Raw genomic sequence first — 56,394 nt, 5'->3', positions numbered from 1 at the left:
ACGGTAGGGGTCACTGGTTCAATCCCAGTATCGCGCACAGTGACGGCCTGGGCCGCGACTCGAACGAGTCGCGGCCCAGGCCGTTTTGGGCGTTCCGCCCCGGTGTCCGCGTGGTCCTTTGGGGGGCTCTGCGAGCTGTGTGGCTGCGCAACGGGAAGAGCCGCGTACGGTCGCCCTCACCGACGTCCGTACGCGGCATCTCCGCCTGCCGGGGCGCTCTGCGCGCCGCACTCGCCCGTCCGCGAGTTGTCGCGGCCGCGGCCTCCCCGGCGGCACCGGCTCCCCGTCCCCAGGGGATCAGTGCCAGCTTGTGGTGCGCGTCAGTGGCCGATCAACTCGGCCACCGCCAGCGCCTGGTTCGCCATCTGCTCCCAGCCTCCGAACAGGACGGCCAGCAGCACCGCACAGGGCAGTGCCATGGCCAGCGCCACCGCCGGGTGCCTGGTGGGCTCCGCGGCCTGCGGCTGAGTGAAGGCCGGCCGCCGGCGGCGGGAGGTGGATCCCGTGTGCTGCGCTGCCATGCCCTGACTCCTGATTCGTGAGCTCGGCCGGTGGTGGAAGGCGGAACGGTGGTGCACGTGGACGCGGTGGACGGCTTACCTCGGGGGACGAGCTCCCCGTCCACCGCTGAGAACAACGGTATGGCGCGAGGGGGTTGGTGGACGTCATGCCGTCGTACTGTTCTCCGGGCCTCCCGGAGGATGACGACCGGACCTGGGGCCTACTACCGCAGGCGGAGACGCCCGCCGCCGCTCCCCCGGGGGAACCCTGAGAGGGGACCCCGAGAAACGATTCGGCACCGCCCCGCCGACGGTCAGTCCAAGATCCGACAATCGGACGGTGGCTTCAGGTGTTGCGTATCAGCACACCGCAGCGGGCAGTCCGTAAGCTGTGCCGGACAGGAACTGACGACGCCCCACCCGACGGGGCCTCACCGACAGTCTGACGGGGAAACGGGAATGACGATGATGCGGCTGAGGCGTGAGGACCCCCGCATCGTCGGGCCGTACCGGCTGCACCGGCGGCTCGGGGCCGGCGGCATGGGCGTGGTCTATCTCGGCTCCGACCGCCGGGGGCAGCGGGTCGCGCTCAAGCTGATCCGGGCCGAACTGGCCGAGGACGTCGAGTTCCGCACCCGCTTCGCCCGCGAGATCGCCGCCGCGTCCAGGATCCGGGGCGGCTGCACCGCCCGCGTCATGGGCTCCGACATCGAGGCCGACCGGCCCTGGCTGGCCACCGCGTACGTCCCCGGGCCCTCGCTGTACAAGCGGGTCGGCGACGAAGGGGCACTGGGCTGGCCCGAGGTCGCCCGGATCGGGGCCGCGCTGGCCGACGGGCTGGTCAAGGTGCACGAGGCCGGCGTCGTCCACCGGGACCTCAAGCCCTCCAACATCCTGCTGTCGCCGCGCGGGCCCCGGATCATCGACTTCGGCATCGCCTGGTCGCGCGGGGCCAGCACGCTCACCCACGTCGGCACCGCCGTCGGCTCCCCCGGCTTCCTCGCCCCCGAGCAGGTCCGGGGGGCCGCCGTCACGCCCGCGACCGACGTCTTCGCCTTCGGCGCGACGCTCGCCTACGCGCTCACCGGGGACACCCCGTTCGGGTCCGGCGCCTCCTCGGAGGTCATGCTCTACCGCGTCGTGCACGAGGAACCTGACCTCACCGCGGTGCCGCCGCAGCTGGCGCCGCTGATCCGGGCCTGCCTGGCCAAGGAACCCGCCGAACGGCCCGGCGCGGCCGCACTGCACGAGCGGCTGAGCGAACTCGCCGTGCGGGGCGCGGGCGGCGGGTCCGGCGGACCGTTCGGCCGGGGCCGCGGGGCCGGGGCGCGCGGCGACGCGGCCGGGCGGGACGACCTGGCCGGTCGGGCCGGGGCCGGCCCCGGAGCGGGGGGCGCACCCGCCGAGGGACGGCCCGGGCCCGGCGGCGCGGACCGGTCCGGCGCCACCGGGCGCCCGGCCCAGGCGGCACCGGCCGGAGCACCGGCCGCCGCGCAGCGCGGCGTACCGGCCCCCGGTCGGGCACCCGACCCGGCGGCGGCCCGGGCCCGGGCCGGCGGACTCGGCCGGACCGGCGGGGCTCCCGGCGGCGCGGTGCGGCGGGCCCCCGGCCCCGGGCACGACAGCAGCCAGGCGGTCACCGCCCCGCTCCCCCGGCCCGAGGCGGTCCAGGCCACCCGGCCGATGCGCGAGCGGCAGGCCACGCCGCCGCCCGGACGCGAGCGGGTCCAGCGGCCCGGCCGGCCCCGCGACCGGCAGCACACCCCGGTGCCCGGCGGGCGGCCGGGCACCGCCCGGCAGCGGCTGCTGCGGCAGCGGCTCGTGGTGTTCGTGACGGTGACGGTCGGCGTGGCGCTGGCCATCGCGGCGGCCCAGGGGTGCGAGAACCGCGACAACCAGGGGCTGCGGCCGTCCGTGAGCTCCTCCGTCGCGCAGGGCTCGACGGGCGCCCCCGGGGCCGCTGTCGGGGCGGCCGGCGCGGGGGAACAGGCGAACGGCGGGACTCCCCCGGCCGGGGCAGGACTCTCGGCGGACGGCATCGCGCCGTCGACCAGCCCGCTGGCGGCCGCGGCCCACGGCGCCCCGGCGGCCGGGGACGCCGCGCTGGCACCCGCCCAGGGCGCCGGGCCGGCGGTCGACTGGCCGAACCGCTCCTACGCCGACCCGGCGGGCGGCCCCGCGATCACCCTGCGGGACGGCCGCTCGGCGGGCCCGGGACCGCAGGTCGTGCTCAGCGCCGTACTCCCGGCGCGCTACAAGGGCGGGCCGGCGGCGCTGGTCGTCCTGCGGCGCTCGGAGGGGTCGGTGCCGGTCGACCTGGTGCAGCTCTTCTCGTTCACCGGGGACACCCCGGCGGCCCTGACCTCGCGCTCCTCGGCGGCGGATCCGCAGGCGGTGGCGACCTGGCGGCTGGACAACGGGGCGCTGGTCCGCGAGGAGCGGGTCACCCAGACCGGGGCGACCACCTCCACCCGCTACGCGCTGCGCGCGGACGGCACGCTGGACGAGTCCTGGCCCGGTTCGGCCACCACTCCCCCGGCGGTCACCCCGCCCCCGGCCGCCGCTCCGGCACCGCCCACGGCCCCGACGGGCTGACGTCCGGGAGGGTCCGGAGCGTCCGGGAGTGGGAAGTCGGCGGATCCGACGTCCCGCGCGGCAGCAGCGTCGCACGGGAAGTCCGGCCGGCCGACTTGCTGTGCGGCCCCGGCCGGCGGTCGAGGGGTGGGGTCAGCGGGTGGCAGTGACGGCGTAGAAGGCCACGGCTGCGGCGGCGCCGACGTTGAGGGAGTCGATGCCGTGGGCCATCGGGATGCGGACGGCGTGGTCGGCGGCGGCCAGGGCCTGCCGGGTGAGGCCGTCGCCCTCGGCGCCGAGCATCAGGGCCGTCCTCGCCCGACCCTCGGGGACCAGCGAGGCCAGGTCCACGGCGGTCTCGGCCGGGGTGAGCGCGAGCAGCTCGAAGCCGGCGGCGCGCACCGTGTCCAGGGCGGCCGGCCAGGGCTCCAGCCGCGCGTACGGGACGGCGAAGACCGCGCCCATCGAGACCTTGACCGCGCGCCGGTACAGCGGGTCGGCGCAGTCGGGCGAGAGCAGCACGGCGTCCATGCCGAGGGCGGCCGCGCTGCGGAAGATCGCGCCGAGGTTGGTGTGGTCGACCAGGCCCTCCAGCACGGCCACCCGGCGGGCACCCGCCAGCAGGTCCGCGGCGTCCGGCAGCGGCTGCCGCTCCATCGAGGCGAGCGCGCCGCGGTGGACGTGGTAGCCGGTGACGGCCTCGGCCAGGTCGGGTTCGACGACGTGCACCGGGGCGTCGGCCTCGGCGATGACGTCCGCCATCACGTCCAGCCACTTGGGGGTCAGCAGCATCGACCGCATCCGGTAGCCGGCCGCGAGGGCACGGCGGACGACCTTCTCGCCCTCCGCGATGAACAGGCCCTCGGCGGGTTCGCGGCGACGGCGGAGTTCGACGTCGGTCAGGCCGGTGTAGTCGGCGAGACGGGGGTCGGCGGGGTCGGTGATGGTGCTGGGTTCGGACACCCTGCGATCTTGCCAAGTCGGGCCGGGGAAGGCCAACCGGCCCAACGCTCGTCGCGGGTGGCCTTGGCCCGTCGGCTCGCGGAGTGCAAATATGACGTATGGCCCGTTTTTCGGGCCGATCCTGGGCTCCGTCGGACCCTGGTGCGACCGGTTCCGCTTCCGGCTCCCGATCCACCGGTACCGCCGCCGGCTCCCCCGGTGGGCGCCCACACGGTCGGCACCAGCACGCCCGCACGGCCCGGCCCAAGCCGGTCCGGGTGCGCTCGGTGGCCGGACAGGTCTTCGCGTTGCAGGTCGTGGTGGTGCTGTTGCTGGTGGTGGCCGCCGTGCTCGCCCTGGTGGTGCAGTCCCGCAACGACGCCCGGCAGGAGGCCACCACCCGGTCGGTCGCGGTCGCCCAGACCTACGCCAACTCGCCCGGCATCGTCGAGGCGCTGCGCTCCCCCGACCCGAGCGCCGTCCTCCAGCCCTCGGCCCAGGCCGCGCGGATCAACGCGGGCGTGGACTTCATCGTCGTGCTCAACAACGACGGCATCCGCTACACCCACCCGAACCCGGACCGGATCGGCCACAAGTTCGTCGGCGACTACCAGCCCGCGCTGTCCGGGCAGGTGGTGACCGAGGAGGTCACCGGCACCATCGGGCCGCTGGTGCAGGCGATCGTGCCGGTGCGGGCGCCGGACGGGCAGATCGTCGGGATGGTGTCGGCGGGCATCACGATCGCCAATGTGAGCAGCGCCAGCGAGCGGCAGCTGCCGGTGGTGCTGGGCGCGGCGGCGGCCGCGCTCGGGCTGGCGACCGGTGGGACGGCGCTGATCAGCCGACGGCTGAAGCGGCAGACCCACGGCCTGGGGCCGACCGAGATGACCCGCATGTACGAGCACCACGCGGCGGTGCTGCACGCGGTGCGCGAGGGCGTGCTGATCCTCGGCGGTGACGGACGGCTGCTGCTCTGCAACGACGAGGCGCGGCGGCTGCTCGACCTGCCGCCCGACGCCGAGGGGCGTCCGCTCGCCGATCTGGGCCTGGAACCGGCGCCGCTGGAGCTGCTGGCCGCCGGGCGGTCGGTCACCGACGAGGTGGTGATGGCCGGTGAACGGCTGCTCGCGGTGAACGTGCGGCCCACGGACCGGAACGGCGGGCCGCCCGGTTCGGTGGCGACTCTGCGGGACTCCACCGAGCTGCTGGCGCTGACCGGGCGGGCCGAGGTGGCGCAGCGGCGGCTGCGGCTGCTGTACGACGCCGGGGTCTCGGTGGGCAGCACGCTGGACGTGACCCGGACGGCGGAGGAGCTGGCCCAGGTGACGGTGGGCCGGTTCGCGGACATCGTCACCGTCGACCTCGCCGAGCAGGTGCTGGAGGGCGACGAGCCGCCGACCGGTCCGGCGCTGCTGCGGATGCGGCGGACCGCGCTGGCGACCGCGCACGGCGACCCGCCGTTCTACCCGGTGGGCACGGTGGTGGAGGTCACGCCGTCGACGCCGCTCGCGGGCACGCTGAGCAGCGGGCTGCCCGGGGTGGAGCCGCGGCTGGCGGAGGCGCAGGCGTGGCGGGAGCAGGATCCCGAGGGCGCGGAGCGGGTGCTCGCCCACGGGGTGCACTCGCTGGTGCGGGTGCCGTTGAAGTCGCGCGGCGTGCTGCTCGGGGTGGCGCGGTTCTGGCGGTCGGAGCGGGAGGAGCCGTTCGAGGAGGAGGACCTCGCGCTGGCGGAGGAGCTGGTCTCGCACGCCGCCGTCTGCATCGACAACGCGCGCCGGTACACCCGGGAGCACGCCATGGCGGTGACCCTGCAGCACAGTCTGCTGCCGCGCAACCTGCCGGCGCAGAACGCGCTGGAGGTGGCGCACCGGTACCTGCCGGCGCAGGCGGGGGTGGGCGGCGACTGGTTCGACGTGATCCCGCTGCCGGGGGCGCGGGTGGCGATGGTGGTCGGGGACGTGGTCGGGCACGGGCTGCACGCGGCCGCCACGATGGGGCGGCTGCGGACGGCGATCCACAACTTCTCGACGCTGGACCTGCCGCCGGACGAGCTGCTGGGGCACCTGGACGAGCTGGTGAACCGGATCGACCAGGAGGAGTCGGCGAGCGGCGGGGCGGCGGCCGTGACGGGTGCGACCTGTCTGTATCTGATCTACGACCCGGTGTCGCGGCGGTGCACGCTGGCCAGTGCCGGGCATCCGCCGCCGGCGCTGGTGCGGCCGGACGGGACGGTGGTGTTCCCGGAGCTGCCGACCGGGCCGCCGCTGGGGCTCGCGGTGCTGCCGTTCGAGACGGTGGAGCTGGAGGTCGAGGAGGGCAGCCGGCTGGTGCTGTACACGGACGGGCTGGTGGAGGACCGTCAGCGGGACATCGACGTGGGGCTGGAGCTGCTGCGGGCGGCGCTGAGCGGGCCGCCGCGCACTCCGGAGCAGACCTGTGCGGACGTGCTGGGGGCGCTGCTGCCGGCACGTCCGCAGGACGACATCGCGCTGCTGGTGGCGCGGACCAGGGTGCTGCCGGCGGACCGGGTGGCGCAGTGGGAGGTGCCGGCGGACCCGGCGGCGGTGTCCGGGGTGCGGAGAGCGGTGGCGGAGCGGCTGGAGCAGTGGGGGCTGGACGAGGCGGCGTTCGTCACCGAGCTGATCCTGAGCGAGCTGGTGACCAATGCGATCCGGTACGGCACCGGGCCGATCCGGGTGCGGCTGCTCCTCGACCGGTCGCTGATCTGCGAGGTGTCGGACGGGAGCAGTACGTCGCCGCATCTGCGGTACGCGGCCACCACCGACGAGGGCGGGCGCGGGCTCTTCCTGGTCGCGCAGTTCGCGGACCGGTGGGGGACGCGGTACACCGCCACCGGGAAGGTGATCTGGACGGAGCAGCCGTTGGAGTGAGGCGGGGGTGGGGCCCTGGCCCCACCCCCGGGCCTCAGGCCTCCGGAGTGGCGAGGACGTTGACGACGTCGCCGATGACGATGACGGCCGGGGGCTTGATCCGCTCGGCCTCGACGGTGGCGGCGACCGTCGCCAGGGTGGCGTCGACCCGGCGCTGGGCGGCGGTGGTGCCCTCCTGGACGACGGCGACCGGGGTGTCGGCGGCCCGCCCGCCCCGGATCAGCCGGGCCGCGATGGCGCCGATCTTGTCGACGGCCATCAGCAGCACCAGGGTGCCGGTCATCCCGGCGAGCGCCTCCCAGTTGGTCAGCGAACGCTCGTCGTCCGGCCCCACGTGGCCCGAGACCACGGTGAACTCGTGGGTCATCCCCCGATGGGTGACCGGCACCCCGACCGCCGCCGGCACGCTGATGGAGCTGGAGATGCCCGGCACCACCGTGACCGGCAGCCCCGCCTCCACGCACGCCAGCAGCTCCTCGCCGCCGCGCCCGAACACGTACGGGTCGCCGCCCTTGAGCCGCACCACGAACTTGCCGGCCCTGGCGTGCTCGACCAGCGTCCGGTTGATCGCCTCCTGCGCCATGAAGCGCCCGTACGGGATCTTCGACGCGTCGATGACCTCGACGTGCTCCGGCAGCTCGGCGAGCAGCTCGCGCGGTGCCAGCCGGTCGGCCACCACCACGTCCGCGTCGGCGAGCAGCCGGCGGCCGCGCACCGTGATGAGGTCCGGATCGCCCGGGCCGCCGCCGACCAGTGCCACCCCCGCCCCTCGCGCGCGGTACTGGCGGGCGGCGAGCGAACCGTCCCGCAGCCCCTCGACGATCGAGTCGCGCAGCGCGGCCGAGTGGCGCGGGTCCCCGGTGAGGACGGCCACGGTCGCCCCGGCGTCGCGCCCGCTGGCCGGCGTCCACGCGGTGGCGGCGGAGGCGTCGTCGCTGCGGGCGCAGAACACCCGCTCGCGCTCCGCCTCGGTGCTGACGGCGGCGTTCACCGCCGGGTCGTCGGTGGCGACCAGCGCGTACCAGGTGTCGGCGAGGTCGCCCTCCCGGTAGCGGCGCTCGTGCCAGGTCAGCTCACCGGCGTCGGCCATCGCCTGCACGGCCGGGGTGGTAACCGGCGATATGAGGTGCACGTCGGCGCCGGTGGCGAGCAGCGCCGGCAGCCGCCGCTGGGCGACGTGGCCGCCGCCGACCACCACGACACGGCGGCCGGCCAGCAGCAGGCCGACCGGGTACGGAGTGCGAGCACGGCCCTCGGTGCTGGGGTTGGACCCCTCCTGCCCGTCGGCGGGCAAGCTGGGCCCCTCCTGCCCGTCGGCGGGCAAGCTGGGCCCCTCCTGCCCGTCGGCGGGCAAGCTGGGCCCCTCCTGCCCGTCGGCGGGCAAGGAGGGCGGGGTGGGCGCGGTCATCGGCGGTGCTCCTGGATCGGGTGAGGGTGTGCTGGGGTACGGCGCCGCTCCGCGCACCGGCGCGCCCTCGGGCCGGTGCACGGAGCGGTTCGGACGAGCGTCAGGCCTTCTCGGTGACCCCGGCGGAGTCGAAGGTGGCTACATCGTGCATCGCGCGGGCCGCACTCTGCACCAGCGGGAGGGCCAGCAGGGCGCCGGTGCCCTCGCCGAGCCGCAGGTCGAGGTCGATCAGCGGACGCAGTCCCAGCTTGGCCAGGGCGGCCTGGTGGCCGGGCTCGGCCGAGCGGTGGCCGGCGATGCAGGCGGCGAGCACCTCGGGCGCGATCGCCTTGGCGACGAGCGCGGCCGAACCGGCGATCACGCCGTCCAGGATCACCGGGGTGCGCAGGCTGGCCGCGCCGAGCAGGAAGCCGGCGAGGGCGGCGTGCTCCAGGCCGCCGACCGCGGCGAGCACGCCGATCGGGTCGGCCGGGTCGGGCTGGTGCAGGGCCAGCGCGGCGCGGACGACCTCGACCTTGCGGGCGTGGGTCGCGTCGTCGATGCCGGTGCCGCGGCCGGTGACCTCGGCCGGGTCCAGCCCGGTGAAGACCGAGATCAGGGCGGCGGAGGCGGTGGTGTTGGCAATGCCCATGTCGCCGGTGATCAGGGCCTTGTTGCCGGCCGCGACGAGGTCGCGGGCAGTCTCGATGCCGACCTCGAGGGCCTTGAGGGCCTCCTCACGGGTCATCGCCGGGCCCTGGGTCATGTCGTCGGTGCCGGGCTTGACCTTGCGCGGCAGCAGGCCGGTGGTGCGGCCCTGCTGGATCGCGTCCGGCAGCTCGGCGGCCACGCCGACGTCGACGACGCAGACCTCGGTGCCGATCTGCTTGGCGAAGGCGTTGACCACCGCTCCCCCGGCCAGGAAGTTGCCCACCATCTGGGCGGTGACCTCCTGCGGCCAGGGGGTGACGCCCTGGGCGTGCACGCCGTGGTCGGCGGCGAAGACCGCGACGCAGGCGGGTTCCGGGATCGGCGGCGGGCACTTGCGGGACAGGCCGCTGAGCTGGGCGGAGATGATCTCCAGCATGCCGAGCGAGCCGGCCGGCTTGGTCATCCGCTTCTGCCGGTCCCAGGCCTCGCCGAGCGCCTTGGCGTCCAGCGGGCGGATGCCGCGCAGGGTCTCGGAGAGCACGCTGTGCGGCTCCTCGCCGGGCAGGGCGCGGTTGCCGTACTGCTCCTCGTGGACGACCCAGGACAGCGGGCGCTTCTTGGCCCAGCCCTGCTGCTGGAGCTCGGGCTCGTCCGGGAAGACGTCGACGAAGCCGACGCACAGGTAGGCGACGACCTCCAGGTGCTCGGGCAGGCCGAGCTCGCGGACCAGCTCCTCCTCGTCGAAGAAGCTCACCCAGCCGACGCCGAGGCCCTCGGCGCGGGCGGCCAGCCAGAGGTTCTCGACCGCGAGGGCCGCCGAGTACGGGGCCATCTGCGGCTGGGTGTGCCGGCCCAGGGTGTGCCGGCCGCCGCGGGTGCGGTCGGCGGTGACGACGATGTTGACGGGCGTCTCGAGGATCGCCTCGATCTTGATTTCCTTGAACTGCTTCGCGCGGCCCTTGGGGAGCGAGTCGGCGAACGCCTCGCGCTGGCGCTCGGCCAGTTCGTGCATCTTGCGGCGGGTCTTGGCGGAGCGGATGACCACGAAGTCCCAGGGCTGCGAGTAGCCGACGCTGGGGGCGGTGTGGGCGGCCTCCAGGACGCGGATCAGCACCTCGTGCGGGATCGGGTCGGGGCGGAAGCCGTTGCGGATGTCGCGGCGCTCGCGGATGACCTGGTGGACGGCCTCGCGGCCGACCTCGTCGTAGCCGGGGGCCGCGGGGCCGCGCGGCACGGCGGGCTCCTCGGGCTCGGCGGACTCCTCGGCTTCGGCGGGCTGTTCGCCGTCGACGGGTGCCTCGGCGACGGCGGGTGCCTCGGCGGCGGGCTCGACCGCTTCGGCGGGGTCGGCCGGAGCCTCGGGGGTCTCGGCCGTGTCGGTGGGCCCGGTGGCCTCGGCGGGAGCGGCGGGCTCGGTGGCGGCGGTCGGCTCGGCCGGGGTGCCGTCCTCGGCCTGCGGTGCCGGGGCGGTCCCGGCAGGCTCGGCGGCCTCGGTCGCGGGCAGTTCGGCGGGGGCGTCGGCCGGCGGCGCGTCGACGGGCGCGGCGTCCGTCGGCACGGCGGGCTGCTCGACCGCGGGCTGCTCCTCGGCGGGGGCCTCGGCGGGCGCGGCGGACACCGGCTCGGCCGGGACGTCCGCCGGGGCGGCGACGGGCTGGCCGGAAGGCATCTCGCCGGTGCCCGCGGCGGTCTCGGCGGCCGCCTCCGGGGCCTGGGACTCGGCGGGGGCGTCGATGCGGACCTCGGCGGGGGCCTCGGCGGCGGCCGGGTCGGCCACGGGCTCGGCCACCGGCTCGACGGGCGCCTCGCCTTCGGCCCCGGTGGACTCCGGCGCAGGCTCGGGCTGCTCGGCCGGGACCGGCTCGACGGCGACGGGCGCAGCGGGCTCGGCGGCCTCGGGCTCGGCCTGCGCGGCGGTCTCGGCCTGCGCGGCGGTCTCGGCCTGGTCGGCGACGGGCGCTATGGGGGCGGACTGCTCCGCCTCCGTCCCGACGGCGGCCGGGGCGGACTGCTCGACCAGCGGCTCGGCCACGGGCTCGGCGACCGGCTCGACCTGCGGGAGGCCGTGCGGGGTCGGCGCGGCGAGGAAGGCGGAGATGCGGCGCGGCTGACCGCCCCCGGCCTGTGCCTCGGCGGCGACCTCGGCCTCGGCAGCGGCGGGGCCCTCGGCGGCGGGACCCTCGGCCGGGGCCTCGACAGCGACGGCGACCGGGTCGGTGCCCTGGTCGACGACGGCCGGCTCGGTGTTCTCGGGTGCCGCGGCGATCTCGACGACGGCCTCGACGGGCGCCTCGGCCACGACTGCCTCGGCCACGACCGGCGCCTCGACGGGAACGGCGACGGGCAGCACGACAGGAGGCTGCTGGACGGCGGCCTCGACCGGCTGCGGCGCAGGCGCGGGCTGGACGGCGACGGGCGCGGCCGCCGGCTCGGGCTGGACCGCGGCCGGCACCACCGGGATGCCGTGCGCGGGGGTGCTGCCGGTCGACGGACCCCGGTCGGCCAGCGAGCGGACCGGGACCTGGCCGGTCATCAGGGACGGGTCCGGGATCGGCGGCCCGGCGTGCAGCGGCCGGCGCGGCGACTGAACGGCCGTCACCGGCTCGGGGCCCTGCTGCTGGGCGGGCACGGTCTGGACGCCGGGGGCGACCTGCGGCGCGAAGCCTTGGGGGGCGCCGGCCGGGTCGGGGGCGCCGAGCACGGGCGGCTCAAGCGGCGGCCAGGACGGCTCGACGGGGGTGCCGGGCGGGGACTGCGGGTCGTTGGCCGGGTCGGCGGCGGGCGCCGTCGGCTCGCCCCAGGAGCCCTGCGGACCGGGCATCAGCAGCACGTCGTCCTCGTCGTCGAGACCGTCCGGCTGGTCGACGAAGTGGAAGGTGGGGCGCGGGGCGGCGGCCCAGGCGTCACCGGCGGCGGCGGGCGTTCCGGGGGCGGGCGCGGCGAATCCGGGCGCGCCGATCGGGGTGCCCGGTGCGGGGGTGCCCGGTGCCGGGACGCCGTGCACGGGCACGGCCTGCACGGGCACGGCCTGCGCCGGAACACCGTGGGCCGGCACGCCGTGGGCGGGCACGCCCTGCGGCGGGAGGACGGCGGCGCCGGGCGGGACCGCACCGGGAACACCGGCCCCGGGCACGCCGGGGAGGGTGCCGTCCAGCGCGACGCCCTGCACGGGTGCGACAGCCGCGACGCCCTCCGGGCCGCCGAGCTGGTCGGGCCCGGCGAGCAGGTGCTCCGGCAGTCCCTCGTTCGGGACGTGGCCGCCATCGGTCATGTCAAAGCTCCTTCCAGGCCGCTGCCGCGCCCTCGGCGACACGATCACCGACCGCAGCGCCCATCCGCACGGGCCGGGCCTGCATCGGCCCGCCCCTCAATCACACACGGCCGCCGCGCCGAGGCGCTGCGGCCGACAACCTTCCGGCGCGCTGCGGCACCCCGGCCCGCGCGCCACCCGGGTCGGGCGGCGCGTCATCTGAGACAACGACAAGCCGGGGCAACCGGCACGACCGCACCGGACCCTACGGCATTCTCCAGGTCCGGCGGGCGGCCCGTCGAATTGCCCGTACTCCGAACCTCGTCGGTCTGCGCCATGTCAGAAAGGCACCGGACCCGACCGGATCGGGCGGGCTGTCGGACACCGCAGCCGTCCCGGACGCCACACTACCGGCCCGGCGGCGCCGCCTCCCGAATCGGTGTCCGGATGCGACCTGGATCACCGTCCGGCCGGTCCGCGGCGCCGGGTCGCGGGCGTACCTGACGCACCGGGCGGACCGGAGAACCCGGAGAGCGGGCACGGCGGGCGGACGCGGCGGGCGGATTCGGGGGCGGGTGGATCGGCACCGGCTCCCACCGGGATCACCACCCGGCGCCACCGGGCCTTCACGGTTTCTGCGCACCCCAGAGCAGGAAGGTGCCCGGGTCGCCCATGCCGAGGCGCAGACCGGGTCCGTCGGCGGCGGCCCCGGCCGGCGGGAGCAGGGGCGCGGACTGGAGCAGCGCGCCGTCGGCGATGTAGCCGGCGCCGGCGATGACGCGGCGGACCTCCTCGGCCTCGGCGAGGGTGCGGGCGACGGCGACGATCCGTTCGGGGCGGCGGGAGAGCACGGCGCGCACGGCTTCCGGGCCGCCGGTCTCGATGACGGCGGCGTCGGGCTCGGGGAGTTCGCCGAGGACGTCGGGGCCCCGGCCGTGGACGATCTCGACCTCGACGCCGTAGCGGCGGGCGTTGACGGCGAGCCGGGCGCAGGCGGAGCGGTCGGCCTCGACGGCGACGACGGCCGCGCCGAAGCGGGCGGCGTCGACGGCGAGGGCGCCGCTGCCGGCGCCGACGGTCCAGACGAGGTCCCCGGGGCGGGCACCCAGGCGGGCGAGCACGAGCGCGCGGACGTGCGCCGGGAGTGTGTCGGTCGCGCCGGGTGCGCCGGGGTCGGCAGGCGTGCCGGGTGCGCCGGGGGTGCGTCCGGTGCCGGTGTAGGTGTCGGTGGGCAGGGCCCAGCCCCGGTCCGGTCCCGGGTAGCCGACGGGGCGTCCGGCGAGCCAGCCGGCGGCCTCGCCGGCGGCGCCGTTCGCGGGTCCGCCGCCGGGGCCGCCGGCGCTGCTGCCGCCGATGACGAGGACGACGCTGGGGTCGCGCCAGATGTGGTCGGCGACGCGGTCGGAGGTGAGGACAGTGACGTCCTCGTCGGGGGTACCGAGGGCCTCGCAGACGACGAAGGTGCGGTGGACGCCGCGGAGCATGAGGGCGAGTTCGGCGGGGCCGGCGCCGGGTGCGGTGAGGACGGCGACCTTGGGGTGGGCGCGGCAGAGGTTGGCGGCGCGGCGCAGGCGGCCGCCGTGCGCGCTGGCCACCTGGGCGTCCTCCCAGGGCATGCCGGCGCGGGCGAAGGCGGCGGCGACGGAGGAGACGGCGGGGAGGACTTCGAGTTCGAGGCCGTACTCGGGGCGGCGCAGGGTGCGGACGACGCCGAAGAAGCCCGGGTCCCCCTCGGCGATGACGACGGCGGCGCCGCGGTGTTCGGCGATCCGGCGGGCGGCGAGCTGGATGCTGCCGAGCGCGATGCGTTCGGCAGCGGGCGGCACCGGGAGGGCCTTGAGCTGGTAGGGGGCGCCGGCCACCAGGGTGGCTGCGGCGAGGGCCGCGGCGGCGGCCTCGGTGAGCGGTGTGCCGTCCCACCCGATGACCGTGATCCGGTCAGCCATCTGTGGCTGTTCTCCCTCGCCATCCGTGCGCCGACAGGCGGCGCCCGTGTGCGGCGCCGGTGGAGAGGCTACCGGGTGTGATCCCCTCGGCGCGGACATCTCGTACACATGTCCGCGCCGACCGGCCCCGAAGGGCAGCCGGGCGGTCGCGCGGGCCGATTGTGCGGGTTGCCGCGCGGGCCGGTCGTGCGGGTCAGTCGCGCAGCACGTAGCGGTGGCCGCCGGCCCAGGCGGGGGCGGCGGCCTCGGGGGTCTCCAGGTCCTCGGGGAGCAGGCTCCACAGGATGAGGTCGCTGCGGCTCTCGCCGACGGCCGGACGGTCAGGGGCCCGACGGTAGTAGCCCGAGGGCTCGTAGCCGGAGGGGTCGTAGCCCGAGGGGTCGTAGCCCGAGGGGTCGTGCTCCGGGAGGCCGTGGCCCCGGCGGTCCCCTGCCCTGCCGGAGGCGGGATCACCGGGCTCGGCGGACTCGCCGCGCACTATCCAGGCGCTGCGCAGAACGCCCTCGCTGATGCCGCCGATCTTCTGGGCGACCTGCTGGGCGGCGGTGTTCCCGGCGGCAGTGCGCAGTTCGAGGCGCAGGAAGCCCCGGTCCTCGAAGAGCCACTGGGCGACGCCGAGGACGGCCTCGGGGGCGTAGCCCTCGCCGCGGGCCCAGGCGGCGGTGACGAAGGAGATCTCGGTGGAGCGCAGCCGCCAGTCGGTGTGGCGGAGTTCGACCAGGCCGACCAGGCGCTGGGTGAGGTGTTCGGTGACGGCGAGGACGATGCCCCGGCCGGTGGCGCGGTGGGCGGGTGCGAGGGTGCGGGCCAGGTCGAGGGCGTGGGCCTCGGTGTAGGGGTGCGGGTGGTCGGTCCAGGCCAGGACGAGTTCGTCGGCCATCATGTCGGCCAGGCCGGGGGCGTCGTCCTCCGCAAGCGGGCGCAGCAGCAGCCGTTCGGTGCTGATGGCGGTCTCGGGGAAGCTCGCTGCCATGCCGTCTCTCCTCGCCGGGTCGTGGACACACCGTACGCCTCGCCGGTGCCGGGTGGTCACGCGGTGCACGGACCGGACGACGGTACGTCAGAAATGGGCCTGTCGGACCGTCACTGGTGCATACTGCCCGACCGGGCCCCCGCCTGGTTGCGGCGGGGGCCCGGTTCGGTGGTCCGGCGGGACGGGTCGGGAGCGGGTGGCTCCGGGGATCAGAACGCCGGGATGACGGAGCCCTGGAAGGTGTCGTCGATGAACTTCTTGACCTCGGCGGAGTGCAGCAGCTCGGCGAGCTTCTTGACCCGCGGGTCGTTCTCCTTGCCCTTCTTGACCGCGAGGATGTTGGCGTAGGGGTTGCCCTCGGCCTTCTCCAGCACGATCGCGTCGGTGGCGGGCTTGAGGCCGGAGTCGAGCGCGTAGTTGCCGTTGATGACGGCGGCGTCGAGGTCGGCGATGGAGCGGGGCAGCTGGGCGGCCTCCAGCTCCTTCCACTTGAAGTTCTTCGGGTTGCCCGTGACGTCGGCGGGGGTGGCGGCGGTGCCGGCGCCGTCCTTGAGGGTGATGAGCTTGTTGTCGGCGAGCAGCTTGAGCGCGCGGCCCTCGTTGGTGGCGTCGTTGGGCAGGCCGATGGTGGCGCCGTCCGGCAGTTCGGCGATCGCCTTGACCTTCTTGGAGTAGACGCCCAGCGGCTCCAGGTGCACGGCCTCGACGGAGACGATGTCGGTGCCGCGCTTCTTGTTGAAGTCCTCCAGGTACGGCACGTGCTGGAAGTAGTTGGCGTCGGCCGAGCCGTCCTGCACCGCCGTGTTGGGGGTCACGTAGTCGGTGACCTCCTTGACGTTGAGCTTGAGGCCGGCCTTGTCCGCGAGGTTGTCCTTGACGTACTTGAGGATCTGACCGTGCGGGGTGGGGCTGGCGACGACGGTGAGCGGCGCGTTCGGGTCCGAGGAGGCCGAGTCGCCGTTGCTGCCGCAGGCGGCCAGCGAGAGGGCGATGCCGGCGGTGGCGAGGACGCTGGTGAACTTCAGGGCGTTGCGCACGAAAAGTGCCTTTCTGCGTATTGCGGGGAGCCGCGTCCGAGGATCGGACGGGGAAGTCTGGACTCGAAGAGGCCTACGGGAGGACGAGGCCCGCGAGGTCTAGGAGGCGACGAAGTCGGTGTCGGCGCGGGGGCGCAGCAGCCTGGTCCGGCCGCCGCCGCGGCCGCGGTTGGCGAGCCGTCGCACGGCGTAGTCGCCGGCCAGCTGGATCACGGTGACGATGATCGCGATCTCGGCGACGATGACCCACATGAAGGCGGTCTCGAAGCGCAGGTAGCCGTAGCGGTAGGCGAGGTCGCCGAGGCCGCCGCCGCCGACGGTGCCGGCCATCGCGGAGTAGCCGATGAGGGCGATGACGGTGGTGGTGACGGAGGCGACGATGCCGGGGAGGGCTTCGGGGACGAGCGTCTTGCGGACCAGGGTCCAGGTGCTGCCGCCCATCGCCTGGACGGCTTCGACGAGGCCGCGGTCGACCTCGCGGACGTTGGTCTCCACGAGTCGGGCGAAGAAGGGGATGGCGCCGACGGTCAGCGGGACGGTGGCGGCCTGCCAGCCGAGGGAGTTGCCGACCAGCCAGCGGGTGAAGGAGAACAGCGCGATCATCAGGATGATGAACGGCAGTGAGCGGGCGAGGTTCACGACCGCGCCGAGCACCTTGTTGACGGGCTGGTTCTGGAGGGCGCCGCCCTTGGCGGTGAGCACGAGCAGCACGCCGAGCGGGAGTCCGAGGAGGACGGTGCAGACGGTCGACACTCCGACCATCTGGAGGGTCTCCCAGGTGGCGGGCCACATCAGTTCCTGCATCTGGTCCCAGGTCATGCCGCCGCTCCGTTCGCCGTTTCGAGCACGTCCACCTGGAGGCCCTGTTCGCGCAGGAAGCCGATGGGCACGACGTTGTCGTGCCGGGAGCCAGGCAGTTCGACGCGCATCCGGCCGACCATGCGGCCGGCGATGGTCTCGACGGCGGCGCCGAGGATGTTGATGTCGATCTGGTAGGTGCGGGCGAGCTGGGAGACGAAGGGCTGGGCCGGGGCGTCGCCCTGGAAGGTGATCTCCAGCACGGTGGCGCCGGGGTGTCCGGTGCCGAACTCGCTGAGCGGGAAGAGTTCGCGGGCGAGTTCGGAGCCGGGCCGGGCGAGCAGGTCGGTGAGCGCGCCGGACTCGACCACCCGGCCGCCGCGCATCAGGGCGGCGGAGTCGCAGACGGACTTGATGACGTCCATCTCGTGGGTGATGAGCAGCACGGTGAGGCCGAGCTGTTCGTTGAGGTCGCGCAGCAGCTTGAGGATGGAGCGCGTGGTCTCGGGGTCGAGCGCGGAGGTGGCCTCGTCGGAGAGCAGCACCTTGGGGTCGCCGGCGAGGGCGCGGGCGATGCCGACGCGCTGCTTCTGGCCTCCGGAGAGCTGGCCGGGGTAGCTGCGGGCCTTGTCGGTGAGGCCGACGAGGTCGAGCAGTTCGGCGGCCTTGCGGCGGCGCTGGGTGCGGTCCAGTCCGATGATCTCCAGCGGGAGTTCGACGTTCTGCTGGACGGTGCGGGAGGACAGCAGGTTGAAGTGCTGGAAGACCATGCCGATGCGGCGGCGGGCTTCGCGGAGGTCCTTGCCGGCGCGGTTCTCGCCGCCGGCGAGGGCGGTGAGTTCGACGCCGTCCACGGTGACGGTGCCGGAGCTGGGGCGCTCGAGCATGTTGACGCAGCGGATGAGGGTGGACTTGCCGGCGCCGCTGGTGCCGACGACTCCGTAGACCTCGCCGGGGCGGACGTGGAGGTCGACGCCCGCGAGGGCGGTCACCTCGCGGCCGCGGGATCGGTAGACCTTGGTGAGGTCCGTGGTGGTGATCACAGCTGCTTCCGTGGGTCGGGGGCGGGCGGCGTGCGGAGGCCGCAGCGCCGTGCGGTCGGCGCCGGGAACGGCGTCGCGCCGGGGGATCCGGACCTGCCACCCCTTGATCGTCGCCGCTGGGCGGCCGGGCCGCGCGACGGCGTGGCCCTTACGAGTCAGCGGACTGCCCGCGGGTGTGCGGGCAGGCCGAAGAAGGGGGGTGCGGCAGGATGGGCGCGTCCGCACGGACGGGAACGACGCCGGGGTTCTCGCTTCGGGGCGCGAGGAGAGGCACTCTCAGCGGGTGCCGGGGGCGGTGGCCCTCAGCGGTGACACATTCGACGGCACATGGCGCTCTCACCTGCCGGCGGGGTGCCGGTGGGGGTCCATTTCGTCGTCGCAGTCATGTGAGCCAGTAAATCAGATGGTTCGGAGAGGTCCCAATTATTTCGCAACAGCGTCCGCAATGCGGACACTCATCGCATTGAGCTGCGCGAACGGCGACCGGCGCCGCCTTCGGGAGTCCGAATGATGGCGGCGCCGGTTCCGGCGGGGCCCGCGCGGGGCGGGCCGGGGCTTCAGGCGGTGGCGGCGAGCGGGGCCGCGGCGGACTTCTCCAGGTGCACCAGGGTGATCCGGCCGCTGATCTGTTCGACGGTGGTCTGGCGGTAGCCGAGTCGGGCGTAGAGGCGCAGGTTGCCGAGGCTGCGGTGGCCGGTGAAGAGTCGGTAGGAGTTCACCGCGCCGTCCGCGGCGAGGCGGCGCTCCAGCGCCTCCAGCAGCCGGCCGCCCAGGCCGTGGCGCTGCATCCGGGGGTGGACGACCAGACGCCCTATCCGGCCGACGCCGTCGGGGCCGAGGTGGCCCCGGACGGTGCCGACGATCTCGTCGCCGAGGCGGGCGACGAGCACGTGCCGCTCGGTCAGCTCTTCGCGCAGGCTCTCCAGGGTCTGGGTCAGCGGCTCGATGGCCCAGTCCCCGTAGAGCTCGGCCTCGCTCTGGTAGCCGAGGTACTGGAGCTTGAGGATCTGCTCCGCGTCGTCCGTCCCGGCGGTCGAAATGATCACGCTCATGCCCATGTGCGGGGGCCTCCCCATCGTTGTACCCGGCGCGCGAGAGGTGAGGGTGTCGCACCGGTTGGCTGCCGGAGGGTGTCCCGGCCGGGGATCCGCCCAGACCGGGGGTGGCGCACGAACGTACCAGCCCGCACGGCCCTGGTGGGGCCGTGTCGGCGGCGGCGCGCTCACGGTCAGTATCCGAGCCGGCGCGCCACCGTCAAGAGCCGCGTTCGCCAGCGCCTTACCCGGGTGTCAGCTGATCTCAACCTCGTGGCCGCCGGACGTGGCGAGGGTCACGCCCGGCGGGACGGGGCCGGGCGGGAGCAGGACGAGGGCGGCCGGGAGCACGGCGGGGGTGGCCGGGACGGGCGGCGGGGCGCGGGCCGGGGGGAGCACGGCCGCCGCTCAGGCGTAGCGCTCGGCGTGCAGCAGGACGCGCAGGCAGGCCAGGCAGCGGGCCCGGGTGGGGCCGATGGAGCCGCGCGGCATGCCGAGGCGGTGGGAGAGCTCGCGGTAGGTCGGCGGCGGATCCTCGGCGAGGGCGGCGACCAGTTGCGGGCAGCGCCCGGGCAGGGCGGCGACGGCCTCGCGGACGCGGCGGCGGCGCAGCTCGGCGAGGACCTCGTCCTCGGCGGAGGGGACGGACGGCAGGGCGGTGCACATACCGTGCTTGACCGGGTGGGGGCCGTCCCGGTTACGGGCGGCCGGTCGCATACGGACGGGAGGGGCGCGGCGGAGTACCGCCGCGCCCCTCCCGGACGGTGGGTGGTGGGGGGCCGGTCAGCCCGTCACCCACTCCTGCTGGGCGGCGAGGTCGGCCTTGATCTCGCCGAGCTGGACGGCGACGGCGCTGGGCGCGGTGCCGCCGCGGCCGTTGCGGGAGGCGATGGCGCCGTGGACGTTGAGCACCGACCGCACCTCGGGGGTGAGGTGTCCGGAGATGGCGGCGAACTGCTCGTCCGTCAGGTCGGCGAGTTCGATGCCCTGCGCCTCGCACTCCTTGACGCAGGCTCCGGCGACCTCGTGCGCGACCCGGAACGGCACGCCCTGCTTGACCAGCCATTCGGCGATGTCGGTGGCGAGGGAGAAGCCGGCCGGGGCGAGTTCCTCCAGCCGCTCGCGGTGGACGGTGAGGGTGGCCATCATGCCGGTGAAGGCGGGCAGCAGGACTTCGAGGGTGTCGCAGGAGTCGAAGACCGGCTCCTTGTCCTCCTGGAGGTCGCGGTTGTAGGCGAGCGGGAGGGCCTTGAGGGTGGCGAGCAGGCCGGTGAGGTTGCCGATGAGCCGGCCGGACTTGCCGCGGGCGAGTTCGGCGATGTCGGGGTTCTTCTTCTGCGGCATGATCGACGAGCCGGTGGAGAAGGCGTCGTGCAGCGTGATGAAGCCGAACTCCTTGGTGTTCCAGATGATCACCTCCTCCGCGATCCGGGACAGGTTGATCCCGATCATCGCGGTGACGAAGGCGAATTCGGCGACGAAGTCGCGCGAGGCGGTGCCGTCGACGGAGTTGCCGACCGAGCCGCCCTCGAAGCCGAGGTCGGCGGCGACGGCCTCCGGGTCGAGGCCGAGCGAGGAGCCGGCCAGTGCCCCGGAGCCGTAGGGGGAGACGGCGGTGCGGACGTCCCACTGGCGCAGCCGCTCGGCGTCCCGGCCGAGGGCCTGCACGTGCGCGAGGACGTGGTGGGCGAAGAGCACGGGCTGGGCGTGCTGGAGGTGGGTGCGGCCCGGCATCGCGGTGTCCGGGTGGGCCTCGGCGAGGCCGACCAGGGCGTGCTGGAGGTCGAGCAGCAGGCCGCCGATGGTCTTCGCGTGGTCCCGCAGGTACATCCGGAAGAGGGTGGCGATCTGGTCGTTGCGGGAGCGTCCGGCCCGGAGCTTGCCGCCGAGGTCGGGGCCGAGGCGCTCCAGCAGGCCGCGTTCCAGGGCGGTGTGGACGTCCTCGTCGGCGACGGTGCCGGTGAAGGTACCGGCCTCGACGTCGGCGAGCAGCCGGTCGAGCCCGTCGTGCATGGCGGTGAGTTCGTCGGCGGTGAGCAGGCCGGCCTTGTGCAGGGCGCGGGCGTGGGCCTTGGAGCCGGCGATGTCGTAGGGGGCGAGCCGCCAGTCGAAGTGCACCGAGGCGGAGAGCCTGGCCAGGGCCTCGGAGGGGCCGTCGGCGAAGCGGGCGCCCCAGAGGCGGACGTCGCCACCGGTGGCGGTCTGGTCGGCGGACATCGCTGGCTCCTTACGGACGTGCGGGAAGGGGGGGTCGGGGGGGTGGTCCCCGGCCGGCCCGCGGGAACGGGGCGCGGCCGGGGTCCGGGGCGGCTCAGCCCAGGTCGCGGCGGGCGGCGATCTTCGAGGAGAGGCCGAAGATCTCGATGAAGCCCTTGGACATCGACTGGTCGAAGGTGTCGCCGGTGTCGTAGGTGGCGAGGTTGAAGTCGTACAGCGACTGGTCCGACTTGCGGCCGTTGACGACGGCCCGGCCGCCGTGCAGGACGATCCGGATGTCGCCGGAGACGTGCTGGTTGGCCTCGTTGACGAAGCCGTCGAGGGCGCGCTTGAGCGGGGAGAACCACAGGCCGTCGTAGACCAGTTCGGCCCAGCGCTGCTCGACCTGCCGCTTGTAGCGGGCGAGTTCGCGCTCGACGGTGACGTTCTCCAGCGCCTGGTGGGCGGTGATCAGGGCGATCGCGCCGGGGGCCTCGTAGATCTCCCGGGACTTGATGCCGACGAGGCGGTCCTCGACCATGTCGAGCCGGCCGACGCCCTGGGCGCCGGCGCGCTTGTTGAGCTCCTCGATCGCCTGGAGGACGGTGACCTTGCGGCCGTCGATCGCGACCGGGACGCCGGCGTCGAAGGTGATGACCACCTCGTCGGCCTCGCGCGCGGTGGCGGGGTTCTGGGTGTACTCGTAGACGTCCTCGATCGGGGCGTTCCAGATGTCCTCGAGGAAGCCGGTCTCGACGGCCCGGCCGAAGACGTTCTGGTCGATCGAGTACGGGGACTTCTTGGTGGTGGCGATCGGCAGGCCCTTGGCCTCGGCGAAGGCGATGGCCTTGTCCCGGGTCATCGCGTAGTCGCGGACCGGGGCGATGCACTTGAGGCCCGGGGCCAGCGAGTTGATGCCGACCTCGAAGCGGACCTGGTCGTTGCCCTTGCCGGTGCAGCCGTGGGCGACGGTGGTGGCGCCGTGCTTCTGGGCGGCGGCCACCAGGTGCTTGACGATGACCGGCCGGGAGAGGGCGGACACCAGCGGGTACTGGCCCTGGTAGAGGGCGTTGGCCTTGACGGCCGGGAGGCAGTACTCGTCGGCGAACTCGTCGCGGGCGTCGGCGACCTCGGCCTCGACGGCGCCGCAGTCCAATGCCCGCTGACGGATGACGTCCAGGTCCTCGCCGCCCTGGCCGACGTCGACGGCGACGGCGATGACCTCGGCGCCCGTCTCCTCGGCGATCCAGCCGATGCAGACGGACGTGTCCAGACCGCCCGAGTAGGCGAGTACGACGCGCTCGGTCACGGCTTTCTCCTTCACAACTGTGCGAACAGGCTTACGGCGATAGGCATAAGTATGCACTACTCCGTATGAAACTCAAAACCCATGGCCGGGTGGGTTCCGGATACGCCTGTGGGCCCGGTCGTGACCGGGCCCACAGGGCGGTGCGGGGGCTGTGCGGCGCTGAGCCGGGGGCTACTGCGCCTTCGCCTGGGCGAGCTGCATGAGGTGGTCGGCGAGGGCCTGGCCGCCGGCCGGGTCGCGGCTGATCAGCAGGACGGTGTCGTCGCCGGCGATGGTGCCGATGATCTCGAACACCTCGGCCTGGTCGATCGCCGAGGCCAGGAACTGCGCCGCGCCGGGCGGGGTGCGCAGCACCACCAGGTTGCCGGAGGCGGTCGCGGAGACCATGAGCTCGCCGGCCAGCCGGGCCATCCGGCCCTCTGTGGCGGACTCCCCCATCGGCGCGCGCGGGGTGCGGTCGCCGCCCTCGGCCGGGACGGCGTAGATGAGCGCGCCGTCCCGGTTGCGGATCTTCACCGCGCCCAGCTCGTCCAGGTCCCGGGAGAGGGTGGCCTGGGTGACCACGAGTCCGTCGTCGGCGAGCAGCTTGGCGAGCTGGCTCTGCGAGCGCACGGGCTGGCGGGTGAGCAGGTCCACGATCCGCCGGTGGCGCGCGGTGCGGGTCTGCGGGACCTGCGGCGTCGGGCCGGCGGCGGGCTGGCCGGAGTGGGGAACGGTCATGTGATTATTCTCCCGGACTACGCTCGGTTCGCATCGTCCGGGGCGTCCGCGCGCACCGACCGCAGCACGGCCGGCAGCGCGGCGAGGAACGCGTCCGCCTCCTGCTCGGTGAGCACCAGCGGCGGCGCCAGCCGCACCGCGTCCGGCACCGCGGCGTTCACCAGGAAGCCGGCCTCCTGGAGGCCCGCCTGCACCTTCGCGGAGACCGGGGCGGTGAGCACGATGCCGAGCAGCAGCCCGGCCCCGCGCACGTGCGAGACCAGCGGGTCGCCGATCGCCTCGATGCCGTGCCGCAGCCGCTCGCCGATCTTGTGGGCGTGCTCCAGCAGGCCCTCGGAGCCGATGGTGTCCAGCACCGCGAGCGCGGCCGCCGCGACCACCGGGTTGCCGCCGAAGGTGGTGCCGTGCTGGCCCGGGGTGAGCAGCTCGGCGGCCTCGCCGAAGGCGAGCACGGCGCCGATCGGCAGGCCGCCGCCGAGCGCCTTGGCGAGCGTGACGACGTCCGGTTCGACGCCCTCGACGGCCTGGTGGGCGAACCAGTGGCCGGTCCGGCCGACGCCGGTCTGGATCTCGTCGAGGACGAGCAGGGTGCCGGTGGCGCGGGTGATCTCGCGGGCGGCCCGCAGATAGCCGTCGGGCAGCGGGACGGCGCCGTTCTCGCCCTGGATCGGCTCCAGGAAGACGGCGGCCGTGTCGGTGGTGACGGCCGCGCGCAGCGCCTCCACGTCGCCGAACGGGACGTGGGTGACGTCGCCGGGCAGCGGGCGGAACGGCTCCTGCTTGGCGGGCTGGCCGGTGAGCGCGAGGGCGCCCATGGTGCGGCCGTGGAAGGCGCCCTCCAGGGCGACCAGGTGGGTGCGGCCGGTCCGGCGGGAGATCTTGAAGGCGGCCTCGTTGGCCTCGGCGCCGGAGTTGCAGAAGAACACCCGCCCGGGGCGCCCGTCGAGTTCCAGCAGCCGTTCGGCGAGGGCGACGGTGGGCTCGGCCAGGAACAGGTTGGAGATGTGGCCGAGGGTGGCGATCTGCCGGCTCACGGCCTCGACCACGGCCGGGTGGGCGGTGCCGAGGGCGTTGACCGCGATGCCGCCGAGCAGGTCGGTGTAGGCCTTGCCGTCGGCGTCCCAGAGGGTGCTGCCCTCGCCGCGGACCAGCGGGATTCGCGGGGTGCCGTAGTTGTCGGTGAAGGCGTGCTGCCACCGCTCGGTCAGCTGGGCGTTGGAAGTCATGCGAGTCCCCCGGTCACGGTCGTTTCGTCGGCGGGCACGACCATGGTGCCGATGCCCTCGTCGGTGAAGATCTCCAGCAGCAGGCTGTGCGGCACCCGGCCGTCCAGCACGCGGGCGGTGCCGACGCCCGAGCGGACGGCGTTCAGGCAGCCCTCCATCTTGGGCACCATGCCGGAGGCGAGGCCCGGCAGCAGCTCCTCCAGCTCGGTGGCGTCCAGCTGGCTGATCACGTCGTCCGAGTTCGGCCAGTCCTTGTAGAGGCCCTCGACGTCGGTCAGCACGACGAGCATCTCGGCGCCGAGGGCGACCGCGAGGGCGGACGCGGCGGTGTCGGCGTTGATGTTGTAGACGTGGCCGTCGGTGCCGCGGGCGATCGAGGAGACCACCGGGATCCGGCCGTCCGCGATCAGCGCCTTCACCGCGCCCGCCTCGACGTTGACGATGTCGCCGACCAGGCCGATGTCGACCGACTCGCCGTCGACGACCGCGTACCGCTTGACCGCGGTCATGGTGTGGGCGTCCTCGCCGGTCATGCCGACCGCGAACGGGCCGTGCTCGTTGAGCAGGCCGACCAGCTCCCGCTGCACCTGGCCGGCGAGCACCATCCGGACCACGTCCATGGTCTCCGGGGTGGTGACCCGCAGGCCGTTGGTGAACGAGGACTCCAGGCCGAGGCGGTCGAGCTGGGCGCTGATCTGCGGGCCGCCGCCGTGCACCACGACGGGGTGGAGCCCGGCGAAGCGCAGGAAGACGACGTCCGCGGCGAAGGCGGCCTTGAGCTCGTCGTCGACCATGGCGTTGCCGCCGAACTTGATGACGACGGTCTTGCCGTGGAAGCGCTCCAGCCACGGCAGGGCCTCGATGAGCGTCATGGCCTTGGGCAACGCGGTGTTGTTCCGGGCCTGTTCGCCCTTGGGTGCGATCTTCACGGTTCTGGTCCCCCGGCTCGGGTGGCGGCGGTCGGACGGTCGGCCGGCGGGCCGGCCCGCCGTCAGGTGGAGTAGGCGCTGTTCTCGTGCACGTAGTCGGCGGTGAGGTCGTTGGTCCACAGGGTGGCGGCGGCCCCGCCGGCGTTGAGGTTCGCGGTGATCACGACCTCGCGCCCGGTCATGTCGACCAGGTCCCGGTCCTCCCCCACACTGCCGTCGCGGCACACCCAGACGCCGTTGATCGCGACATCGAGCCGGTCCGGGTCGAAGGCGGCGTCGGTGGTGCCGATCGCGGCCAGCACCCGGCCCCAGTTGGGGTCCTCGCCGTGGATGGCGCACTTGAGCAGGTTGTTGCGGCCGATCACCCGGGCGACGCCGACGGCCTCGTCCTCGGTGGCGGCACCGGTGACGTCGATCCGGATGTCCTTGCTCGCACCCTCGGAGTCGCCGATCAGCTGCCGGGCGAGGTCGGCGCAGACCGCGCGCACCGCCTCGTCGAACTCGGCCGGGTCCGGGACGGTGCCGCTGGCGCCGGAGGCGAGCAGCAGCACGGTGTCGTTGGTCGACATGCAGCCGTCGGAGTCGATCCGGTCGAAGGTGGTGCGGGTGGCGGCGCGCAGCGCGGTGTCCAGAGCGGCCGCGTCGGCGTCGGCGTCGGTGGTGAGCACGACCAGCATGGTGGCGAGGCCCGGGGCGAGCATGCCGGCGCCCTTGGCCATGCCGCCGACCGTCCAGCCGGCCGGGCTGGTGACCTGGGCGGTCTTGTGGACGGTGTCGGTGGTCTTGATGGCGATCGCGGCGGCCTCGCCGCCGGCGGCGTCGAGCGCGGCGGCGGCGGTGGCGACACCGGGCAGCAGGAGGTCCATCGGCAGCCGGACGCCGATCAGGCCGGTGGAGGCGACGGCGACCTCGCCGGCGCTCAGCTTCAGCTCCTCGGCGGCCTTCTCGGCGGTGGCGTGGGTGTCCTGGAAGCCCAGCGGGCCGGTGCAGGCGTTGGCGCCACCGGAGTTGAGGACGACGGCGGAGACCGTGCCGCCCTTGAGGACCTGCTCGGACCAGAGCACGGGGGCGGCCTTGACCCGGTTGGCGGTGAAGACGCCGGCCGCGGCGAGCGAGGGGCCGTCGTTGACGACCAGGGCGAGGTCCGGGGTGCCGGAGGCCTTGATCCCGGCGGTGACGCCGGCGGCCCGGAAGCCCCGGGCAGCGGTCACGCCGATGTTCTGGTGGTTCGTCACGGTGCGACTCCGTTCACGGGAAGGCCGAGCTCCTCGGGCAGGCCGAGGGCGATGTTCATGCTCTGCACCGCGCCGCCGGCGGTGCCCTTGACCAGGTTGTCGATCGCGCTGATCGCCACGATCCGCCCGGCGGCCGCGTCCAGGGCGACCTGCACCAGCGCGGTGTTGGCGCCGTAGACGCTGCTGGTCTGCGGCCACTGCCCGGCGGGGAGCAGGTGGACGAACGGCTCGTCCGCGTACGCCTCGGCGTAGGCGGCGCGCAGTTCCTCGGCGCCCACCCCCGGCCTGGCCTTCGCGGAGCAGGTGGCGAGGATGCCGCGCGGCATCGGGACCAGGGTGGGGGTGAAGGAGACGCTGACCGGCTCGCCCGCGAGCGGGGTGAGGTTCTGGGCCATCTCCGGGGTGTGCCGGTGGACGCCGCCGACGCCGTAGGCGCTGACGCTGCCCATCACCTCGCTGCCGAGCAGGTGGGTCTTGGCGGCCTTGCCGGCGCCGGAGGTGCCGGAGGCGGCGACCACCACCGCCTCGGGCTCGGCGAGGCCGGCCGCGTAGGCGGGGAACAGCGCCAGCGAGACGGCCGTCGGGTAGCAGCCGGGGACGGCGATCCGGTTGACGCCCTTGAGCGCGTCGCGGTGGCCGGGCAGCTCGGGCAGGCCGTAGGGCCAGGTGCCGGCGTGCGCCGAGCCGTAGAACTGCTCCCAGTCGGAGGCTGCCTTGAGCCGGAAGTCGGCGCCGCAGTCGACGACCAGGACGTTCTCGCCGAGGGCCTCGGCCACGGCGGCGGACTGTCCGTGCGGCAGCGCCAGGAAGACCACGTCGTGGTCGGCCAGCACCTCCGGGGTGGTGGGCTCCAGGATCCGGCCGGCCAGCGCCGGGAGGTGCGGCTGGAGCAGTCCCAGCGCGGTGCCCGCGTTGGAGCCGCCGGTCAGCGCCCCGATCTCGACCTCCGGGTGGCCGAGCAGCAGGCGCAGCACCTCACCGCCCGCGTACCCGCTCGCGCCGGCGACGGCGACTCGCAATGCCATGGCGTTCCTCCTTTGTCGAGGCATGAATATACGCAGCACCGAACATTCATGCAAGGAGTTCCGGCCGACCCGCCCCGGGACGGGCGTGGCGCCCGGCGGGCCTCGGTGGCGGACGGCGGGCGTGGCGCCCGGCGGGCGGGCCTCAGCGGCGGATGGGCCTCAGCGCTTGACGGCCTTCAGCACCACGAACTTCGGATTGCCCGCGACCGTCCGGCAGTTGCCGAACAGCCGGCGGAGCTTGACGTGGTAGTCGAGATGGCGGTTGCCGACCACCCAGAGTTCGCCGCCGGGGCGCAGGGCGCGGCGGGCGCCGGTGAACATCCGCCAGGCGGTGGCGTCGGTGGTGGCCTGGTGGGAGTGGAACGGCGGGTTGTTGAGGACGAGGTCCACCGAGCCGGCCGGCACGTCCGCGTCGGCGAGCGCGTCGGCGGTGCGGAACTCCGCCCGGGCGTCCGGGCCGAGGTTGGCGCGGAAGGTCTCCTCGGCGGAGGCCACCGCCTGGTGCGACTCGTCGACGAAGAGCAGCTCGGCCCCCGGGGTGGCCAGCGCGGCGGCGGTGCCCACCACGCCGTTGCCGCAACCGAGGTCCACCACCCGGGCGCCCGGGGCGGCGGTCGGCAGGTGGGCGAGCAGGAAGCGGGTGCCGATGTCCAGGCGGTCGGCGCAGAAGGTGCCGGCGTGGTTGGTGACGGTGCGGCCCGAGACGGCGCCGATGTCGCCGGGCAGGGCGTAGCGGTGCGGCCACGGGTTGGGGCCGGGGTCGAGCGCCCGGTCCGGGGTGCAGAGGATCAGCCGGGCCTTGCGGACCGCGAGCGAGGTGCGGGTCGGGCCGAGGATCCGCTCGAAGAGCCGCAGGGTGGAGGTGTGGATCTCGGTGACCATGCCGGTGCCGAGCACGACCGTGTCCGGGTGGAGGGCCGGGGCGAGCCGGTGCAGCTGGTCCTCCAGCAGGGCGAGGCTCTTCGGGACCCGCACCAGCAGGACGTCGATCCGCTCGGGCGGGGTGTCGCGGGTGGTCAGCAGCCGGGCGGCGGCGGGGTCGGCGCCGGCCCGGGCGAGGTTGGCGAGGGTGGCGCGCTGGGCGAGGTGCGAGTCGCTGATCTGGGTGACCGCGGCGAGCGGGCCCGCGGTGGCCGGCACCGTGGCGAGCGCCGTGGTGAGCGCGCCCCAGCGGTCGCCGAGGACGGTGACGGCGCGGCCGGCCAGGGCGGTGGCCCGGCCCCCGGCCGAGTCGGCCTCGCCGGCCAGGTGCCGCAGCAGGTACTCGTCGGCGGCGTCCCAGGCGCGCAGCCGCTCGCGCGGATCCTCCGGGAAGCGGGTGAGGCCGAGGGCCCCCCAGGGAGTCGGGAAAGGAGTCGGGGCGGCCGGTTCGGCGAGGCGGTTCATCGTGGCCCAGGCTAGCCGACCGCCCGACCGCCCGTACCGGGCGCGGGCCGGGACCCCGGCCGATACTGGAAGGACCCTAGGGGTCCCGAGGGAAGGCACGAGGCCATGGACTGGAAACTGGAAGTGGTGGTGGTCCCGGTGGCGGACGTCGACCGGGCCAAGACCTTCTACGAGGAACAGGCCGGTTTCACCGTCGACCACGACACCCGGATCCGGGACGGCCTGCGGGTGGTGCAGCTGACGCCGCCCGGCTCCGGCTGCTCGATCGTGCTGGGCACCGACCTGACCGACGCCCCGGCCGGCTCGGTGAAGGGGCTCCAGCTCGTGGTGCCGGACATCGACCGCGCCTACAAGGAGCTGCTGGCCCGCGGCGTCGAAGTGAGCCCGGTGCAGCACTTCGAGGCCGGGAACCGGGTGGACGGCCGCGGCGAGGTGTGGAACTCCTTCGTCTTCTTCAACGACCCGGACGGCAACGCCTGGGCCGTCCAGGAGGCCCCCGGCCGCCGCTGAGCACCGGATCCCGCAGCCCTAAGCTCGAGGGATGGTCGAGAACGAGGGAAACGTCCGGGTGGACAGCTGGATCTGGTCGGTCCGGCTGGCGAAGACGCGGTCGGCCGCCGCGGCGGCCTGCAAGGCCGGGCACGTGCGGGTGAACGGCGAACGGGCCAAGCCGGCGCAGGCGGTGAAGCCGGGCGACGAGGTCCGGGTGCGCCAGGAGGGGTGGGAGCGGGTCGTCGTGGTGCGCAGGCTCATCCGCAAGCGGGTCGGCGCCGAGGTCGCGGCCGACTGCCTGGTGGACAACAGCCCGCCGCGCCCGGCCCGGGAGTTCGTCGCCGCCCCCGGCCTGCGCGACCGCGGCGCCGGCCGCCCCACCAAGCGCGACCGCCGCGACATGGACGGCCTGCGCGGCCGCTGACGGCGGCCCGGGGCCGGGCGGTCCGCCCGGCCCCGGGCCGCCGCTCCGTCGCGCTCCTGCCTGACCCCGGCTCAGTTCTTGACGGCGACGCCGGCGTAGGCGGAGACGTCCTGCCAGCCGGCGGGGAGGTCCGCGGTGGGGACGTGGCCGGCGACGGGGCGCCAGAGCGGGAGTTGGACCAGGCCGGGGCCGACGAACTCGAAGTCGCCGAAGAAGGGTTCGACGGCCGCGCGCGGGCGCAGCACCAGCGGGGCGCTGGCGCTGCGGTAGATGCGGGTGCCCTCGGCGGCGCTCTCGCGGGAGGCGAAGTCGGGGCTGCCGTGGGAGAGGATCAGCACGCTGCCGGGGGCGAGCGCCTCGCGCAGGGTGCTGACGATCCGCTCGGCGCCGTCCTCGTCGCGGATGAAGTGCAGGACGGCGACCAGCATCAGGGCGACCGGCCTGCCGAGGTCGACGGCGCCGCGCAGGGCGGGGTGGTCGAGGATCGCCCCGGGCTCGCGCAGGTCCGCCTCGATGACGGAGGTGTGGCCGGCCGGGTGGCCGGAGAGCAGGGCGCGGGCATGGGTGGCCACGATCGGGTCGTTGTCGATGTAGACGACCCGGGCGTCGGGCGCGACCCGCTGGGCGACCTCGCTGGTGGAGCCGACGGCCGGGATGCCGGTGCCGATGTCGACGAACTGCCGGATTCCCCGGCCGGCCGCGAACTCCACGGCCCGGCCGAGGAATTCGCGGTTGGTGCGGGCCAGCAGCGGCAGCGCCGGGTAGGCGGCGATGGCGGCCTCGGCGGCCTTGCGGTCGGCCTCGAAGTTGTCCTTGCCGCCCAGGTAGTAGTCGTACATCCGGGCGGTGTGCGGGACGCCGGTGTCGAGTTCCGTCGGCGGCTGCCAGTCGTCGGCGCGCGCCCATTCCCAGCCGCTCAGGACGTCGGCCGTCGTGCTCGTGTCCTCGGTCATCTTCCGCCCCCTGGTGTCCGCTGCGTATCCGCTGCGTGCTGTGCGTCCGGCACGTCCGCTGCCGGACGTCCCGGGCCCCGTCGCGCCGTGCGGCCGGCGGGCGGCCGCCGAGCGGCCCCCACCGCACGGTGCGCCGTGATCGTAACCGACGACACCCCTTCGAAACAGCGGTAGTTCAGGTTTCCGCAGCGTCCGAACGATGCCGCGCGGGCGGGTGCGCGCCGGTCCGCGCCGGGAGCGCCTGGCGTTCGCCGCCCGGGGAAGCCGTCTCTATGCTGGCTGCCGATGACTGTCGACCGGCGCACCGTTCTGCGCACCACCGTCAAGCTGGCCGCTCTCGCCTCGGCCGGCGGGCTGCTCACGGCCTGCGGCGACACCGGCCGCCGCCGGGCCGATCCAGGGTCGTTCGCGGTGCGCCCGGGCCCGGTGGACCCCTCCGGGACCGTGGACCCGGCCTGGCCGGCCGGCGAGGGTCCCGCCTCGCCGGCGCCCACCGCCTCGGCCCGGCCGGCCGACGGGCCCGTGCCGGAGGGCGCCGCCGCCCGGGCGGCCGCCAGCGCGCCGCCGGTCCCGCCGGTGCTGCCGCCGCTGGCGCCCGGCACACCGGTCGAGGTGGCGTACGGGCCGCGCACCGGCCGCAACGTCGCGCTGACCTTCCACGGCAGCGGCGATCCGGCGCTGGCCACGGCGCTGCTGGAGACCGCCGAGAAGCGCGGCGTCGGCCTGACCGTGATGGTCGTCGGCAGCTGGCTGGACCAGCAGCCGCAGATGGCCCGGCGGATCCTGGACGGCGGCCACGAGCTGGGCAACCACACCCAGAACCACCAGAACATCTCGGCGATGGCCCCGGACCGGGCGCGCGACGAGATCGCCCAGTGCGCCGAGCGGCTGCAGCGGCTGACCGGCTCGATCGGCCGCTGGTTCCGCCCGTCCGCCGCCCAGTACGCGACGCCGATGGTGCGGGAGCAGGCCCGGGCGGTCGGCTACGAGCACGTGCTCGCCTTCGACGTGGACCCGCGCGACTACGCCGACCCGACCGCCGCCGAACTACAGCGGCGGGTGCTCGCCTCGGTGCGCGGCGGCTCGGTGGTCGCCCTGCACCTGGGGCACCGCTGCACGGTGGACGCCCTGCCCGGCATCCTCGACGGCCTCGCCAGGGCCGGCCTCGCGCCGGTGACCGCCAGCCGCCTCTGCGCCTGATCCCGCACCGGCCCGACCCGGCCCCCGAGGGGCCGCCGGCCCCTCTCCGCCCGGGGCGGACGGGGGCTGCGGGGCCGTGGGATGCTTCGGGAATGCGGTACATCATCATCGGGGCGGGTGCGGTGGGCGGCACGATCGGTGCCCGGCTGCACGAGGGTGGACACGAGGTGGTCCTGGTGGCGCGCGGCGCGCACCTGGGGGCGCTGCGCGCGGACGGACTGCGGTTCGGGACGCCGCAGGGCACCCGGACGCTGCGGATCCCGGCGGTCGGCGGGCCGGCGGAGCTGGCGCTGCGGCCGGACGACGTGCTGGTGCTCGCCGTGAAGTCGCAGGACACCGCCGCCGTGCTGGCCGAGTGGGCGCCGCGCCCGGTGGCGGGCGGCGGGACGGCCGCCGAGCGGCTGCCGCTGGTGTGCGCGCAGAACGGCGTGGAGAACGAGCGGCTCGCGCTGCGGCTGTTCCGCGAGGTGCTGGCGGTGTTCGTGTGGATGCCTTCCACCCATGTGGCGCCGGGCCGGGTGAGCGCGAACGGCACCCCGGTGAGCGGGATCCTGCGGCTCGGCGGGTACCCGTCCGGCAGCGGGGGCGCGCGGGCCGCCGCGATCGCCGCCGACCTCGACGGGTCGGGCTTCAGCGCGCCGGTGGACGCGGACGTGGCGCGGTGGAAGTACACCAAGCTGCTCGGCAACCTCGGCAACGCCCTGGACGCGGTGGCCGGGCGGGGCCCGTACGGCCGGGGGTCGGCGGACGGCCGGCTGGAGGCGCTGTACGAGCGGGTGACCGCCGAGGGCGCGGCCGTGCTGGCGGCCGCCGGAATCCCCCACGACGATCCGGACGAGCTGGCCCGCACCTGTGGCAAGGCGCTGCGGCTGGAGCCGGTGGAGGGCGAGCAGCGGACCGGGTCCTCGTCCTGGCAGAGCCTGGCGCGCGGGACGGGTTCGATCGAGGCGGACCACCTGAACGGCGAGATCGTCCTGCTGGCGCGGCTGCACGGGGCGGCGGCGCCGCTGAACGAGGCGCTCCAGTGGCTGGCCGGGGAGTTCGCCCGGGCCGGGCGGGCGCCGGGTTCGCTCACTCCGGCGGAGCTGGACGCACTGGCGGCGCTCGCCGGCCTCTGAGCGCCCCTCCCGCACCCCGTCACAGCTGCACCCGCACGCCCCCGCGCCGTCAGCCGGTCAGCCCAGCGGGTCGTCCGGCCCGTAGGTGCGCAGCCGCAGCGTCCGGGCGTCCGCCGCGCGGATCTCCTCCGCGCGGCGGACCAGCTCCTCCAGGTTGTCCCGCCCGGCGTGGATGAACCGTCCGTGCAGCGCGTCGAAGCGCCCGCGCGCGGCGTCCACGGTGACGGCGACCATGTACGGGACGGAGCCCCAGGTCTTCATGTCCTGGAACATCGGCATCCCGGCGGTCATGTCGGTGGCGACGGCGCCGGGGCTGATGTCGAGGACGACGACCCCGTGCTCGGCGAGCGGGTCGGCGAGGTTGTCGGAGAGCCGGAGCAGCGCGGCCTTGGAGGTGGCGTACGCGGTGTACCGGCCCTCGGGGCGCAGCGCGAAGCCGGAGTTGAGGTTGAGGACGCGGCCGCGGCGGCGCTCGACCATGCCGGGCAGGACGCAGCGCAGCAGGTTGTAGGGGCCGCGCAGGTTGACCTCGACGACCTGCCACCACTGGTTGACGTCGGTCTCCCAGAGCGGGGCCTCGACCGGGTCGGTCCGGCCGGCGTTGTTGACCAGCAGGTCGATCGGGCCGAGGTCGCGTTCGACGACGCGGACGGCCTCGCGGACCGAGCCGGGGCGGGTGACGTCGGCGGTGACGGCGACCCCGCGCGAGCCGTGCCGGACGCATTCCTTGAGGGTGTCGGTGAGGGTCTCGTGGGTGCGGCCGACCAGGCCGACGGCCATGCCCTCGGCGGCGAGGCCGATGGCGATCTCCCGGCCGATGCCGCGGCCGGCGCCGGTGACCAGGGCGACCTGTCCCGTGAGCGATCCCGTCGGCATGCCCCTGCTCCTTCGCCTGTCCCCGGCCACCCGCTGTCCGGCCCGCATTCTGTCCCCCGGCGGGCGGGGGCGGTGCCCGAGGAGGCGCGCGACGCGGACGGGCCCACCCGTTCGGCGCAGGCGCGGGACGGGGGGAGGAACGGGACAGGGCGAGGACGGGGAGGGGGACGCGGTCGGGACGACCTGGGGGCGGGGACCGGCCGTTCCGCCCGGGGAGGGGATGACCTACTCGCCGGTAGGGAGTAGTAACGTCGTCGGGACGGTGCACCGGTCCGCACATACCGGTGTTCCCGAACCGCCGAACAGCAGCTGCTGGGCCACTGTCGCTGGGCGACCCCCAGCACCACCGAAGGGCAACTGAGTGAGTGACATCGCGCGCGTCGGAGTGATCGGCTGCGGCCTGATGGGGTCGGGCATCGCGGAGGTGTTCGCCCGGGCGGGGCTGGACGTCCTGGTCGCCGAGGCCAGTGGGGAGGCGCTGGAGTTCGGGCGCACCCGGCTGACCAACTCACTGGAGACGGCCGTGAAGCGCGGCAAGCTGACGGAGGAGCAGAAGGACGAGGCGCTCGCCCGGCTGTCCTTCACCGTCGACCTGGCGGACTTCGCGGACCGCGACCTGGTGGTCGAGGCGGTCGCCGAGCGCGAGGACATCAAGGTGAAGATCTTCGAGACGCTGGACCGCGTCGTCGAGCGCCGGGACGCGATCCTCGCCTCCAACACCTCCTCGATCCCGATCGTGAAGCTGGCCGCCGCCACCTCCCGTCCCGAGCAGGTGATCGGCCTGCACTTCTTCAACCCGGCGCCGGTGCAGAAGCTGGTCGAGGTGATCCCGACCCTGACCACCTCGTCGGCGACCACCGACCGGGCCGAGACCTTCGCCGTCGAGGTGCTGCACAAGGCCCCGATCCGCGCCCGGGACCGGGCCGGCTTCGTGGTCAACGCGCTGCTGGTGCCGTACCTGCTGTCGGCGGTGCGGATGTTCGAGACCGGTGTGGCCACCGCCTCCGACATCGACAAGGGCATGGAGGCCGGCTGCGCCCACCCGATGGGCCCGCTGCGGCTGTGCGACCTGATCGGCCTGGACACCATCGTCTCCATCGCCGAGTCGATGTACGACGAGTACAAGGAGCCGCTGTACGCCGCTCCGCCGCTGCTGTCCCGGATGGTCGACGCGGGCCTGCTGGGCCGCAAGTCCGGCCGGGGCTTCTACGACTACACCGCGACCGCCTGACGGTCCGCCGTCCGCGGACGTGACGGGGCCCGGGAGCGGTATCCAGCTCCCGGGCCCCTGATGTGCCACCCAATTGCTCTGCGCCGGCACGTTTAAGGGTGTGGGTCAGTCTCACAGCGTTGCTCTGCCATTGAAGCTACCGCGCCACGGAGAGGCGCAGACGGGAGTCGAACCCGCAACCCACGCTGTAGCACACACCCGGTCGATCCGGCGCTCGGCGGCGAATGCTGAGTCTTGAGCGAGAGTCTGAGTCTTACGGGGCGCCTCTACCATTTGGGCCACTCCGGCAGAGTGCCGGAGGAGGGACTCGAACCCCCACCATTTCCCCGATGTTCAGCTTCAACCTCAGTATCAGCTTGCGCTCTTCGCGCCACCCCCGGTCTCACCCGGGGGCGATCATGGGGCTACCCGAACAGGTAGCCGAACACCGCGTCGCCCACCCTGCGGTCGTCGACCTCGGCTCCGTTGGCCTCCTCGCGGGCGAACTGCACGGCCTGCTGGAGCTTCTCGACCCGCTCGACGAGCTCGTTGACCCGTCGGGCCGGGAGCGCCCCGGAGAACTTCACGGTCGTCCAGTAGCCGATCGCGATGTCCTCGTAGTAGACCTCGACCTGGGCCGGGTGCTTCTCGGTCGCCTCGGCCTTGACGTGGTTGCGCGGCACCTTCCTGGTCCGGTTGGTGCGCACCGCCTCGGTCTTCCAGGAGTCCGTGGACGGGTCGTGGCTCCAGGCCTCGGCGGCGTCCAGCACGGGCAGCTTGCGGAGAAAGGTCCGCAGATCGGTGAGCTGCTTCTCCAGGAAGAGCAGGTAGGTGACCGGCGCGTCGGCGACGAGCGTGCGGCCGTCCACCACCACGTCCGCGCGGGCGGTGGTGTTGGCCCAGTCCTTGGTCGCGACGACGTCGAACAACCTGGTCAGGGTGGTGGCCGTGGTCCGCAGGACGTCCTCGGCCTTGACCTGGACGCGAGTGGACTCCGGCGGGAGCTGCTCGCCCTCCTCGTCCTTGGGCTGGTAGGACCGGGAGATGCCGGCCAGCAGCGCGGGCTTCTGCAGGTCCTGGTGGGACTGCGTCAGCTCCTGGAAGGACTTCGACTTGACGCCCTTTTCGACAGCGATGATCTGGTTCAGCTTTGCCACGTCGGGGACGCTACCAGCGCACGCGTTCGATCGTCACCCGAATTACCGGGCGCCACCCGTCCGTTCAGGACACGCCCGTGGCGGGAGGCCCGGCCGCCGCCGCACCTCCCGCCACCATCCGGCGGTCCGTCAGCTGTTGATGACGTAGCTGTCCCCGTAGACCTTCCACTTCAGCGGCGGGTTGAGGTCGAAGTTCTTGGCGTTGAGGAACACCGTCTGCTCGGTGTCCACCCGGCTGGTGTCCGAGTGGGCCTCCTCCTGCTTCATGACGACCTTGCGGGCCGCCAGGAAGGCCTTGAGGTAGGTGGCCTCGTCGCCGCCCTGGGCGGGCGTCTTCGCCTTCTTCATGGCGGCCTTGCGGATGCCGCCGAAGCTGTCCGAGCTGTCGCCGGGGCCGTGCATGACGATCGTGTCGTAGTAGGCGAACTGGCCGAGCGCGCGCAGCCCGTCGGCCTTGGCCTGGTTGACGGCGGGGTTGAAGTAGACCCGGTCGCGCTCGTCGTTCTGGGCCTGCTGGAAGACGCTGTCCTTGGCGGCGGTGGCCCAGTCCTTCTCGAAGGCGGAGCCGAGGCCGGAGTGCGACTCGGTGCCGTTGACCTTGCGCAGCGCCGGGAGGTACTTGGCGAGGATGTTGCCCGGCTTGAGGTCGGCGTAGTGCTCGACCAGGTCGAGCATGTCGCCGGTGCCGGAACAGAAGCCGATGATGCCGGCGGTGTAGCCGCGGCCGTCCTTGATGTCCTCGATGTACTTGTACTGGGACTTCCAGTCGAGGGAGGAGTTCTCCGCACTGGACACCAGCTGCATGGCGATGTCCTTCTTGTGCGGGTCGTCCAGGCCGACGGCCGCGAGCCGGGTGGCACCGGCGGGGGCCGGGGCGGCGTGGACGGTGCCCGCGGCGGCGACACTGGCCGGGACGGCGACCAGCAGGGCGGCGAGGGCGAGCCGGGCGGTGGGGTGCTTGAGACGCATGGGGCGCTCCGTTTCCCTGGTCCGGGGCATGGGGGTCTCCGGACCCATGAGGAGAGTTAGGAAAGTTTCCTAACTTGATTGAAGCGTTCACGCCCGCCACCGCGCAAGGCCCTGGCGCCATCTTTGCCGACGCGGTCATGCGAAAGGCCCCGACCGGAAGTCCGGTCGGGGCCCTCGTACCGCGGGGCGGACGGGTCGTCAGGCGCCGCGCAGCACCGCGCCGGTGCGGGCGACGGCCTCGGCGACGGCCGCCTCGCGGGCGGCGCTCGCCTCGTCGGCGGTCAGCGTCCGGTCCGCGGCACGGAACCGCAGCGCGTACGCCAGCGACTTGCGGCCCTCGCCGACCTGCTCGCCGGTGAAGACGTCGAACAGCCGGATCGCCTCCAGCAGCTCGCCGGCCCCGGCCCGCAGCGCGGCCTCGACCTCGGCGGCCGGCACGGCCGCGTCGACGATCAGCGCGACGTCCTGGGTGGCCACCGGGAAGCCGGAGACCGGCGGGCCGTCGACCCGCACGGCGCCGTCGGCGGTCAGCAGGTCCAGGTCGAGCTCCATCGCCGCGGTGCGCTCGGGCAGACCCAGCGCCTTGACGGCGCGCGGGTGCAGCTCACCGGCGTGGCCGACCACCCGGTCGGTGCCCGCCACGACCAGCTCGGCGCAGCGGCCCGGGTGCCAGGGCAGCAGCTGGCCCCGGCGCACGTCCAGCTCGACGCCGGCGGCCCGGGCCACCGTGCGGGCGGCCTCGATCGCGTCGGCCCAGCCGGCCGCGGAGCCCTTGCCCCACCAGCCGGACGGCAGCCGCTCACCGGCCAGCGCCACCGCGACCCGGCGCGGCTGGTGCGGCAGCGCGGCGTCCAGCGCGGCCAGCTCCTCGGCGCTGGGACGGCGGTCGACGGCCGGGCGCGGGGCGACCGACAGCTCGTCCTTCGGCAGGAACACCGTCCCCGTCTCGAAGACCGCCAGATCGGTGTTGCCGCGGCCGACGTTGCGGCGCAGCGCCCCGAGCAGGCCCGGCAGCAGCGTGGTGCGCAGCCCCGGCTCCTCGTCGTTGAGCGGGTTGACCAGCGTCACCGTCCGGCGGCGGCGGTCGTCCTGCTCCAGGCCGAGCGCGTCGAAGGACGCCTCGCCGACGAACGGGTAGTTGTTGACCTCGACGAAGCCGGCGCCGGCCAGCGCCACGCCCACCCGGCGGTGCGTCCGCTGGGCCTCGGTCAGGCCCTTGCCCGGCGGGACGGTGGGCATCCGGGCGGGGACGTTGTCGTACCCCTCCAGGCGGATGACCTCCTCCGCGAGGTCGTACGGGTCGGTGAGGTCGGGGCGCCAGGTCGGCGGGGTGACCTCCAGGACGTCGGCGCCGGAGACCGAGCAGCCGATCTCCTGGAGCCGCCGGGTGACGGTCTCGCGGCCGTACCCGGTGCCGGCGACCCGGTCGGGCAGGTCGGCGGCGATGGTGATGGTGCGCACCGGGTGCGGGGCGGCGATGTCGGTGACACCGGCCTCGGCGGTGCCGCCGGCGATCAGCACCAGCAGATCGACGGCGCGCTGCGCGGCGGCGCGGGCGGCCTCCGGGTCGACGCCGCGCTCGAAGCGCTTGGACGCCTCGGAGGGCAGCTTGTGCCGCTTGGCGCCGCGGGCGATGGCGACCGGGTCGAAGTGCGCCGCCTCGATGATCACCTCGGTGGTGCCCGGGCCCGCGGCCGGGTCGAGGATCTCGGTGGAGGCGCCGCCCATGACGCCGGCCAGGCCGATCGGGCCGGTGTTGTCGCAGATCAGCAGGTCCTCGGCGGACAGCGTGCGCTTGACGCCGTCGAGGGTGGTCAGGCTCTCGCCCGGCTCGGCCCGGCGGACCGTGATCGGGCCGTCCACGCGCTGCTTGTCGTAGGCGTGCAGCGGCTGGCCGACCTCCAGCATCACGTAGTTGGTGATGTCGACGGCGAGCGAGATCGGGCGGATGCCCGCCTTCTGCAGCCGGCGCTGGAGCCAGATCGGGGACTTGGCGGCCGGGTCGATGCCGACCACGGTGCGGGCCACGAAGCGGTCGCAGCCGGCCGGGTCGTTGACCTTCACCAGGTAGCCGAAGGAGTTCGCCGGCGGCACGTCGAGCAGCGCCGGGTCGGCCAGCGGCAGCCCGTACGCGGCGGCGGCCTCGCGGGCGACGCCGCGCATGGACAGGCAGTAGCCGCGGTCCGGGGTGACGGCGATGTCGAGCACCTCGTCGACCAGCTGGAGCAGCTCGATCGCGTCGGTGCCGGGCTCGTACTCGGGCGGCAGCACGATGATGCCGTCGTGGTCGTCGCCCATGCCCAGCTCGCGGGCGGAGCAGATCATGCCGGCCGAGGTGTGGCCGTAGGTCTGGCGGGCGGCGATCGGGAACGGGCCGGGCAGCACGGCGCCCGGGAGGACGACCACGACCTTGTCGCCGACGGCGAAGTTGGTCGCGCCGCAGACGATCTCCTGCGGGTCGCCGGTGCCGTTGGCCTCGCCGACGTTGACCCAGCAGTGCCGGATCGGCTTCTTGAAGCCGGTCAGCTCCTCGATGGAGAGCACCTCGCCGACCACCAGCGGGCCCTTGAGGTCGCCGCCGAGCTGCTCGACGGTCTCGACCTCCAGGCCGGCCCGGACCAGGCGCTCGGCCACGTCGCGGCCGGTCTCGCCGGCCGGCAGGTCGACGTACTCGCGCAGCCAGGAAAGCGGGACGCGCATCAGATCTCCATCCCGAACGGGAGGGTGAAGCGCACGTCACCCTCGACCATGTCGCGCATGTCGGCGACGTTGTGACGGTTCATCAGGATTCGCTCCAGGCCCAGGCCGAACGCGAACCCGCTGTAGCGGTCGGGGTCGACGCCGCAGGCGACCAGCACCCGCGGGTTGACGACGCCGCAGCCGCCGAGCTCGATCCAGCCCTCGGAGCCGCAGGTGCGGCAGGGCCGGTCCGGGTTGCCGACCGACTCGCCGCGGCACACGAAGCACTGCAGGTCGATCTCGGCGCTCGGCTCGGTGAACGGGAAGTACGAGGGCCGCCAGCGCAGTTCCAGGCCGTCGCCGATCAGGGTCGAGACCAGCTGCTCGATGGTGCCCTTGAGGTCGGCGAAGGTGATGCCCTCGTCCACGGCCAGGCCCTCGACCTGCCGGAAGACCGGGGTGTGGGTGGCGTCCAGCTCGTCGGTGCGGTAGACCCGGCCGGGGCAGACCACGTAGACGGGGGGCTCGCGGTCGAGCAGGGTGCGGGCCTGGACCGGGGAGGTCTGGGTGCGCAGCACCACGCCGGAGTCGGCGGAGCCGTCCGGGGCCCGGACGAAGAAGGTGTCCTGCATCGAGCGGGCCGGGTGGTCCGGGCCCAGGTTGAGGGCGTCGAAGTTCAGCCACTCGGCCTCGACCTCGGGGCCCTCGGCGACCTGGTAGCCCATCGCGACGAAGGTGTCCTCGATGCGCTCGGCCAGCGTGGTCAGCGGGTGGCGGGCGCCGCGCGGGGTGCGGTCGTAGGGCAGGGTGACGTCCACCGCCTCCTCGACCAGCACCCGAGCGTCGCGCTCGGCCTCCAGTTCGCCCTGCCGCTTGGCGAGGGCCTGGTTGACGGCGCCCCGGGCCTGGCCGATCAGCTTGCCGGCGGCGGCCTTGGCGTGCGGGGGCAGGGCGCCGATCTCGCGGTTGGCGAGGGAGAGCGCGGAGCGGTCGCCGGTGTGGGCGACCTTGGCCTGCTTCAGCTCGTCGAGGCTGGTGGCGGCGGCGAACGCGGCGAGCGCCTCGTCCCGGGCCGCCTCCACCACCTCGGGCTTGAGGGCCTCGACCTCGACCGGGTCGTACGACTTGTTGGGTGCCGACATCTCTATCTTCCCGTGCTCCTGCTCGTCCGTGCTCAGGTAAGGGGGCTCGTGCGCCCTCCGGGCCCGCCGACGGGCAGGAGGGGGCCACCGCGTCACGCCCGGCGTGGCCGGGGCACGGGCAGCCGGTCTCCGAACGGGGGAGGTGGGATGTCCGCGGCACGGCCGCGCAGGGCGTTCCACAACGCCAAAGGTCGAGTGTAGTCGCAGCGCGTAGCGCGACCGCCGTCAAGCCCGCCCGTGGACCGACCGCGCCCTGCGGGGCAGGGCGCCGGTGCTCGTTCAGAGCATGAAGTCGGGGATCCCGGCGGGCAGGACGAATCGGAACCGGGCGCCGCCGCCGGGCGCGCGGTCCACCCGGATCGAGCCGCCGTGGGCCTCGACGATGCCCTTGACGATGTAGAGGCCGAGGCCGGTGCCGCCGCGCCTGGAGCCGCGCCAGAAGCGGGTGAAGACGCGTGGAACCGCCTCTTCGGGGATACCGCTTCCTTCGTCGCTCACGGTGACCGCTGTGCCTTCCACGATGCGGGGCGGAGTGCCGGGGCGCTCCCAGACGGGGGCCTCGACGACCTCCTTGGCCGGTGCCACCTCGATGGTGACAGTCCCCTCGCCGTGGCGCACCGCATTTTCCAGCAGGTTGGCGAGCACCTGGTCGACCTTGTCCGGGTCCGCCCACAGCACCGTCAGCGGCTCGCCGATCCGGATGTCGAAGCGGTCCTCGGGGATGCCGGTGGCGACCTTGCGCTCGACGTGGCGGCGGACGGCGGCGGCCAGGTCCACCACCTGCTTGCGCAGCTCCAGCCGGCCCGCGTCGATCCGGGAGATGTCCAGCAGCTCGGCGATCAGCCGGGTGACCCGGTCCGCGTCGGCGTCCACGGTCTCCAGCATCAGCCGCTTCTGCCCGTCGGTGAACCGCTCCCACTTGGCGAGCAGGGTCGCCGTGAAGCCCTTGACGCTGGTGAGCGGCGAGCGCAGCTCGTGCGCGACGGTGGCGATCAGTTCGGCGTGGCTGCGCTCGGTGCGGCGGCGGGCCTCGGTGCCGCGCAGGGCGATCACCAGCTTCTCCACCGGCCCCTTGGGGCGGGCCCGCACGTAGCGGGCGGAGACCAGCACCTCGCGGCCGCCGGGCAGCAGCAGATTGCGCTCCGGCTGGCTGGTGCGGACGGCGAGGCCGCCGTACGGGTCGGTCAGCTGCCACCAGCGGCGGCCGTCGAGGTCCTCCAGCGGGAGGACGTCCTCCAGTCCGCTGCCGAGGGCGGCCCCCGGGTGGACGCCGGTCAGCCGGGCGGCGGCGCGGTTGAAGCAGACCACCCGGCCCAACGCGTCGGCGACCACCAGGCCGTCCGGCAGGTCGTCCGGGTCGAGCTCTGGCCCGCTGCCGACCATGGGTGTCCTCCCCGATTACCCACCGTGTCTTTCCCCCCACCGAGGCAGACCCTAGCGTCTCCCAGCCTCGGGTAATAGGGCCCGCGTCGAGTTCCCGGCGCACCCGGACGGCCCCGTTCCCGGGCTGTCACCGGGCGAGCGGCCCCTGGGCGGCCCGGCGGGATGCGGTGCCCGGCCGGGCCTGGGGGCCGCCTGCGCCCGGACGGGCGCTACCGGGCGGCCGCGCGGCACCCGCCGGGCGAGCGCTGGGCGCGGGCCGAGGCGTACAGGCAGACCGCGGCGGCGGTGGCCAGGTTGAGGCTCTCGGCATGCCCGTGGATCGGGACGCGCACGACCTCGTCGGTGAGCGCGCGGGTCTCCTCCGGGAGCCCCCAGGCCTCGTTGCCGAACACCCATGCGCCGGGCGCGCCCAGGGTGCCCTCGTCGAGCTCCCGGTCGAGGTCGCGCTCCCCCGCGCCGTCGGCGGCCAGTACCCGCACGCCGGCCTCGCGCAGCCGGCCGATCGCCTCCTCGACCGGCACGCCGACGGCGACCGGGAGGTGGAACAGGCTGCCGACCGAGGCCCGGACGGCCTTCGGGTTGTAGAGGTCCACGGAGGCGTCGGTGAGCACCACGGCGTCGGCCCCGGCCGCGTCGGCGGTGCGCAGTACGGTGCCGGCGTTCCCGGGGTCGCGGACGTGGGCGAGCACGGCGACCAGCTTCGGCCGGGCGGCCAGCACATCGGCGAACGGGGTGTCGATGAAGCGGCAGAGGGCGACGATGCCCTGCGGGGTCACGGTGTCGCAGATCCCGGCGATCACCTCGTCGGTGGCGGTGAGCACCGGCAGCCCCTCGGCCAGCGCGGACTCGACGATCCCGGCGTGCCGTTCGGCGGCCTCGACCGTGGCGTACACCTCGACCACGGCGTGCTCGCCCGAGCCCGGCAGCCGCCCGTACGCGACGGCCTCGCGCACGGCCTGCGGGCCCTCGGCGAGGAAGCGGCGCTCCTTGCCGCGCTGGCTGCGCTTGGCGAGCCTCCGGGCGGCGATGACGCGCGGCGAGCGCAGGGAGGTGAGCAGGGGCGTGTCGGTGCTCGGCATGGTCTCGTCTCTGTACTGGCGTCTGTGCGGTAACGCAAAACCGGACCCGCAGGATCGAGCCTGCGGGTCCGGTCAGCTCAACACAACTGATCCGAGGATCAGGCGGCGTCGGCGGCGGCCTTCGGGGCGTTGACGTCGGCCGGCAGCGCCTTCTGGGCGACCTCGACGAGCGCGGCGAACGCACCCGGGTCGTTGACGGCCAGGTCGGCCAGCATCTTGCGGTCGATCTCGACGCTGGCGGCCTTCAGGCCCTGCACGAAGCGGTTGTAGGTGATGCCGTTGGCACGGGCCGCAGCGTTGATGCGCTGGATCCACAGCTGACGGAAGTCGCCCTTGCGCTTCTTGCGGTCGTTGAAGTTGTAGACCAGCGAGTGGGTGACCTGCTCCTTGGCCTTGCGGTACAGGCGCGAGCGCTGGCCGCGGTAGCCGCTGGCGCGCTCCAGGATGACCCGGCGCTTCTTGTGGGCGTTCACTGCCCGCTTGACGCGTGCCACTTGATTACTCCTTGGGTTGGACCACGGACTACTTCACGTGGTCCGTCATTCGAATGGGTCGGGAAGGATCAGCTGCCCCGCACACGGCTGGCGCCGGGCGGGAGGGCGATCACTTGCCGAGAAGCTTCTTGATCTTCTTGGCGTCGGCGGGGGCCAGCTCGACCGTCCCGGCCAGCTTGCGGGTCAGCGTCGAGGGCTTGTGCTCCAGGAGGTGGCGGCGGCCGGCGCGCTCGCGCAGCACCTTGCCAGAGCCACTGATCTTGAAGCGCTTGCTGGCGCCACTGTGCGTCTTCTGCTTCGGCATGTCGCCGTATCTCCTCGTCGGTCCGTCCACGCCCGCGCGGTGTGCGCCGCGCGGGCGTGAAGGATGGATCTGCGGTGACCGGGCAGGACGCCCCGTCACCCTGGTGGCCGGTCTCCCGGGCCGCTCTGACCGGGGAAGGTCAGGCGCCCTGGGAGGCCTCGGCCGGCTGCTCGACCTCGGCGGCGGCCTCGGTCCCGGCCTCGACAACGGCCTCGGCGGCCTCGTCGTCGGCGTCGTCGATCTCGTCGGCCTCAGCCTCGGCCTCGGCCTCGGCGGCGGCGTTCTCGGCCTCGAGCGCGGCGTCGTCGTCCGCGGCGGCGTCCGGACCGGTGTTCCGGCCCTGGCGCTCGGCCTTGCGGGCGTCGGCGATCGCGCGGGCCTCGGCCATCGCCTCGGTCTTCTTCTTGTGCGGGCCGAGAACCATGATCATGTTCCGGCCGTCCTGCTTCGGCGAGGACTCGATGAAGCCCAGGTCCTGGACGTCGTCGGCGAGTCGCTGGAGCAGACGGAAGCCCAGCTCGGGGCGGGACTGCTCACGACCACGGAACATGATCGTGATCTTGACCTTGTCGCCCTGCTTGAGGAACCGAACGACGTGACCCTTCTTGGTGTCATAGTCGTGCGGGTCGATCTTCGGCCGGAGCTTCATCTCCTTGATGACCGTGTGCGCCTGGTTCTTGCGCGCCTCACGGGCCTTCATGGCCGACTCGTACTTGAACTTGCCGTAGTCCATGAGCTTGCACACCGGCGGCCGGGCGGTCGCCGCGACCTCGACCAGGTCGAGGTCGTACTCCTGCGCGAGCTCCAGCGCCTTGGCAAGCGGCACAATGCCGACCTGCTCGCCGCTGGGACCGACGAGTCGCACCTCGGGGACGCGAATCCGGTCGTTGATGCGGGGCTCGGTGCTGATGGGGCCTCCTCGGTTGCACCTTCTGCGATGCGGCCGTCGGACGGCGGTCGCACGTAGTGGACTCGACCACTGGGCGGGGCTTCATTCGTGCTGCGCTGTGGATCCCTACGCCCACACCGCGACACGAAAAAAGCCCCGCTCGGTACAAGCGGGGCTCCACACAACCGGGGGCGGCACCCGGTGAGGGGTGCTGCGGCGACTGTCGGCGCTGGGCGCCCGTCGCGGACCGGACCCGTCGACCGCGAGGCCGCTCGGGTGGGAGACTTTCGCGGTTGCCCTCTCGGGCCTCCTGGGTGGAGCCTCCTCTTGCTGGCCGGGAGTCCCTGGGGATTCCTGGCCGGTCAGTCTCGAAGCATACAGCGCCGGGGGATCGAACGCCATTCCGCCCCCGCCCGGCCCGGCTTGTACGCTCCCTCTGTACGGACACCGGCACGACGGAACGAGCCCCCCTTGAGCAGCGAGCCCATCCAGAACCCCGCCGCGGACGACGAGGCGATCGGCTTCGACGACCTCACCCGGGACATCGCCGAGGTCCCGGCCGTCGAGGTGATCACCACCGTCGCGGTGCACCTGATGAGCGCCGCGGCCGTCAAGTGCGGTCTCGCCGAGGGCGGCGACAAGGACAAGGACCTCGACGAGGCCCGCAAGCTCATCACCGCGCTGGCCGGACTGGTCACCGCCGGCGCCCCGGAGATCAGCAACTTCCACGCGGCGCCGCTGCGGGACGGCCTGCGCTCGCTGCAGCTGGCCTTCCGCGAGGCCTCGCTCGTCCCGGACGCCCCGGGCTCGGGCCCGGGCGAGAAGTTCACCGGGCCGGTCTACTCCTGAGACGCACCTACGGCGGCGGGGACCATCGTCACGTGACGACGGTCCCCGCCGTCCGTCGTCAGCGCCGGTAGAGCGGTTCGCCGGGCAGCCCCGTACCCGCCGGGAGGACCGCCAGGTCCAGCCCCAGGTCCAGCCGCACCCGCAGCACCGGGTCGGTGGCCACCGCCCGGCCCACCCGCTGCGCGGCCTCCTGCATCCCGGTCCGGTCCAGCGCCGGGTCCAGGACCACTGCGAGCACGCCGTCCGAGTCCTCGGCCGCCGCCAGTACCCCGGCGACCACCTGCGGCTCGGCGGCCAGCAGCGCCCGCACCGCCTCCCGCACCTCGGGGTCGGCGGCCGGCGCCAGGTACGGCCGGTTCTCCGCCAGGGCGCGCAGCCGCGCCCCGGACAGCAGGAACGGCACCGGCCCGGCCGGGTCCAGCAGCAGGGTGTCCGCGCGCTCGGAGAAGGCGACCATGGCGGCCTGGGGCGCGGCCACCGGCGCCGGGCGGGCGTCGGCCCGCCAGCGGGCCAGCGACTCCAGCGAGGTGAAGGCCGGCAGGGCGCGCCGGCCGTCGGCCGCCTCGACCAGCGGGACGGCCATGTCACTGCTCTTGTCGTGCTTGTGCCCGTGCTCGTCCACCTCGACCTCGCCGAGGATCGCCACGATCGGCACCATCAGCCGGGTCGGCGTCAGCGCCGCCAGCACCTGCGGCTCGACGGCGGGGTCCTGCGACCAGCGGGCGAGCGCGGCGGTCAGCGCCGGGTCCGCGGTGCCGTCGTCGCCGGAGAAGCCGGGGTCGGGGATGCTCTTGCCGACGAAGGCCGGGTTCGGGAAGTCGTTGCGGTCCACCCGCCCGACCCTATGCCACCGTACGGCCGCCCCGCGCGGACCGAAGGTCCCGTCCGGGATCCCCGTCCGGCGCCCCGACCGAAGGTCCCCCGTCCGACCCCTACCCGCGGGTAGGGCGGGTGTGGCACTCTGCGCCCATGGCCACGCCCGAAGCCGCTGCCCGCACCGCGTCCGCCCGCCCGACCGCCGCCCCGCCGGTCCCCTCCCCGGCCGCCGACCGGGCCCGGTACGACCGGGCCACCGCCCATCTGGACGGCCCGGTGGCCGTCGTCGACCTCGCGGCCTTCGACGCCAACGCCGCCGATCTGGTGCGCCGGGCCGGGGGCAAGCCGGTCCGGGTGGCCAGCAAGTCGGTGCGCTGCCGCGCCCTGCTGGAGCGGGTACTGGCCATGGAGGGCTTCGCCGGGGTGATGAGCTTCACCCTCGCCGAGTCGCTCTGGCTGGCCCGCACCGGCCTGCGCGACATCCTGCTGGCCTACCCCTCCAGCGACCGCGCCGGCTTCGCCGAGCTGACCGCCGACCCGGAGCCGGCCGCCGCCGTCACCGTGGTCATGGACGACCCGGCCCAGCTGGACCTGGTCGACGCGGCCCGGGCCGGCTCCGCCGAGGTGCGGGTCTGCCTGGAGCTGGACACCGCGCTGCACCTGCTCGGCGGCCGGGTCCGGGTCGGCGCCCGCCGCTCGCCGCTGCGCACCCCCGAGGACGTGGCCGCCTTCGCCGAGCTGGTGCAGCGCCGCCGGGGCTTCCGGGTGGTCGGGCTGATGGCCTACGAGGGACACGTCGCCGGCGTGGGCGACGCGGTGCCCGGGCGGCCGGTGCGCTCCGGGCTGATCCGGCTGATGCAGGCCCGGGCCCGGACCGAGCTGGCCGAGCGGCGCGCGGCGACGGTCCGGCTGGTGCGCCGGGTGGCCGAGCTGGAGTTCGTCAACGGCGGCGGCACCGGCAGCGTCGAGTCGACGGTGGCCGAGCGCGCGGTGACCGAGGTGGCGGCCGGCTCCGGGCTGTACCAGCCGCGGCTGTTCGACAACTACCGGTCGTTCCGGGGCCGGCCGGCCGCGCTGTTCGGCCAGCCGGTGGTCCGCCGGCCCGGGCTCGGGGTGGTGACGGTGCTGGGCGGCGGCTACCCGGCGTCCGGCGCGGCCGGTCCGGACCGCTCCCCCGTGCCGTACCTGCCGGCCGGGCTGCGCTACGACCCGATGGAGGGGGCCGGCGAGGTGCAGACGCCGCTGCTCGGCGCGGCCGCGGACGATCTGCTGATCGGCGACCGGGTCTGGTTCCGGCACGCCAAGGCGGGGGAACTCTGCGAGCGCTTCCCGGAGTTGCACCTGGTGGAGGGCGACCGGGTGGTGCGCACCGTGCCCACCTACCGGGGCGAGGGGCAAACCTTCCTCTGAGCCTGCGGCTCGCGACGTTCCGCCTCTTCCGGCCGCCGGTTCCACTACCGTGGACGGGATCGCACCGACGGAGGGGGAGGCCGTGGAGGCCGAGATCGCGCAGCTGGTGACGACGGGGGCCACGACGGTGGTCGGGCTGATGGCCACCGAGGCGTGGACGCAGGCCCGTTCGCGCCTGGCCGCGCTCTTCGGGCGGGGCCGGGACGCCGAGGAGGTGTCGGCCGAGCTGGAGGAGATCCGGGTCGAGGTGGTCCGGGCGGACGGCGACGCCGAGCTGGTCGGCGACCAGGCCGCCGAGCTGCGCAACCGGCTCCGCCGGCTGCTGCGGCAGGATCCGCGGGCGGCGGCGGAGCTGGAGGCACTGCTGCGGGAGTTCACGCCACGTCAGCAGTCCGGTGGCAGCGTGTACAACCAGACGGTCAACCACGGGACGATCACCGAGTCCGTCATTCAGGCTGGGCGGATCACCACCTACAACAACTACCAGTCCCCGCCCCCGAGGGACTGAACCCCGGCGCGAGAGCCCGGCCGAACCTTGGCCGGACCTTAAGAAGGCCCGATGGGATGCCTAACTGTGGCGTCCCGTCGGGCCTTTGTGCTGCTCGACAGGCTACATTCCGTCAAAAAGTGGCCCACAGCGCACTATTGCCAGCTGGTCTAGTCCAATCATACGCTCAGCCCAGGGACCGGCGCGCCGGGTCGGCCGGCCCCTCGGGCAGACGTGCCCGGCACTCCCCCACAACCTCGACCCGGTACACGGTCAAGGAGTCCCCACCCCATGTCCATGAAGCGCACCGCCCTGTCCGTCGGCGTCATCGGCGCCGCCTTCCTCTCCGTCTCCGCCGCCGGCATCGGCACGGCCGGCGCCCACGGCACCGTGACCAACCCGGTCAGCCGGGTCGCGGCCTGCTACGCCGAGGGTCCGGAGACCCCCAAGTCGCAGATCTGCAAGGACCTCGTCGCGCTGAGCGGCACCCAGCCGCTGTACGACTGGAACGAGGTCAACCTCGCCAACGCCGCCGGCAACCACCAGGCGCTGATCCCGGACGGCAAGCTCTGCTCCGCCGGCCGCGACAAGTACAAGGCCCTGGACCTGCCGCGCGCCGACTGGCCGGCCACCGCGGTCACCGCCGGAAAGATCGACTTCAAGTTCCGGGTCACCGCCCCGCACCAGGGCAACCAGACCATCTACATCACCAAGCAGAGCTGGAGCCCCACCCAGCCGCTCAAGTGGTCCGACCTCGACGCGGTGCCGGTCGCCCAGGTGCCGACCCTCCGCACCTCCGACAACGGCTACTACAACTACAGCGGCACCCTGCCGCAGCGCACCGGCCGCCAGCTGCTCTACATGGTGTGGCAGCGCACCGACAGCCCCGAGGCGTTCTACAGCTGCTCGGACGTCGACTTCGGCAAGGGCACCTCGCTCACCGAGGCGGTCTCCGCGCTCACCGCCCAGGCCCCGGCCGCGCCGAGCGAGGCGCAGATCGCCGCCGGCCAGTCCAAGTCCACCGTGGCCCACCACGGACACGGCGGCAACGCCGAGGAACCGGCCGGCAAGGTCGTCGCGGCCGACAGCGCGGCGGTCGGCGGCGGTTCCGCCACCGGGCCGCTGCTGCTCACCGGTGCCGCCGCGATCGGCCTCGGCTGGGCCGCCATGGTGCTCCGGCGCCGTCGGGTCGAGGCTGTTCGACACGACGGCTGACCGCCGGAAGCCGGGGCGGCGCCGTCCCGATCCCCCGTTCGGCGCCTGCCCCGGCCGATCCACCCGTTGCGGTACGGCGGCGGCCCGCCCGGAGTGTTCCGGGCGGGCCGCCGCCGTGCGTGAGCCGAACCGTTGCGGGCTGCGCCCCGGGGCCCGCGTCGGGGCCCCGGGGCGGCTGCCCTGGTCAGGTGTTCGAGGTGCCGGTACCGCCGCCGTCCTGGCCGCCGGGGAAGCCCTGGATCCCGGGCAGCTTGCCGCTGTAGTCGTTGATGCCCTTGAGGATGGTGTCCATCACCGCGACGTCCGGCGCCTTGTCGGCGATGTCGAAGCCGAAGTGCACCGAGACCAGCGACTTGCCGTCGGCGGACGGGAAGACCACCGTCTGCACATAGCCGTCGTTGCCCTTGGCGGCGTCCACCTTCCAGCGGACCAGGTAGCCGTCCCGGCCGTCCACCTTGACCGCCTCGGACTTGAGCTCCTCGTGCGAGAGGACCTCGTTGTAGGAGTCCTTGACGGCCTTGTCGATGTCGGCCTTGGCCGCCGCCTGGACGTCGGTGCCGCCGCCGTCGATCCGGCCGGTGTTGGCACCGCCCAGCGAGCAGGTACCGCCGCCCTCGCAGTCGTACTGGCCGATGCTGAGGCCGGCGAAGCCGTCGCGGGTGGTACCGCCCTCCCAGCCCGCGGGGACGGGCAGGACCAGCCGGTTCACCGCGTCGATGGCCTGGGTGCTGTTGGCGCCGTTGCCCCGGCCACCGTTGCCGTTCCCGTTGCCCTGGCCGCCGTTGCCCTGGCCGCCGTTGCCGTTGCCGTTCCCCCGGCCGCCGTTGCCATTGCCGTTGCCCTGGCCACCGTTGCCCTGGCCGCCGTTGCCGCCGTTGTTGCCGCCGTTGCCGCCCGGGTCGCCGAAGTCCGGCAGACCGCGCCACGGGCCGTTCCCATTGCCGTTGCCATTGCCATTGCCGCCGGGCGGAACCACCGGGCGCGCGCTGTGGTGCCGGTCGCCGTGGTCGTCCATCGCCAGGTAGGTGATGCCCGAGCCGACGCCCAGGCCCAGCACGGCCGCCACCGCGGCCGCGATCACGATCCTGGACGGCTTGCGGCGCCGCTTCGGCGGTGGGGGCGGCGGCGAACCGTAGGCGGTGCCGAAGGGCGGCGGCTCCGGGTAGCGGACCGACGGTCCGCCCTCCAGCACCTCCCCCTCCAGCACCCGGGTCTCGGCGGTCTCCTCCGGCCCCGGAGCGCCGGCCGCCGGGGCCTCCGGCGGCGGCGCGTCCGAGGGTGCGGGCCGGGTGCTGGCCGTCCAGCCCTTGCCGTCCCACCAGCGTTGGGGTCGCGGGTCGCTGGTGATGTCCTTCGGGTCCGGGTACCACCCGGCGGGGATCTGCTCACTCACGACAGAGAATCTAAAGGCAGCCGGATAAGCGCGAAATCAGCTGGACCCCGAATTCCGGCCCTTTTCGATGAAATTACGGTGAGAAGGCGGGAGCCGCCCCTCCGGAGGCCCGGAACGTGTCTTTCCGCTCACACCCCGGGTCACCCCCGAGTCACTCCCGGGTCACTCCCCGGGGCCGTGCAGCGGCGTCACATAGGCACCGGAGATCCCGCCGTCCACCAGGAACTCGCCGGCCGTCATGAACGAGGAGTCGTCGCTGGCGAGGAAGGCGACCGCGGCCGCGATCTCCTCCGGCCGGGCGAAGCGGCCGAGCGGGATGTGCACCAGCCGGCGGGCCGCCCGCTCCGGGTCCGCGGCGAACAGCTCGCGCAGCAGCGGGGTGTCCACCGGCCCCGGGGAGAGCGCGTTCACCCGGATGCCCTCCCGGGCGAACTGCACGCCCAGCTCGCGCGACATCGCCAGCACCCCGCCCTTGGACGCGGTGTAGGAGATCTGCGAGGTCGCCGCGCCCATCCGGGCCACGAAGCTCGCGGTGTTGATGATCGAACCCCGCCCGTGCCGGCGCATGTACGGCAGCACGGCCCGGCAGCACAGGTAGACCGAGGTCAGATTGACCTCCTGGACCCGGCGCCAGGCATCCAGCCCGGTGGCGAGGATCGAGTCGTCCTCCGGCGGCGAGATGCCGGCGTTGTTGAAGGCGACGTCCACGCTGCCGAAGGTCTCGTAGGCCTCGTCGAACAGCGCCTCGACCATCGCCGAATCGGTCACGTCGGTGTGCACGAACAGGCCGCCGACCGCCTCGGCGGCCGCCTTGCCGGCGGTCTCGTCGATGTCGGCGCAGACCACCCGGGCGCCCTCGGCGGCGAGCCGGCGGGCCGAGGCCAGGCCGATCCCGCTGCCCGCGCCGGTGATCACGGCCGTGCGCCCGACCAGCCGGCGGCAGAGCGGCTCGTCGGCCTCCCCCGACTCGTGGCGGTGGTGGGGCCGGGGGGCGTTCCGGGTCACTGGCGGCTCCTACGCTTCGGTACGGATGTAGACGTTCTTGGTCTCGGTGAAGTGCGCCAGCGCCTCCGGCCCCAGCTCGCGGCCGACGCCGGACTCCCCGAAGCCGCCGAACGGCGTCCAGTACCGCACCGAGGAGTGCGAGTTGACCGACAGGTTCCCGGCCGCCACCCCGCGCGCCAGCCGCAGCGCCCGGCCCAGGTCGCGGGTCCAGATCGAGCCGGACAGGCCGTACCGGGTGGCGTTGGCCAGCCGCAGCGCGTCCGCCTCGTCCTCGAACGGGAGCACCACCGCGACCGGGCCGAAGATCTCCTCGGTGACTGCCGGGACGTCCGGCCGGGTCGGCGCCAGCACCGTCGGCGGGTACCAGAATCCGGGCCCGTCCGGGACCGTGCCGCGGGCCAGCACCGGCAGGTCGGGCGTCACGTACGAGGCGACCCGGCGCACCTGCGCGGCCGAGATCAGCGGGCCGAGCGTGGTCCGCGGATCGGCCGGGTCGCCGGTGCGGACCGCCTCGACGGCCGGCAGCAGCAGGGCCAGGAAGTCGTCGAGGACCTCCCGCTGGACCAGGATCCGGCTGCGGGCGCAGCAGTCCTGGCCGCTGTTGTCGAGGAAGGACATCGGGTCGGCGGCGCCCGCGAGGTCGGCGTCGGCGAAGACGATGTTGGGGCTCTTGCCGCCGAGTTCGAGGGTCACCCGTTTGGCCCGGGCCGCGCAGCGGGCGGCGACCTCCTTGCCGACCAGGGTGGAGCCGGTGAAGACGATCTTCCGCACCTTCGGGTGGTCCACCAGTGCCCGGCCGGTCACCGCCCCGGAGCCCGGCACCACCTGGAACAGGCCCTCGGGCAGCCCGGCGGCGAGGGCGAGTTCGGCCAGCCGCAGCGCGGTGAGCGGGGTCGCCTCGGCGGGCTTGAGCAGGACGGCGTTGCCCGCCGCGAGGGCGGGTGCGAAGCCCCAGGCGGCGATCGGCATCGGGAAGTTCCACGGCGCGATCACCCCGACCACGCCGACCGGTTCGCGGAAGGTGACGTCCAGCCCGCCGGCCACCGGGATCTGCCGCCCGGTCAGCCGCTCCACTCCCCCGGCCGCGTACTCCAGCAGGTCGCGGACGTTGCCGGCCTCCCAGGTGGCGCTGCCGATGGTGTGGCCGGCCTCGGTGACCTCCAGGGCGGCGAGTTCGGGGACGTGCACGTCCACCTGGTCGGCGAAGCGCCGCAGCAGCCGGGCCCGTTCGCCGGGCGGCAGGGCGGCCCAGCCGCGCTGGGCGGCGACGGCGCGCCGCACGGCGGTGTCGAGCTGCCCTGGTGTGGTGTCGGGCAGGGTGGCGAGGACCTCGCCGGTGGCGGGGTTGCGGACGGTGCAGGCCGGGGGTGCCGTCTCGGTGAGGGTGGCGGTGGTCGTGTCGATGGTGCTCACATCCGCTCGAAGGACCGGTAGCGCTCCCAGTCGGTGATCGCGCCGTCGTAGGCGTCCTGTTCGACCCGGGCCATGTGGAGGTAGTGCTCGACCACGTCGTCCCCGAAGGCCGTACGGGCCAGTTCGCTCGCGCCCCACAGGTCGGCGGCCTCGCGCAGCGAGCCGGGCACCCGGGCGTAGTCCTCGACGGCGTAGGCGTTGCCCAGGCAGGGGGCGGGCAGCTCCAGCTTCTGCTGGACGCCGTGCAGGCCGGCGGCGATCATGCCGGCCACCGCCAGGTAGGGGTTGACGTCCCCGCCGGGCACCCGGTTCTCCATCCGCAGGCCCGCGCCGTGCCCCACCACCCGGTAGGCGCAGGTCCGGTTGTCCCGGCCCCAGGCGACCGCGGTCGGCGCGAACGAGCCCGGGCGGTAGCGCTTGTAGGAGTTGATGTTCGGCGCGTACAGCAGGGTGAACTCGCGCAGCGCGAGCAGCTGCCCGGCCAGGAAGTGCCGCATGGTGTCGGTCATCCGGCCGTCGGCGGCGGCAAAGGCCGGGGCGCCCACCGCGTCCCGCAGCGACAGGTGGATGTGGCAGCTGTTGCCCTCGCGCTGGTCGTACTTGGCCATGAAGGTGAGCGCGCAGCCGAGTTGGGCGGCGATCTCCTTGGCCCCGGTCTTGTAGACGCTGTGCTGGTCGCAGGTGGTGAGCGCGTCGGCGTAGCGGAAGGCGATCTCGTGCTGGCCGAGGTTGCACTCGCCCTTGGCGGACTCCACCACCAGGCCCGCGCCGGCCATCTCGGTGCGGATCCGGGAGAGCAGCGGCTCGACCCTGGCGGTGCCCAGCAGCGAGTAGTCGACGTTGTAGAGGTTGGCCGGGGTGAGTCCGCGGTAGCCGCCCTGCCAGGCCTGTTCGTAGGTGTCGCGGAAGACCAGGAACTCCAGCTCGGTGCCGATGTCCGCGGCCAGGCCGTACTCGGCGAGCCGGGCGATCTGGCGGCGCAGCAGCTGGCGGGGCGCGGCGGCCACCGGGTGGCCGCCGTGGCCGGCCAGGTCGGCGGTGACCTGGGCGGTGCCGGGCTGCCAGGGGGTCAGGCGGAGGGTCGACAGGTCGGGGCGCATGGCGAAGTCGCCGTAGCCGGTCTCCCAGGAGGAGAGCGCGTAGCCGTCCACGGTGTTGAGTTCGACGTCGACGGCCAGCAGGTACTCGCAGGCGTCGGCGCCGTGCTCGGCCACCTCGTCGAGGAAGAAGCCGGCGGCGAAGCGCTTGCCCTGGAGCCGGCCCTGCATGTCGGTGAAGCCCAGGGCGACGGTGTGCACCTCGCCCGCGTCGACCAGCGCGCGCAGTTCGTCGAGGGTGAGCGGGGCGCGCCGCCGGGGGGTGCCGGGCCCGGCGGCCCCGGGTGCGGTGGTGCGGTCGGACATGGCGGACGCCCTCCTCCTCCTCGATCACGCAGCGAGACCGAGCGGTCACAGCGAACCGTACGGCCTGGCGCTGACAGCGCGGAAGAGGGCGGGCGGGTGTGGCGCGCCGAGGTGCGAGGTTGACGGGTGATCGGGCGGGACGGGAGGAGAATGCGCGCCATGGATCGCAGGCCTATTGTCGGCGTCAGCACCTATCTGGTGGACGCGAGTTGGAGCGACTGGCGCGACCGCCGGGTGGCCCTGGTGCCCGAGCGGTACACCGCCTATGTACAGAATTCGGGCGGGATCGCGGTGCTGCTGCCGCCCGACGCCCCCGAGCGCGCGCCGGAGGTGCTCGCCCGGCTGGACGCACTGGTCGTCGCGGGCGGACCGGACATCGACCCCGCCTACTACGGGCAGCCGCCGCACCCGCTGACCGACGTCGACACGGTCGAGCGCGACGTCTGGGAGTCGGCGCTGCTGCGGGCGGCGCTGGCGGCCGGGATGCCCCTGCTGGGGATCTGCCGGGGCATGCAGGTGCTCAACGTGGTGTGCGGGGGCACGCTGATCCAGCACCTGCCGGACGTGGTGGACGTGGACGTGCACGCGGGCTCGCCCGGCCGGTACGGGACGCATGTGGTGCGGCCGGTGCCGGGGACGCTGCTGGGCGGGCTGCTGCCGGAGCCGGAGCTGACCGTGCCGACCTTCCACCACCAGGCGGTGGACCGGCTGGGGACCGGGCTGCGGGTGGGCGCGCACGCGCCGGACGGGACGGTGGAGGCGGTGGAGGGGCCGGGCTTCACGCTCGGGGTGCAGTGGCATCCGGAGCAGGGGGAGGACCTGCGGGTGATGCGGGCGCTGGTGCGGGCCGCGACGGCGGCGCGGTCGCTGCAGCTGGAGCCGGTGGAGGTCGGGTAGTCCTCCGCGGGCCGGGGCGCGCCGCCGGAAACCCCGCGGCGCGCCCCGGCCGGGCCCTACGGGGCGGTGGGGATCGGGGCGGGGA

At 74.2% G+C, this 56,394-nt stretch carries 47 protein-coding genes, 1 tRNA gene and 1 pseudogene (1 of these 49 only partly in view); 13 read left to right on the top strand and 36 right to left on the bottom strand.

Going from position 1 to position 56,394, the window contains the following annotated elements; all coding sequences use genetic code 11:
• Window positions 1–37, top strand: a tRNA-Val gene (locus tag ADK60_RS16260) (it extends 35 nt beyond the left edge of the window).
• 283 nt (window positions 38–320) lie between these two features.
• On the opposite strand, the gene ADK60_RS16255 is transcribed toward ADK60_RS16260, so the two are convergent.
• The gene (locus tag ADK60_RS16255; RefSeq protein WP_045938281.1) at window positions 321–521 is read right to left on the bottom strand and encodes a hypothetical protein; all 201 of its coding nucleotides are present in this window, start codon (window positions 519–521) and stop codon (window positions 321–323) included.
• Between the two features lie 438 nt (window positions 522–959).
• On the opposite strand from ADK60_RS16255, the gene ADK60_RS16250 reads away from it, so the two are divergent.
• On the top strand, window positions 960–3,095 hold the full coding sequence (locus tag ADK60_RS16250; protein ID WP_063783164.1) for a serine/threonine-protein kinase: 2,136 nt from the start codon (window positions 960–962) through the stop codon (window positions 3,093–3,095).
• Window positions 3,096–3,227: 132 nt separating this feature from the next.
• Here ADK60_RS16250 and ADK60_RS16245 read toward each other — a convergent pair whose 3' ends face one another.
• Window positions 3,228–4,037 carry a TrmH family RNA methyltransferase gene (locus ADK60_RS16245; protein ID WP_045941095.1) on the bottom strand — a complete coding sequence of 270 codons (810 nt, stop codon included), beginning with the start codon at window positions 4,035–4,037 and terminating at the stop codon, window positions 3,228–3,230.
• Between the two features lie 98 nt (window positions 4,038–4,135).
• On the opposite strand from ADK60_RS16245, the gene ADK60_RS16240 reads away from it, so the two are divergent.
• Window positions 4,136–6,907, top strand: coding sequence for a SpoIIE family protein phosphatase (locus tag ADK60_RS16240; protein WP_079008417.1), 2,772 nt, complete (start codon window positions 4,136–4,138; stop codon window positions 6,905–6,907).
• Between the two features lie 34 nt (window positions 6,908–6,941).
• Here ADK60_RS16240 and cobA read toward each other — a convergent pair whose 3' ends face one another.
• The 18 genes and pseudogenes from cobA to ADK60_RS16155 form a co-directional block, all read right to left on the bottom strand.
• Window positions 6,942–8,315 carry a uroporphyrinogen-III C-methyltransferase gene (cobA, locus tag ADK60_RS16235; RefSeq protein WP_079008416.1) on the bottom strand — a complete coding sequence of 458 codons (1,374 nt, stop codon included), beginning with the start codon at window positions 8,313–8,315 and terminating at the stop codon, window positions 6,942–6,944.
• Window positions 8,316–8,415: 100 nt separating this feature from the next.
• Complete coding sequence (gene cobT / locus ADK60_RS16230) at window positions 8,416–12,216, bottom strand: nicotinate-nucleotide--dimethylbenzimidazole phosphoribosyltransferase (protein ID WP_053646739.1); 3,801 nt, start codon at window positions 12,214–12,216, stop codon at window positions 8,416–8,418.
• A gap of 605 nt (window positions 12,217–12,821) precedes the next feature.
• Entirely contained in the window at window positions 12,822–14,141 is a 1,320-nt protein-coding gene (gene cbiE / locus ADK60_RS16225) for a precorrin-6y C5,15-methyltransferase (decarboxylating) subunit CbiE (RefSeq protein ID WP_053646736.1), read from the bottom strand.
• A gap of 463 nt (window positions 14,142–14,604) precedes the next feature.
• Window positions 14,605–15,114, bottom strand: a pseudogene (locus tag ADK60_RS46600) (GNAT family N-acetyltransferase); the annotation flags it as partial.
• Between the two features lie 209 nt (window positions 15,115–15,323).
• Complete coding sequence (locus ADK60_RS16215; RefSeq protein WP_045941089.1) at window positions 15,324–16,151, bottom strand: MetQ/NlpA family ABC transporter substrate-binding protein; 828 nt, start codon at window positions 16,149–16,151, stop codon at window positions 15,324–15,326.
• A gap of 99 nt (window positions 16,152–16,250) precedes the next feature.
• The gene (locus tag ADK60_RS16210) at window positions 16,251–16,970 is read right to left on the bottom strand and encodes a methionine ABC transporter permease (protein WP_045941088.1); all 720 of its coding nucleotides are present in this window, start codon (window positions 16,968–16,970) and stop codon (window positions 16,251–16,253) included.
• Window positions 16,967–17,992 (bottom strand): methionine ABC transporter ATP-binding protein, encoded by a 1,026-nt coding sequence (locus ADK60_RS16205; protein WP_045941087.1) that lies wholly within the window; start codon window positions 17,990–17,992, stop codon window positions 16,967–16,969. The genes ADK60_RS16210 and ADK60_RS16205 overlap by 4 nt, the downstream gene beginning before the upstream one ends.
• Before the next feature lie 557 nt (window positions 17,993–18,549).
• Window positions 18,550–19,050, bottom strand: a complete 501-nt coding sequence (locus tag ADK60_RS16200; RefSeq protein ID WP_053646732.1) for a GNAT family N-acetyltransferase — start codon at window positions 19,048–19,050, stop codon at window positions 18,550–18,552.
• 231 nt (window positions 19,051–19,281) lie between these two features.
• Window positions 19,282–19,425 carry a hypothetical protein gene (locus ADK60_RS44835; protein ID WP_159400455.1) on the bottom strand — a complete coding sequence of 48 codons (144 nt, stop codon included), beginning with the start codon at window positions 19,423–19,425 and terminating at the stop codon, window positions 19,282–19,284.
• 9 nt (window positions 19,426–19,434) lie between these two features.
• The gene (locus tag ADK60_RS16195; protein WP_053646730.1) at window positions 19,435–19,692 is read right to left on the bottom strand and encodes a hypothetical protein; all 258 of its coding nucleotides are present in this window, start codon (window positions 19,690–19,692) and stop codon (window positions 19,435–19,437) included.
• Window positions 19,693–19,809: 117 nt separating this feature from the next.
• The gene (gene argH / locus ADK60_RS16190; RefSeq protein WP_053646728.1) at window positions 19,810–21,243 is read right to left on the bottom strand and encodes an argininosuccinate lyase; all 1,434 of its coding nucleotides are present in this window, start codon (window positions 21,241–21,243) and stop codon (window positions 19,810–19,812) included.
• Between the two features lie 94 nt (window positions 21,244–21,337).
• On the bottom strand, window positions 21,338–22,531 hold the full coding sequence (locus tag ADK60_RS16185) for an argininosuccinate synthase (protein WP_053646726.1): 1,194 nt from the start codon (window positions 22,529–22,531) through the stop codon (window positions 21,338–21,340).
• Window positions 22,532–22,702: 171 nt separating this feature from the next.
• On the bottom strand, window positions 22,703–23,251 hold the full coding sequence (locus tag ADK60_RS16180; RefSeq protein WP_030395991.1) for an arginine repressor: 549 nt from the start codon (window positions 23,249–23,251) through the stop codon (window positions 22,703–22,705).
• Window positions 23,252–23,268: 17 nt separating this feature from the next.
• The gene (locus ADK60_RS16175; protein WP_053646724.1) at window positions 23,269–24,477 is read right to left on the bottom strand and encodes an acetylornithine transaminase; all 1,209 of its coding nucleotides are present in this window, start codon (window positions 24,475–24,477) and stop codon (window positions 23,269–23,271) included.
• Window positions 24,474–25,349, bottom strand: coding sequence for an acetylglutamate kinase (gene argB / locus ADK60_RS16170; RefSeq protein ID WP_045941093.1), 876 nt, complete (start codon window positions 25,347–25,349; stop codon window positions 24,474–24,476). The genes ADK60_RS16175 and argB overlap by 4 nt, the downstream gene beginning before the upstream one ends.
• 119 nt (window positions 25,350–25,468) lie before the next feature.
• Window positions 25,469–26,623 carry a bifunctional glutamate N-acetyltransferase/amino-acid acetyltransferase ArgJ gene (argJ, locus tag ADK60_RS16165; protein WP_045941092.1) on the bottom strand — a complete coding sequence of 385 codons (1,155 nt, stop codon included), beginning with the start codon at window positions 26,621–26,623 and terminating at the stop codon, window positions 25,469–25,471.
• A gap of 14 nt (window positions 26,624–26,637) precedes the next feature.
• Window positions 26,638–27,666, bottom strand: a complete 1,029-nt coding sequence (gene argC / locus ADK60_RS16160; protein WP_045941082.1) for an N-acetyl-gamma-glutamyl-phosphate reductase — start codon at window positions 27,664–27,666, stop codon at window positions 26,638–26,640.
• Between the two features lie 159 nt (window positions 27,667–27,825).
• Window positions 27,826–29,052 carry a methyltransferase gene (locus ADK60_RS16155; protein ID WP_053646722.1) on the bottom strand — a complete coding sequence of 409 codons (1,227 nt, stop codon included), beginning with the start codon at window positions 29,050–29,052 and terminating at the stop codon, window positions 27,826–27,828.
• Between the two features lie 105 nt (window positions 29,053–29,157).
• Here ADK60_RS16155 and ADK60_RS16150 point away from each other — a divergent pair, with 105 nt between their 5' ends.
• A complete protein-coding gene (locus ADK60_RS16150; protein WP_045941080.1) occupies window positions 29,158–29,562 on the top strand; it encodes a VOC family protein in 405 nt (134 codons plus the stop codon).
• Between the two features lie 31 nt (window positions 29,563–29,593).
• Window positions 29,594–29,968 (top strand): RNA-binding S4 domain-containing protein, encoded by a 375-nt coding sequence (locus tag ADK60_RS16145; protein ID WP_053646720.1) that lies wholly within the window; start codon window positions 29,594–29,596, stop codon window positions 29,966–29,968.
• 71 nt (window positions 29,969–30,039) lie between these two features.
• On the opposite strand, the gene ADK60_RS16140 is transcribed toward ADK60_RS16145, so the two are convergent.
• A complete protein-coding gene (locus ADK60_RS16140) occupies window positions 30,040–30,921 on the bottom strand; it encodes an SAM-dependent methyltransferase (protein ID WP_079008415.1) in 882 nt (293 codons plus the stop codon).
• A 285-nt stretch (window positions 30,922–31,206) separates the two neighbouring features.
• On the opposite strand from ADK60_RS16140, the gene ADK60_RS16135 reads away from it, so the two are divergent.
• Window positions 31,207–32,121 carry a polysaccharide deacetylase family protein gene (locus ADK60_RS16135; RefSeq protein WP_079008414.1) on the top strand — a complete coding sequence of 305 codons (915 nt, stop codon included), beginning with the start codon at window positions 31,207–31,209 and terminating at the stop codon, window positions 32,119–32,121.
• 92 nt (window positions 32,122–32,213) lie between these two features.
• Complete coding sequence (locus ADK60_RS16130) at window positions 32,214–33,239, top strand: ketopantoate reductase family protein (RefSeq protein ID WP_053646718.1); 1,026 nt, start codon at window positions 32,214–32,216, stop codon at window positions 33,237–33,239.
• A gap of 57 nt (window positions 33,240–33,296) precedes the next feature.
• Here ADK60_RS16130 and ADK60_RS16125 read toward each other — a convergent pair whose 3' ends face one another.
• Window positions 33,297–34,115, bottom strand: a complete 819-nt coding sequence (locus ADK60_RS16125; protein WP_053646715.1) for an SDR family NAD(P)-dependent oxidoreductase — start codon at window positions 34,113–34,115, stop codon at window positions 33,297–33,299.
• Window positions 34,116–34,476: 361 nt separating this feature from the next.
• Between ADK60_RS16125 and ADK60_RS16120 the strand changes: the two genes are divergently transcribed.
• Entirely contained in the window at window positions 34,477–35,346 is an 870-nt protein-coding gene (locus ADK60_RS16120; protein WP_045941072.1) for a 3-hydroxybutyryl-CoA dehydrogenase, read from the top strand.
• 404 nt (window positions 35,347–35,750) lie between these two features.
• Here ADK60_RS16120 and ADK60_RS16115 read toward each other — a convergent pair whose 3' ends face one another.
• The 9 genes from ADK60_RS16115 to infC all read right to left on the bottom strand — a co-directional run bounded on the left by ADK60_RS16115 (window position 35,751) and on the right by infC (window position 45,442).
• Window positions 35,751–36,482: a DUF7873 family protein gene (locus tag ADK60_RS16115; RefSeq protein ID WP_045941071.1), complete on the bottom strand. Its 732-nt coding sequence runs from the start codon at window positions 36,480–36,482 to the stop codon at window positions 35,751–35,753.
• 129 nt (window positions 36,483–36,611) lie between these two features.
• Window positions 36,612–37,451, bottom strand: a complete 840-nt coding sequence (locus tag ADK60_RS16110) for a chitosanase (protein ID WP_045941070.1) — start codon at window positions 37,449–37,451, stop codon at window positions 36,612–36,614.
• Between the two features lie 198 nt (window positions 37,452–37,649).
• Entirely contained in the window at window positions 37,650–40,151 is a 2,502-nt protein-coding gene (gene pheT, locus ADK60_RS16105) for a phenylalanine--tRNA ligase subunit beta (protein WP_053646713.1), read from the bottom strand.
• The gene (gene pheS, locus ADK60_RS16100; RefSeq protein WP_043471896.1) at window positions 40,151–41,272 is read right to left on the bottom strand and encodes a phenylalanine--tRNA ligase subunit alpha; all 1,122 of its coding nucleotides are present in this window, start codon (window positions 41,270–41,272) and stop codon (window positions 40,151–40,153) included. The genes pheT and pheS overlap by 1 nt, the downstream gene beginning before the upstream one ends.
• A 279-nt stretch (window positions 41,273–41,551) precedes the next feature.
• Window positions 41,552–42,655: a sensor histidine kinase gene (locus ADK60_RS16095; RefSeq protein WP_045941068.1), complete on the bottom strand. Its 1,104-nt coding sequence runs from the start codon at window positions 42,653–42,655 to the stop codon at window positions 41,552–41,554.
• Window positions 42,656–42,864: 209 nt separating this feature from the next.
• Window positions 42,865–43,734: a TrmH family RNA methyltransferase gene (locus ADK60_RS16090; protein WP_053646711.1), complete on the bottom strand. Its 870-nt coding sequence runs from the start codon at window positions 43,732–43,734 to the stop codon at window positions 42,865–42,867.
• A 98-nt stretch (window positions 43,735–43,832) separates the two neighbouring features.
• Window positions 43,833–44,228: a 50S ribosomal protein L20 gene (gene rplT / locus ADK60_RS16085; RefSeq protein WP_030395970.1), complete on the bottom strand. Its 396-nt coding sequence runs from the start codon at window positions 44,226–44,228 to the stop codon at window positions 43,833–43,835.
• A 109-nt stretch (window positions 44,229–44,337) separates the two neighbouring features.
• Complete coding sequence (gene rpmI / locus ADK60_RS16080) at window positions 44,338–44,532, bottom strand: 50S ribosomal protein L35 (protein WP_030055648.1); 195 nt, start codon at window positions 44,530–44,532, stop codon at window positions 44,338–44,340.
• Window positions 44,533–44,671: 139 nt separating this feature from the next.
• Window positions 44,672–45,442, bottom strand: coding sequence for a translation initiation factor IF-3 (gene infC / locus ADK60_RS16075; protein WP_078896663.1), 771 nt, complete (start codon window positions 45,440–45,442; stop codon window positions 44,672–44,674).
• Window positions 45,443–45,892: 450 nt separating this feature from the next.
• On the opposite strand from infC, the gene ADK60_RS16070 reads away from it, so the two are divergent.
• The gene (locus ADK60_RS16070) at window positions 45,893–46,270 is read left to right on the top strand and encodes a DUF1844 domain-containing protein (protein WP_045941065.1); all 378 of its coding nucleotides are present in this window, start codon (window positions 45,893–45,895) and stop codon (window positions 46,268–46,270) included.
• Window positions 46,271–46,328: 58 nt separating this feature from the next.
• On the opposite strand, the gene ADK60_RS16065 is transcribed toward ADK60_RS16070, so the two are convergent.
• Window positions 46,329–47,102 (bottom strand): SseB family protein, encoded by a 774-nt coding sequence (locus ADK60_RS16065; protein ID WP_053646707.1) that lies wholly within the window; start codon window positions 47,100–47,102, stop codon window positions 46,329–46,331.
• Window positions 47,103–47,239: 137 nt separating this feature from the next.
• On the opposite strand from ADK60_RS16065, the gene ADK60_RS16060 reads away from it, so the two are divergent.
• From ADK60_RS16060 to ADK60_RS16050, 3 genes are all read left to right on the top strand, one after another.
• Window positions 47,240–48,496 carry an amino acid deaminase/aldolase gene (locus tag ADK60_RS16060; protein ID WP_079008413.1) on the top strand — a complete coding sequence of 419 codons (1,257 nt, stop codon included), beginning with the start codon at window positions 47,240–47,242 and terminating at the stop codon, window positions 48,494–48,496.
• A gap of 82 nt (window positions 48,497–48,578) precedes the next feature.
• Window positions 48,579–49,004 carry a hypothetical protein gene (locus tag ADK60_RS16055; RefSeq protein ID WP_053646768.1) on the top strand — a complete coding sequence of 142 codons (426 nt, stop codon included), beginning with the start codon at window positions 48,579–48,581 and terminating at the stop codon, window positions 49,002–49,004.
• 270 nt (window positions 49,005–49,274) lie between these two features.
• Window positions 49,275–50,198, top strand: a complete 924-nt coding sequence (locus tag ADK60_RS16050; protein ID WP_053646705.1) for a lytic polysaccharide monooxygenase auxiliary activity family 9 protein — start codon at window positions 49,275–49,277, stop codon at window positions 50,196–50,198.
• Between the two features lie 184 nt (window positions 50,199–50,382).
• Here the strand turns inward: ADK60_RS16050 and ADK60_RS16045 are convergent, their stop codons facing one another.
• The 4 genes from ADK60_RS16045 to ADK60_RS16030 form a co-directional block, all read right to left on the bottom strand.
• Entirely contained in the window at window positions 50,383–51,591 is a 1,209-nt protein-coding gene (locus ADK60_RS16045) for a DUF2510 domain-containing protein (protein WP_053646704.1), read from the bottom strand.
• 162 nt (window positions 51,592–51,753) lie between these two features.
• Window positions 51,754–52,596, bottom strand: a complete 843-nt coding sequence (locus tag ADK60_RS16040; RefSeq protein ID WP_053646702.1) for a 3-oxoacyl-ACP reductase — start codon at window positions 52,594–52,596, stop codon at window positions 51,754–51,756.
• Window positions 52,597–52,605: 9 nt separating this feature from the next.
• Window positions 52,606–54,009, bottom strand: coding sequence for an aldehyde dehydrogenase family protein (locus ADK60_RS16035; protein ID WP_234371108.1), 1,404 nt, complete (start codon window positions 54,007–54,009; stop codon window positions 52,606–52,608).
• On the bottom strand, window positions 54,006–55,412 hold the full coding sequence (locus tag ADK60_RS16030) for a glutamine synthetase family protein (RefSeq protein WP_045941058.1): 1,407 nt from the start codon (window positions 55,410–55,412) through the stop codon (window positions 54,006–54,008). The genes ADK60_RS16035 and ADK60_RS16030 overlap by 4 nt, the downstream gene beginning before the upstream one ends.
• 159 nt (window positions 55,413–55,571) lie before the next feature.
• On the opposite strand from ADK60_RS16030, the gene ADK60_RS16025 reads away from it, so the two are divergent.
• Entirely contained in the window at window positions 55,572–56,309 is a 738-nt protein-coding gene (locus ADK60_RS16025) for a gamma-glutamyl-gamma-aminobutyrate hydrolase family protein (protein ID WP_053646700.1), read from the top strand.
• The last annotated feature ends 85 nt before the right edge of the window (window positions 56,310–56,394 follow it).

Source organism: Streptomyces sp. XY431 (assembly GCF_001279805.1).
Taxonomy (GTDB): Bacteria; Actinomycetota; Actinomycetes; order Streptomycetales; family Streptomycetaceae; genus Kitasatospora; species Kitasatospora purpeofusca.
This window is presented reverse-complemented; position numbering and strand designations above follow the sequence as displayed.

What these genes read in the sequence shown, in the direction of transcription:
- ADK60_RS16255 (WP_045938281.1), bottom strand. Translation starts at nt 521, where the DNA reads ATGGCAGCGCAGCACACGGGATCCACCTCCCGCCGCCGGCGGCCGGCC.
- ADK60_RS16250 (WP_063783164.1), top strand. Translation starts at nt 960, where the DNA reads ATGACGATGATGCGGCTGAGGCGTGAGGACCCCCGCATCGTCGGGCCG.
- ADK60_RS16240 (WP_079008417.1), top strand. Translation starts at nt 4,136, where the DNA reads ATGGCCCGTTTTTCGGGCCGATCCTGGGCTCCGTCGGACCCTGGTGCG.
- cobA (WP_079008416.1), bottom strand. Translation starts at nt 8,315, where the DNA reads ATGACCGCGCCCACCCCGCCCTCCTTGCCCGCCGACGGGCAGGAGGGG.
- cobT (WP_053646739.1), bottom strand. Translation starts at nt 12,216, where the DNA reads ATGACCGATGGCGGCCACGTCCCGAACGAGGGACTGCCGGAGCACCTG.
- cbiE (WP_053646736.1), bottom strand. Translation starts at nt 14,141, where the DNA reads ATGGCTGACCGGATCACGGTCATCGGGTGGGACGGCACACCGCTCACC.
- ADK60_RS16210 (WP_045941088.1), bottom strand. Translation starts at nt 16,970, where the DNA reads ATGACCTGGGACCAGATGCAGGAACTGATGTGGCCCGCCACCTGGGAG.
- ADK60_RS16200 (WP_053646732.1), bottom strand. Translation starts at nt 19,050, where the DNA reads ATGGGCATGAGCGTGATCATTTCGACCGCCGGGACGGACGACGCGGAG.
- ADK60_RS16195 (WP_053646730.1), bottom strand. Translation starts at nt 19,692, where the DNA reads ATGTGCACCGCCCTGCCGTCCGTCCCCTCCGCCGAGGACGAGGTCCTC.
- argH (WP_053646728.1), bottom strand. Translation starts at nt 21,243, where the DNA reads ATGTCCGCCGACCAGACCGCCACCGGTGGCGACGTCCGCCTCTGGGGC.
- ADK60_RS16180 (WP_030395991.1), bottom strand. Translation starts at nt 23,251, where the DNA reads ATGACCGTTCCCCACTCCGGCCAGCCCGCCGCCGGCCCGACGCCGCAG.
- ADK60_RS16175 (WP_053646724.1), bottom strand. Translation starts at nt 24,477, where the DNA reads ATGACTTCCAACGCCCAGCTGACCGAGCGGTGGCAGCACGCCTTCACC.
- argB (WP_045941093.1), bottom strand. Translation starts at nt 25,349, where the DNA reads ATGACGCTCATCGAGGCCCTGCCGTGGCTGGAGCGCTTCCACGGCAAG.
- argC (WP_045941082.1), bottom strand. Translation starts at nt 27,666, where the DNA reads ATGGCATTGCGAGTCGCCGTCGCCGGCGCGAGCGGGTACGCGGGCGGT.
- ADK60_RS16155 (WP_053646722.1), bottom strand. Translation starts at nt 29,052, where the DNA reads ATGAACCGCCTCGCCGAACCGGCCGCCCCGACTCCTTTCCCGACTCCC.
- ADK60_RS16150 (WP_045941080.1), top strand. Translation starts at nt 29,158, where the DNA reads ATGGACTGGAAACTGGAAGTGGTGGTGGTCCCGGTGGCGGACGTCGAC.
- ADK60_RS16145 (WP_053646720.1), top strand. Translation starts at nt 29,594, where the DNA reads ATGGTCGAGAACGAGGGAAACGTCCGGGTGGACAGCTGGATCTGGTCG.
- ADK60_RS16140 (WP_079008415.1), bottom strand. Translation starts at nt 30,921, where the DNA reads ATGACCGAGGACACGAGCACGACGGCCGACGTCCTGAGCGGCTGGGAA.
- ADK60_RS16135 (WP_079008414.1), top strand. Translation starts at nt 31,207, where the DNA reads ATGACTGTCGACCGGCGCACCGTTCTGCGCACCACCGTCAAGCTGGCC.
- ADK60_RS16130 (WP_053646718.1), top strand. Translation starts at nt 32,214, where the DNA reads ATGCGGTACATCATCATCGGGGCGGGTGCGGTGGGCGGCACGATCGGT.
- ADK60_RS16125 (WP_053646715.1), bottom strand. Translation starts at nt 34,115, where the DNA reads ATGCCGACGGGATCGCTCACGGGACAGGTCGCCCTGGTCACCGGCGCC.
- ADK60_RS16110 (WP_045941070.1), bottom strand. Translation starts at nt 37,451, where the DNA reads ATGCGTCTCAAGCACCCCACCGCCCGGCTCGCCCTCGCCGCCCTGCTG.
- pheT (WP_053646713.1), bottom strand. Translation starts at nt 40,151, where the DNA reads ATGCGCGTCCCGCTTTCCTGGCTGCGCGAGTACGTCGACCTGCCGGCC.
- pheS (WP_043471896.1), bottom strand. Translation starts at nt 41,272, where the DNA reads ATGTCGGCACCCAACAAGTCGTACGACCCGGTCGAGGTCGAGGCCCTC.
- ADK60_RS16095 (WP_045941068.1), bottom strand. Translation starts at nt 42,655, where the DNA reads ATGGTCGGCAGCGGGCCAGAGCTCGACCCGGACGACCTGCCGGACGGC.
- ADK60_RS16090 (WP_053646711.1), bottom strand. Translation starts at nt 43,734, where the DNA reads ATGCCGAGCACCGACACGCCCCTGCTCACCTCCCTGCGCTCGCCGCGC.
- rpmI (WP_030055648.1), bottom strand. Translation starts at nt 44,532, where the DNA reads ATGCCGAAGCAGAAGACGCACAGTGGCGCCAGCAAGCGCTTCAAGATC.
- ADK60_RS16060 (WP_079008413.1), top strand. Translation starts at nt 47,240, where the DNA reads ATGGCCACGCCCGAAGCCGCTGCCCGCACCGCGTCCGCCCGCCCGACC.
- ADK60_RS16050 (WP_053646705.1), top strand. Translation starts at nt 49,275, where the DNA reads ATGTCCATGAAGCGCACCGCCCTGTCCGTCGGCGTCATCGGCGCCGCC.
- ADK60_RS16030 (WP_045941058.1), bottom strand. Translation starts at nt 55,412, where the DNA reads ATGTCCGACCGCACCACCGCACCCGGGGCCGCCGGGCCCGGCACCCCC.
- ADK60_RS16025 (WP_053646700.1), top strand. Translation starts at nt 55,572, where the DNA reads ATGGATCGCAGGCCTATTGTCGGCGTCAGCACCTATCTGGTGGACGCG.